This window comes from Cronobacter sp. HA18006 (assembly GCF_011605445.1).
Lineage (GTDB): Bacteria > Pseudomonadota > Gammaproteobacteria > Enterobacterales > Enterobacteriaceae > Cronobacter > Cronobacter sakazakii.
Window position 1 is genome coordinate 169,658 of record NZ_JAANQB010000024.1, and the last position, 57,671, is coordinate 227,328.

At 57.4% G+C, this 57,671-nt stretch carries 53 protein-coding genes (2 of these 53 running past the window's edge); 25 read left to right on the forward strand and 28 right to left on the reverse strand.

What is annotated here, in order from left to right; all coding sequences use genetic code 11:
- Together fepG and fepC are read left to right on the forward strand one after the other, a co-directional pair.
- A protein-coding gene (gene fepG / locus G9X48_RS18835) for an iron-enterobactin ABC transporter permease (protein ID WP_097641433.1) crosses the window boundary here: on the forward strand, positions 1-597 show its 3' portion. Its footprint begins 396 nt before the window's first position; only the last 597 of its 993 coding nucleotides appear in the window; its start codon lies beyond the left edge, outside the window; the stop codon is at positions 595-597.
- Positions 594-1,385, forward strand: a complete 792-nt coding sequence (gene fepC, locus G9X48_RS18840) for an iron-enterobactin ABC transporter ATP-binding protein (protein WP_012124074.1) — start codon at positions 594-596, stop codon at positions 1,383-1,385. Before fepG ends, fepC begins: the two co-directional genes overlap by 4 nt.
- 315 nt (positions 1,386-1,700) lie before the next feature.
- Here fepC and maeB read toward each other — a convergent pair whose 3' ends face one another.
- Positions 1,701-3,980 carry an NADP-dependent oxaloacetate-decarboxylating malate dehydrogenase gene (gene maeB, locus G9X48_RS18845; RefSeq protein WP_085045645.1) on the reverse strand — a complete coding sequence of 760 codons (2,280 nt, stop codon included), beginning with the start codon at positions 3,978-3,980 and terminating at the stop codon, positions 1,701-1,703.
- 281 nt (positions 3,981-4,261) lie between these two features.
- Here maeB and tal point away from each other — a divergent pair, with 281 nt between their 5' ends.
- Positions 4,262-5,212 (forward strand): transaldolase, encoded by a 951-nt coding sequence (tal, locus tag G9X48_RS18850; RefSeq protein ID WP_007893829.1) that lies wholly within the window; start codon positions 4,262-4,264, stop codon positions 5,210-5,212.
- Positions 5,213-5,232: 20 nt separating this feature from the next.
- Complete coding sequence (tkt, locus tag G9X48_RS18855) at positions 5,233-7,227, forward strand: transketolase (RefSeq protein ID WP_014728327.1); 1,995 nt, start codon at positions 5,233-5,235, stop codon at positions 7,225-7,227.
- 193 nt (positions 7,228-7,420) lie between these two features.
- On the opposite strand, the gene G9X48_RS18860 is transcribed toward tkt, so the two are convergent.
- The 5 genes from G9X48_RS18860 to nudK form a co-directional block, all read right to left on the reverse strand.
- Positions 7,421-7,918, reverse strand: a complete 498-nt coding sequence (locus tag G9X48_RS18860; protein WP_041460416.1) for a YbjP/YqhG family protein — start codon at positions 7,916-7,918, stop codon at positions 7,421-7,423.
- The gene (locus tag G9X48_RS18865) at positions 7,918-8,286 is read right to left on the reverse strand and encodes a hypothetical protein (RefSeq protein WP_032968345.1); all 369 of its coding nucleotides are present in this window, start codon (positions 8,284-8,286) and stop codon (positions 7,918-7,920) included. Before G9X48_RS18865 ends, G9X48_RS18860 begins: the two co-directional genes overlap by 1 nt.
- A gap of 221 nt (positions 8,287-8,507) precedes the next feature.
- Positions 8,508-9,452 carry a hypothetical protein gene (locus tag G9X48_RS18870; RefSeq protein WP_097641434.1) on the reverse strand — a complete coding sequence of 315 codons (945 nt, stop codon included), beginning with the start codon at positions 9,450-9,452 and terminating at the stop codon, positions 8,508-8,510.
- A 75-nt stretch (positions 9,453-9,527) separates the two neighbouring features.
- Entirely contained in the window at positions 9,528-10,571 is a 1,044-nt protein-coding gene (locus G9X48_RS18875) for a DUF1176 domain-containing protein (protein WP_054625788.1), read from the reverse strand.
- A gap of 129 nt (positions 10,572-10,700) precedes the next feature.
- Positions 10,701-11,276 carry a GDP-mannose pyrophosphatase NudK gene (nudK, locus tag G9X48_RS18880; RefSeq protein WP_007777142.1) on the reverse strand — a complete coding sequence of 192 codons (576 nt, stop codon included), beginning with the start codon at positions 11,274-11,276 and terminating at the stop codon, positions 10,701-10,703.
- Between the two features lie 197 nt (positions 11,277-11,473).
- Between nudK and narP the strand changes: the two genes are divergently transcribed.
- Entirely contained in the window at positions 11,474-12,118 is a 645-nt protein-coding gene (gene narP, locus G9X48_RS18885; RefSeq protein ID WP_004386541.1) for a nitrate/nitrite response regulator protein NarP, read from the forward strand.
- A gap of 134 nt (positions 12,119-12,252) precedes the next feature.
- Complete coding sequence (gene acrD / locus G9X48_RS18890; protein WP_097641435.1) at positions 12,253-15,369, forward strand: multidrug efflux RND transporter permease AcrD; 3,117 nt, start codon at positions 12,253-12,255, stop codon at positions 15,367-15,369.
- Between the two features lie 107 nt (positions 15,370-15,476).
- On the opposite strand, the gene ypfM is transcribed toward acrD, so the two are convergent.
- Positions 15,477-15,536, reverse strand: a complete 60-nt coding sequence (gene ypfM / locus G9X48_RS18895; RefSeq protein WP_100207200.1) for a protein YpfM — start codon at positions 15,534-15,536, stop codon at positions 15,477-15,479.
- A gap of 195 nt (positions 15,537-15,731) precedes the next feature.
- Here ypfM and G9X48_RS18900 point away from each other — a divergent pair, with 195 nt between their 5' ends.
- From G9X48_RS18900 to G9X48_RS18915, 4 genes are all read left to right on the forward strand, one after another.
- Positions 15,732-16,163, forward strand: a complete 432-nt coding sequence (locus tag G9X48_RS18900; RefSeq protein ID WP_105629532.1) for a GNAT family N-acetyltransferase — start codon at positions 15,732-15,734, stop codon at positions 16,161-16,163.
- 104 nt (positions 16,164-16,267) lie between these two features.
- The gene (locus G9X48_RS18905; RefSeq protein ID WP_004386537.1) at positions 16,268-16,624 is read left to right on the forward strand and encodes an ArsC family reductase; all 357 of its coding nucleotides are present in this window, start codon (positions 16,268-16,270) and stop codon (positions 16,622-16,624) included.
- Between the two features lie 4 nt (positions 16,625-16,628).
- Positions 16,629-17,756 carry a succinyl-diaminopimelate desuccinylase gene (dapE, locus tag G9X48_RS18910; RefSeq protein WP_012124066.1) on the forward strand — a complete coding sequence of 376 codons (1,128 nt, stop codon included), beginning with the start codon at positions 16,629-16,631 and terminating at the stop codon, positions 17,754-17,756.
- A 28-nt stretch (positions 17,757-17,784) separates the two neighbouring features.
- Positions 17,785-17,973, forward strand: a complete 189-nt coding sequence (locus G9X48_RS18915) for a YpfN family protein (RefSeq protein ID WP_007700459.1) — start codon at positions 17,785-17,787, stop codon at positions 17,971-17,973.
- Between the two features lie 58 nt (positions 17,974-18,031).
- Here the strand turns inward: G9X48_RS18915 and ypfH are convergent, their stop codons facing one another.
- From ypfH to dapA, 6 genes are all read right to left on the reverse strand, one after another.
- The gene (ypfH, locus tag G9X48_RS18920; protein WP_032988735.1) at positions 18,032-18,730 is read right to left on the reverse strand and encodes an esterase; all 699 of its coding nucleotides are present in this window, start codon (positions 18,728-18,730) and stop codon (positions 18,032-18,034) included.
- A gap of 73 nt (positions 18,731-18,803) precedes the next feature.
- The gene (locus G9X48_RS18925; RefSeq protein WP_165770548.1) at positions 18,804-20,798 is read right to left on the reverse strand and encodes a GNAT family N-acetyltransferase; all 1,995 of its coding nucleotides are present in this window, start codon (positions 20,796-20,798) and stop codon (positions 18,804-18,806) included.
- A gap of 48 nt (positions 20,799-20,846) precedes the next feature.
- A complete protein-coding gene (locus tag G9X48_RS18930) occupies positions 20,847-21,707 on the reverse strand; it encodes a neutral zinc metallopeptidase (RefSeq protein ID WP_063264216.1) in 861 nt (286 codons plus the stop codon).
- Between the two features lie 128 nt (positions 21,708-21,835).
- The gene (purC, locus tag G9X48_RS18935) at positions 21,836-22,549 is read right to left on the reverse strand and encodes a phosphoribosylaminoimidazolesuccinocarboxamide synthase (RefSeq protein ID WP_004387002.1); all 714 of its coding nucleotides are present in this window, start codon (positions 22,547-22,549) and stop codon (positions 21,836-21,838) included.
- 129 nt (positions 22,550-22,678) lie between these two features.
- The gene (gene bamC / locus G9X48_RS18940; protein WP_004387001.1) at positions 22,679-23,713 is read right to left on the reverse strand and encodes an outer membrane protein assembly factor BamC; all 1,035 of its coding nucleotides are present in this window, start codon (positions 23,711-23,713) and stop codon (positions 22,679-22,681) included.
- 16 nt (positions 23,714-23,729) lie between these two features.
- Complete coding sequence (dapA, locus tag G9X48_RS18945; protein WP_004387000.1) at positions 23,730-24,608, reverse strand: 4-hydroxy-tetrahydrodipicolinate synthase; 879 nt, start codon at positions 24,606-24,608, stop codon at positions 23,730-23,732.
- A 147-nt stretch (positions 24,609-24,755) separates the two neighbouring features.
- On the opposite strand from dapA, the gene G9X48_RS18950 reads away from it, so the two are divergent.
- Both G9X48_RS18950 and bcp read left to right on the forward strand, forming a co-directional pair.
- On the forward strand, positions 24,756-25,325 hold the full coding sequence (locus G9X48_RS18950; RefSeq protein WP_004386999.1) for a glycine cleavage system transcriptional repressor: 570 nt from the start codon (positions 24,756-24,758) through the stop codon (positions 25,323-25,325).
- A 2-nt stretch (positions 25,326-25,327) separates the two neighbouring features.
- On the forward strand, positions 25,328-25,798 hold the full coding sequence (bcp, locus tag G9X48_RS18955) for a thioredoxin-dependent thiol peroxidase (RefSeq protein ID WP_004386998.1): 471 nt from the start codon (positions 25,328-25,330) through the stop codon (positions 25,796-25,798).
- Between the two features lie 45 nt (positions 25,799-25,843).
- On the opposite strand, the gene G9X48_RS18960 is transcribed toward bcp, so the two are convergent.
- Entirely contained in the window at positions 25,844-26,908 is a 1,065-nt protein-coding gene (locus G9X48_RS18960; RefSeq protein WP_004386997.1) for an AI-2E family transporter, read from the reverse strand.
- A gap of 222 nt (positions 26,909-27,130) precedes the next feature.
- Between G9X48_RS18960 and bepA the strand changes: the two genes are divergently transcribed.
- Positions 27,131-28,597, forward strand: a complete 1,467-nt coding sequence (gene bepA, locus G9X48_RS18965) for a beta-barrel assembly-enhancing protease (RefSeq protein WP_004386996.1) — start codon at positions 27,131-27,133, stop codon at positions 28,595-28,597.
- Positions 28,598-28,608: 11 nt separating this feature from the next.
- A complete protein-coding gene (arsC, locus tag G9X48_RS18970) occupies positions 28,609-28,965 on the forward strand; it encodes an arsenate reductase (glutaredoxin) (protein ID WP_004386995.1) in 357 nt (118 codons plus the stop codon).
- A gap of 49 nt (positions 28,966-29,014) precedes the next feature.
- Here the strand turns inward: arsC and hda are convergent, their stop codons facing one another.
- From hda to upp, 3 genes are all read right to left on the reverse strand, one after another.
- Positions 29,015-29,716 carry a DnaA inactivator Hda gene (hda, locus tag G9X48_RS18975; RefSeq protein WP_071603483.1) on the reverse strand — a complete coding sequence of 234 codons (702 nt, stop codon included), beginning with the start codon at positions 29,714-29,716 and terminating at the stop codon, positions 29,015-29,017.
- Between the two features lie 95 nt (positions 29,717-29,811).
- The gene (gene uraA / locus G9X48_RS18980) at positions 29,812-31,101 is read right to left on the reverse strand and encodes a uracil permease (RefSeq protein WP_004386993.1); all 1,290 of its coding nucleotides are present in this window, start codon (positions 31,099-31,101) and stop codon (positions 29,812-29,814) included.
- 81 nt (positions 31,102-31,182) lie between these two features.
- Entirely contained in the window at positions 31,183-31,809 is a 627-nt protein-coding gene (gene upp / locus G9X48_RS18985; RefSeq protein ID WP_007763150.1) for a uracil phosphoribosyltransferase, read from the reverse strand.
- Between the two features lie 231 nt (positions 31,810-32,040).
- Between upp and purM the strand changes: the two genes are divergently transcribed.
- From purM to ppx, 4 genes are all read left to right on the forward strand, one after another.
- Positions 32,041-33,078 carry a phosphoribosylformylglycinamidine cyclo-ligase gene (gene purM, locus G9X48_RS18990; protein ID WP_097566078.1) on the forward strand — a complete coding sequence of 346 codons (1,038 nt, stop codon included), beginning with the start codon at positions 32,041-32,043 and terminating at the stop codon, positions 33,076-33,078.
- Complete coding sequence (purN, locus tag G9X48_RS18995; RefSeq protein ID WP_097641437.1) at positions 33,078-33,719, forward strand: phosphoribosylglycinamide formyltransferase; 642 nt, start codon at positions 33,078-33,080, stop codon at positions 33,717-33,719. Before purM ends, purN begins: the two co-directional genes overlap by 1 nt.
- 238 nt (positions 33,720-33,957) lie before the next feature.
- Positions 33,958-36,018: a polyphosphate kinase 1 gene (gene ppk1 / locus G9X48_RS19000; RefSeq protein WP_007900053.1), complete on the forward strand. Its 2,061-nt coding sequence runs from the start codon at positions 33,958-33,960 to the stop codon at positions 36,016-36,018.
- A 3-nt stretch (positions 36,019-36,021) separates the two neighbouring features.
- Positions 36,022-37,563: an exopolyphosphatase gene (gene ppx / locus G9X48_RS19005; RefSeq protein WP_097641438.1), complete on the forward strand. Its 1,542-nt coding sequence runs from the start codon at positions 36,022-36,024 to the stop codon at positions 37,561-37,563.
- A gap of 33 nt (positions 37,564-37,596) precedes the next feature.
- On the opposite strand, the gene G9X48_RS19010 is transcribed toward ppx, so the two are convergent.
- Positions 37,597-39,840: an EAL domain-containing protein gene (locus G9X48_RS19010; RefSeq protein ID WP_097641439.1), complete on the reverse strand. Its 2,244-nt coding sequence runs from the start codon at positions 39,838-39,840 to the stop codon at positions 37,597-37,599.
- Positions 39,841-40,195: 355 nt separating this feature from the next.
- On the opposite strand from G9X48_RS19010, the gene G9X48_RS19015 reads away from it, so the two are divergent.
- Positions 40,196-40,399 (forward strand): YfgG family protein, encoded by a 204-nt coding sequence (locus G9X48_RS19015; protein ID WP_004386987.1) that lies wholly within the window; start codon positions 40,196-40,198, stop codon positions 40,397-40,399.
- A 4-nt stretch (positions 40,400-40,403) separates the two neighbouring features.
- Here the strand turns inward: G9X48_RS19015 and G9X48_RS19020 are convergent, their stop codons facing one another.
- Positions 40,404-40,625: a hypothetical protein gene (locus G9X48_RS19020; protein WP_129560312.1), complete on the reverse strand. Its 222-nt coding sequence runs from the start codon at positions 40,623-40,625 to the stop codon at positions 40,404-40,406.
- Positions 40,626-41,153: 528 nt separating this feature from the next.
- Between G9X48_RS19020 and G9X48_RS19025 the strand changes: the two genes are divergently transcribed.
- From G9X48_RS19025 to G9X48_RS19035, 3 genes are all read left to right on the forward strand, one after another.
- Positions 41,154-41,453, forward strand: a complete 300-nt coding sequence (locus G9X48_RS19025; RefSeq protein WP_014728310.1) for a hypothetical protein — start codon at positions 41,154-41,156, stop codon at positions 41,451-41,453.
- Positions 41,454-41,456: 3 nt separating this feature from the next.
- Positions 41,457-42,713 carry a hypothetical protein gene (locus G9X48_RS19030; RefSeq protein WP_069683061.1) on the forward strand — a complete coding sequence of 419 codons (1,257 nt, stop codon included), beginning with the start codon at positions 41,457-41,459 and terminating at the stop codon, positions 42,711-42,713.
- Positions 42,714-43,464: 751 nt separating this feature from the next.
- Positions 43,465-44,619: an epoxide hydrolase family protein gene (locus tag G9X48_RS19035; protein WP_097641440.1), complete on the forward strand. Its 1,155-nt coding sequence runs from the start codon at positions 43,465-43,467 to the stop codon at positions 44,617-44,619.
- Between the two features lie 220 nt (positions 44,620-44,839).
- Here the strand turns inward: G9X48_RS19035 and guaA are convergent, their stop codons facing one another.
- Together guaA and guaB are read right to left on the reverse strand one after the other, a co-directional pair.
- Positions 44,840-46,417, reverse strand: coding sequence for a glutamine-hydrolyzing GMP synthase (guaA, locus tag G9X48_RS19040; protein WP_007897290.1), 1,578 nt, complete (start codon positions 46,415-46,417; stop codon positions 44,840-44,842).
- A gap of 66 nt (positions 46,418-46,483) precedes the next feature.
- On the reverse strand, positions 46,484-47,950 hold the full coding sequence (gene guaB, locus G9X48_RS19045) for an IMP dehydrogenase (RefSeq protein ID WP_004386985.1): 1,467 nt from the start codon (positions 47,948-47,950) through the stop codon (positions 46,484-46,486).
- Positions 47,951-48,120: 170 nt separating this feature from the next.
- On the opposite strand from guaB, the gene xseA reads away from it, so the two are divergent.
- The 3 genes from xseA (at position 48,121) to G9X48_RS19060 (ending at position 50,952) form a co-directional block, all read left to right on the forward strand.
- Entirely contained in the window at positions 48,121-49,494 is a 1,374-nt protein-coding gene (gene xseA / locus G9X48_RS19050; protein WP_097641441.1) for an exodeoxyribonuclease VII large subunit, read from the forward strand.
- An 82-nt stretch (positions 49,495-49,576) separates the two neighbouring features.
- Positions 49,577-50,602, forward strand: coding sequence for a M4 family metallopeptidase (locus tag G9X48_RS19055; protein ID WP_038879814.1), 1,026 nt, complete (start codon positions 49,577-49,579; stop codon positions 50,600-50,602).
- A complete protein-coding gene (locus tag G9X48_RS19060) occupies positions 50,602-50,952 on the forward strand; it encodes a protealysin inhibitor emfourin (protein WP_004386982.1) in 351 nt (116 codons plus the stop codon). Before G9X48_RS19055 ends, G9X48_RS19060 begins: the two co-directional genes overlap by 1 nt.
- On the opposite strand, the gene G9X48_RS19065 is transcribed toward G9X48_RS19060, so the two are convergent.
- The 7 genes from G9X48_RS19065 to rodZ all read right to left on the reverse strand — a co-directional run.
- Entirely contained in the window at positions 50,949-51,170 is a 222-nt protein-coding gene (locus G9X48_RS19065) for a zinc ribbon domain-containing protein (protein ID WP_097641442.1), read from the reverse strand. The genes G9X48_RS19060 and G9X48_RS19065 overlap by 4 nt on opposite strands.
- Before the next feature lie 50 nt (positions 51,171-51,220).
- A complete protein-coding gene (gene der, locus G9X48_RS19070) occupies positions 51,221-52,699 on the reverse strand; it encodes a ribosome biogenesis GTPase Der (RefSeq protein ID WP_004386980.1) in 1,479 nt (492 codons plus the stop codon).
- Positions 52,700-52,819: 120 nt separating this feature from the next.
- Complete coding sequence (gene bamB / locus G9X48_RS19075) at positions 52,820-54,001, reverse strand: outer membrane protein assembly factor BamB (protein ID WP_007869979.1); 1,182 nt, start codon at positions 53,999-54,001, stop codon at positions 52,820-52,822.
- A 10-nt stretch (positions 54,002-54,011) separates the two neighbouring features.
- Complete coding sequence (locus G9X48_RS19080) at positions 54,012-54,632, reverse strand: YfgM family protein (RefSeq protein ID WP_004386978.1); 621 nt, start codon at positions 54,630-54,632, stop codon at positions 54,012-54,014.
- A 35-nt stretch (positions 54,633-54,667) separates the two neighbouring features.
- Positions 54,668-55,942, reverse strand: coding sequence for a histidine--tRNA ligase (gene hisS / locus G9X48_RS19085; RefSeq protein WP_007869985.1), 1,275 nt, complete (start codon positions 55,940-55,942; stop codon positions 54,668-54,670).
- A gap of 114 nt (positions 55,943-56,056) precedes the next feature.
- Positions 56,057-57,175: a flavodoxin-dependent (E)-4-hydroxy-3-methylbut-2-enyl-diphosphate synthase gene (gene ispG / locus G9X48_RS19090; RefSeq protein WP_004386976.1), complete on the reverse strand. Its 1,119-nt coding sequence runs from the start codon at positions 57,173-57,175 to the stop codon at positions 56,057-56,059.
- Between the two features lie 26 nt (positions 57,176-57,201).
- Positions 57,202-57,671 carry the 3' portion of a cytoskeleton protein RodZ gene (rodZ, locus tag G9X48_RS19095; protein ID WP_032988746.1) on the reverse strand. 547 nt of this gene lie beyond the right edge of the window, so 470 of the gene's 1,017 nt are visible here — the last part of the coding sequence; its start codon lies off the right edge, out of view — the gene reads right to left on this strand; its stop codon occupies positions 57,202-57,204.

Here is a 57,671-nt window from a genome sequence, read left to right on the forward strand (position 1 = left end):
GTCTGGCTGCTCGCCTGGCGCAACGGCATCGACACTTTCCGGCTGATTATTATCGGCATTGGGGTGCGGGCGATGCTGGTGGCGTTCAATACGTGGCTGCTGCTGCAGGCGTCGCTTGAGACGGCGCTGTCCGCGGGCCTGTGGAACGCCGGTTCGCTGAACGGCATGACCTGGGGGAAAACGCTGCCCGCCGCCCCGCTGCTTGTGCTGGCGCTGCTGGCGAGCGCGCTGCTGGTGCGCCGGATGCGGCTGCTGGAGATGGGCGACGACAGCGCCTGCGCGCTGGGGGTGGCGGTGGAACGCTCCCGCCTGTTGCTGATGCTGACCGGCGTCGTGCTGACCGCAGGCGCGACGGCGATGGCCGGGCCGATTTCCTTTGTGGCGCTGGTGGCCCCGCATATCGCGCGTCGCTTAAGCGGCACCGCGCGCTTTGGGCTGACGCAGGCGGCGCTGTGCGGCGCGCTGCTGCTGCTGGCCGCTGACCTGTGCGCGCAGTATCTGTTCACGCCTTATCAGCTGCCGGTGGGCACCGTCACCGTCTGCCTCGGCGGCATTTATCTCATCGCCTTGTTGATACAGGAGTCACGCAGGAGATGACTATGACTTCACGCTTAACCGGCGAAGCGCTGACGCTGGGCTACGGCGATTTTCGCGTCGCCGACGGGCTGAACGTGGCGATCCCCGATGGCAAATTTACCGCGATTATCGGCCCGAACGGCTGTGGCAAATCGACGCTGCTGCGCACGCTGAGCCGCCTGATGAAGCCGCTCGGCGGGCAGGTGCGCCTCGACGGCCAGGCTATTCAGCACTTCGCCACCAAAGAGGTGGCGCGGCGCATTGGCCTGCTCGCGCAGAACGCCAGCGCGCCGGGGGATATCACCGTTGCGGAGCTGGTGGCGCGTGGGCGTTATCCGCATCAGCCTTTGTTTACCCGCTGGCGCGACGAGGACGAGCGCGCGGTGCAAAAGGCGATGGCGGCGACCGGCGTGACCGCGCTTGCCGACCAGAGCGTCGATACGCTCTCCGGCGGCCAGCGCCAGCGCGCCTGGATTGCGATGGTGCTGGCGCAGGAGACCTCGATTCTGCTGCTCGATGAGCCGACGACCTGGCTTGATATCAGCCATCAGATCGATCTGCTGGAACTGCTCTGCACGCTTAACCGTGAGCAGGGGTATACGCTTGCCGCGGTGCTGCACGATTTGAACCAGGCGTGCCGCTACGCGAATCATCTGATTGCGTTGCGGGACGGGAAGATTATCGCCGAAGGCGCGCCGTCAGAGATTGTGGACGCGGCGCTTATCGAGGCGATTTACGGGTTACGGTGCATGATTATTGAGGATCCGGTGGCGGGTACGCCGCTGGTGGTGCCGCTCGGGCGGCGGTGAGCGTGGGTGAATGGCGGGTGCGGCTGGAAAAATGGTGGGTGCGCTGCGCTTACCCACCCTACAAAACCACGAACAACCGCTTTGCCGTGTAGGGCGGGTAAGCATGCGCACCCGCCGGGTTAGCGTCAGGTGGGTGCGCTGCGCTTACCCACCCTACCAACACCACGAAAACCATTTTCCCTTGTAGGGCGGGTAAGCCTGCGCACCCGCCGGGTTAGCGTCAGGTGGGTGCGCTTCGCTTACCCACCCTACAAAACCACGAATAACCGCTTTCCCTTGTAGGGCGGGTAAGCCTGCGCACCCGCCATTTACCAATTACAGCGGGTTGGTTTGCGCTTCGACCACCGCCAGCGCCACCATATTCACGATACGGCGAACCGAGGCGATCGGCGTCAACACATGCACCGGTTTCGACACCCCCATCAGCACCGGCCCCACGGTCACGCCCTCGGAGCTTGATACGCGCAGCAGGTTATAGCTGATACGCGCCGCTTCCACGTTCGGCATAATCAGGATATTGGCCGAGCCTTTTAGCGGGCTGTCCGGCATACGATCGTTGCGGATACTCTCCACCAGCGCCGCGTCGCCGTGCATCTCGCCGTCGATCATCAGATCCGGGGCGCGCTCACGCACCAGTTGTAGCGTTTCGCGCATTTTGCTGGCGGCAGGCGAATCGGAAGAACCAAAGTTGGAATGCGACAACAACGCCACTTTTGGCTCGATCCCGAAACGACGCACCGTTTCCGCCGCCATGACGGTGATCTCCGCCAGCTGTTCCGGCGTCGGATCGTCGTTCACGTAGGTATCGGCGATAAACGTATTGCCGCTCGGCAGCAGCAGCGCGTTCATCGCACCTGCGGCTTTCACGCCGTCGCGATAACCGAAAATTTGCTGAACCACGCTGAAATGCTCATGATAATCGCCGATCGTGCCGCAAATCATCGCGTCGGCTTCGCCGCGATGCACCATGATGGCACCAATCACCGTGCTATTGCCGATAACGGCGCGCTGCGCCTGCTCCTGCGTGATGCCACGGCGCTTCATAATGCTGTAGTACTCGTTCCAGTACTCCTTAAAGCGCGGGTCCGACTCGTTATTCACGATCTCGAAATCTTTGCCCGCCTCGATTTGCAGACCGAGTTTTTTCAGGCGCATCTCGATAACGCCAGGGCGGCCCACCAGTACCGGCTTTGCCAGGCCAAGCGTAATCAGCTCCTGGGTCGCATGCAGCACGCGCGGCTCTTCGCCTTCGGTCAGCACCACGCGCTTCGGATCTTTGCGCGCCTGGTTGAAGACCGGCTTCATGAACAGGTTGGTTTTGTAGACAAATTCGGTGAGCTTGTCTTTATATGCGTCGAAATCCTCAATCGGGCGGGTCGCCACGCCGGAATCCATCGCCGCTTTCGCCACCGCAGGCGCGATAGTCACAATTAAGCGCGGATCGAACGGTTTCGGAATGATGTAATCCGGCCCGAACGACAGCTCCTGATCTTCATACGCGGAGGCCACCACTTCGCTCTGCTCGGCGTGTGCCAGTTCAGCGATGGCATGGACCGCCGCGAGCTTCATCTCTTCGTTGATGGCGGTCGCGCCGACATCCAGCGCGCCACGGAAGATAAACGGGAAGCAGAGGACGTTGTTCACCTGGTTCGGGAAATCTGAACGGCCGGTGCAGATGATCGCATCCGGACGCACCGCTTTGGCGAGCGGCGGCATGATTTCCGGCTCGGGGTTGGCGAGTGCCAGAATGAGCGGCGAATCCGCCATCTTTTTGACCATCTCCTGGGTCAGGACTTTCGGGCCGGAGCAGCCAAGGAAGATATCCGCGCCCTCAATCACGTCGCCCAGCGTGCGCTTGCCGTTGTCGTCAATCGCATAAGCGGCTTTGGTTTCCGCCATGTTCTCTTCACGGCCTTTGTAGATAACGCCTTTGGAATCGCACACCACGATGTTGTGCTTCTGCATGCCAAGCGCCACCAGCAGATTCATACAGGCGATGGCGGACGCGCCCGCGCCGGAAACCACAAGGCGCACGTCGGAGATATTTTTCTGCACCACGCGCAGGCCGTTTAACACCGCGGCGGTACAGATGATGGCGGTGCCGTGCTGATCGTCATGAAACACCGGAATGTTCATGCGCTCGCGCAGCTTCTGCTCGATGTAAAAACACTCCGGCGCTTTGATATCTTCCAGGTTGATACCGCCGAAGGTCGGCTCCAGCGCCGCCACCACATCAATCACTTTATCGGGATCGTGTTCGTCGATTTCGATATCAAACACATCGATACCGGCGAATTTCTTAAACAGAACACCCTTGCCTTCCATCACCGGTTTACCGGCCAGTGCGCCGATATTGCCAAGCCCCAGCACCGCGGTGCCGTTGGAGATAACCGCCACAAGGTTGCCGCGCGCGGTGTATTTATGGGCGGCCAGCGGGTCGGCGGCGATTTCCAGACAGGGCGCGGCTACGCCTGGCGAATAGGCCAGCGCCAGATCGCGCTGGGTAGCCAGCGGTTTGGTCGGAGAAACCTGAATTTTGCCTGGGACCGGGAATTCGTGAAAATCGAGGGCGCTCTGTTTTAGTTGCTCATCCATTTTACTGATCCTTTTTCTTTTGCAGGGTATGAAGCGGCGTGTCGCACGCTCGTTTAACCAGGCCGTCAGTATCGCCCGTTAGCGGCGGCTAAACTTTGAAGACCGCCAAACTCTGAGTCATGCAACCCTTTGATGTTATCAATTTATAGCAGCGATGTTGCCGGTTCGGGAAAGCATTGCTATGCGCGTCTGCTATGCTTTTTTGTTATGTCCCTGATGAGATCCCGGCGGGCGACACTGACAGCGCCCCATAAAATCTTTGCTTTTCAAGGAGTAGCAAAATGAACCAACTCGATGGCATTAAACAATTCACAACGGTAGTCGCCGACAGCGGCGATATTGAATCCATTCGTAACTATCAGCCTCAGGACGCGACCACCAACCCTTCCCTGCTGCTGAAGGCCGCAAGCCTTGAGCATTACCAGCATCTGTTCACCGATGCGCTGGAATATGGCAAAAAACGCGGCAGCACGCAAAAAGAGCAAGTGGCGGAAGCGAGCGACAAACTGGCCGTCAATGTGGGTGCGGAAATTCTGAAAAGCATTCCGGGGCGCGTCTCAACCGAAGTGGACGCCCGCCTGTCGTTCGACAAAGAAAAAAGCATCGCCAAAGCGCGTCGCCTGGTGGAGCTGTACCAGGAACAGGGCATCGATAAATCGCGCATTCTGATTAAGCTCGCTTCCACCTGGGAAGGCATTCGCGCCGCAGAAGAACTGGAAAAAGAAGGCATTCACTGCAACCTGACGCTGCTGTTCTCCTTCGCCCAGGCGCGCGCCTGCGCCGAAGCGGGGGTGTATCTCATCTCCCCGTTCGTGGGCCGTATCTATGACTGGTACAACACCCGCAAACCGATGGACCCGTATGTGGTTGATGAAGATCCCGGCGTGAAGTCGGTGCGTAACATCTACGACTACTACAAGCAGCATAACTACCAGACCATCGTGATGGGCGCGAGCTTCCGCCGTACCGAGCAGATCCTGGCGCTGGCGGGCTGCGACCGTCTGACCATCTCCCCTAACCTGCTGAAAGAGTTGCAGGAAAGCGATGCGCCGGTGGCGCGTAAGCTGATTCCGGCGTCCCAGGGCTTTAACCGTCCGCAGCCGATGACCGAAGCCGAATTCCGCTGGGAGCATAACCAGGACGCGATGGCGGTCGAAAAACTGGCTGAAGGCATTCGCCAGTTCGCTGTCGACCAGCGTTCACTTGAAGATCTGCTTGCCGCCAAACTTTAACTTTTGCCATGGAGAGAAACATGTCTCGTCAGCTTTTAGCCAACGCCATCCGTGCGCTGAGCATGGATGCAGTTCAGAAAGCCAAATCCGGTCACCCCGGCGCGCCGATGGGGATGGCGGATATCGCCGAAGTGCTGTGGAACGATTTCCTCAAGCACAACCCGACTAACCCGACGTGGTATGACCGCGACCGCTTTATTCTTTCCAACGGCCACGCCTCGATGCTGCTCTACAGCCTGCTGCATCTGTCGGGCTACGACCTGCCGATGGAAGAGCTGAAAAACTTCCGCCAGCTGCACTCCAAAACGCCGGGCCACCCGGAAATCGGCTATACGCCGGGCGTGGAAACCACCACCGGGCCGCTCGGTCAGGGGCTCGCGAATGCCGTGGGTCTGGCGATTGCCGAGAAAACGCTCGCGGCGCAGTTTAACCGCCCGGGCCATGAGATCGTCGATCACAATACCTATGTGTTTATGGGCGACGGCTGCCTGATGGAAGGTATCTCCCATGAGGTCTGCTCGCTCGCGGGCACGCTGGGTCTTGGCAAGCTGATTGGCTTCTACGATCACAACGGCATTTCCATTGATGGCGAGACCGAGGGCTGGTTTACCGATGACACCGCCAAACGTTTTGAAGCCTACCACTGGCACGTGGTGCATGAGATTGACGGCCACGATCCAGAGGCTATCAAGCGCGCCATTGAAGAGGCGAAACAGGTTACCGATAAACCGTCGCTGATTATCTGTCGCACCGTCATTGGCTTCGGCTCGCCGAACAAAGCGGGTAAAGAGGAATCCCACGGCGCGGCGCTTGGCGAAGAAGAAGTGGCGCTGACCCGTAAACAGCTCGGCTGGAACTACCCGCCGTTCGAAATCCCGGATGAGGTTTACAAAGGCTGGGATGCGAAGGAAAAAGGCCGCCAGGTTGAAGCGAGCTGGAACGAGAAATTCGCCGCGTATCAGGAAGCCTACCCGGAACTGGCGGCAGAGTTTAACCGCCGTATGGGCGGTGAAATGCCGGAAAACTGGCAGCAGGTGACGCAGGAGTACATCGAAAAACTCCAGGCGGAACCGGCGAAAATCGCCTCCCGTAAGGCGTCCCAGAACGCGCTGAACGTCTATGGCCCGGTACTGCCGGAGTTGCTCGGCGGCTCGGCAGACCTCGCACCGAGCAACCTGACTATCTGGTCGGGCTCGACATCGCTGAAAGAAGATCCGGCGGGCAACTACATTCACTACGGCGTGCGCGAATTCGGCATGACGGCCATCGCCAACGGCATCGCCCACCACGGCGGCTTTGTGCCCTACACCGCCACCTTCCTGATGTTCGTCGAATACGCCCGCAACGCGGCGCGCATGGCGGCGCTGATGAAAGCACGGCAGATTATGGTCTACACCCATGACTCTATCGGTCTTGGGGAAGACGGCCCGACGCACCAGGCGGTGGAGCAGCTCGCGAGCCTGCGCCTGACGCCGAATTTCAGCACCTGGCGTCCATGTGACCAGGTGGAAACCGCGGTGGCGTGGAAAGCCGCTATCGAGCGCCATAACGGCCCGACGGCGCTGATCCTCTCTCGTCAGAATCTGGCGCAGATTGAGCGCTCGCCGCAGCAGTTGAAAGATGTGGCGCGCGGCGGGTATATCCTGAAAGACGCGGGCGGCAAACCGGATCTGATCCTGATTGCCACCGGTTCGGAAGTGGAAATCGCCGTTCAGGCGGCAGAAAAACTGCGTGGCGACGGCGTGGCGGTGCGTGTGGTATCGCTGCCGTCGACTGATGTCTTTGACGCGCAGGATGAAGCCTACCGTGAATCGGTGCTGCCGTCTGACGTCAGCGCGCGCGTGGCGGTGGAAGCGGGCATCGCCGACTACTGGTACAAATATGTCGGCCTGAAGGGCGCTATCGTCGGCATGACCGGCTATGGCGAATCCGCGCCCGCGGAGAAACTCTTCCCGTACTTCGGCTTTACCGTCGAAAACGTGGTAGAAAAAGCCCGCAAAGTGCTCGGCAAATAAGCCAGCCTTAACGGGCTGACGCCGATCGTTTAAGCGTACCTGAACGATCCTGCCAGTAAGAAATAAGCCAGAGTCAGTTTCCTGATTCTGGCTTTTTTATGACTGCACACGATATGGATTTCGTTATCCGTTCAGCTTTAAATCACATAAAGCTTAAGTGAGCGGCATTACGGCAGATGACTGGGGTTATTCTTTACAGGCCGCCTTGAGCAGCAGACTTCGCGCGAGCGATGGCGCCGGCGTTAAATATTGGATGCTCATAGTTATCGGTGACATCACGGACTCGGTATATCTTCCAGATGTCTGACTCCCGACGAACAAACACTTCCAGCTCTAATTTTTTCCCGCCCTCCCTGCCAATCCATACCGACATTACCTCGCCCCCCATGAACGGCCTGGCGGCACCGACAGTTAGCGCCGATATCCATGATGGATCATAGTCCTGTGCATAAGCGAAGTAATCCGAGCCAATCAGGTCTTGTTCTGATATCGACTCGATATCCTCCAGTCTCTTGATCGTGTCGGCAGAAACATATTCGCGCAAATCAGACGGCGAATATTGATTGTCGCTACTTGTAAGAGACATCAGATAAGTAGAATAAAAAGAATGTACTCGCGTCGGCGCGCTCTGTTCCGGCTTAACTGCGCAAGCGGAGAGCAAGAAAGCGCATAACACTATTGCAGCTCGCATCAATTCATCCTGTATATTTTGAAAGCCGGTTGGGCGGCGCGATACCCTGGGCCCGGGTACATACTGCGTTGCCTGAAATCGGAGATCCACTGCGTGCCATCATACATTGTCATATGCCCGCTCGGGTTCCCTCCGGGATACGGCTGAATCACAGCAACATCACCGCTCAATAATGTTGAGCCCGGCGGGACTTCATGAAATCCAGCGCGCAGTAATGCAGGCCCGTAATCTTTTGCGTTTAGCGTTCTCTCCAGCCGTATGCCGCCAGCAGCTATAGCCTCCCTTGTAAAGGTCGCACATTCGTTATGTGAATGACCGAGCGCGCGGGACCGGAGATGCGAAATAGCAACGTCTTTATTCCAGTTCATTCTTAGTTCCTTTAAGCATGAAAAATGGAATTATTGCGTTAACCACAACTATTTTGTGGGATAAAAATGCTGAAATTATCCCACTTAAAATGATTATTTCCGGATTCAGCCCGGCAGAACTCGCCTGCAAGCAAACAGGATCGAACGGGTGCCTCTCGTTCCTCGGCGCAAGGGTTTTAAATTAGCCTTAACAGGCTGGCTTTTTTATTTCCGGCGCGGTTTTATTTCAGGACGTTCAGCGTCTCGGCGCTTTTGTTTATCACAATATCTTCCGTTTTCTCATCCCACTGCGCCTGCGAGACAATCACCTGCCCCGGATGCTCTGGGTCTCGCGTTACCAGCGACGTGCCATCCACATCCTCCTGCACGTTCAGGTTCATGGAAAACGAGGGAATCGCTTTTACCCACTGCTGTTGCTGCACGTCATAGAGATAGGTCGCCCGCCAGGCGCTGCTCCACCATTCGGGATAAATCAGCGCGCGGTCGCGTCCGCTGTCGTCAAGATTTGAGAGCGCTTCGACACCGCCGCCGATGCAGGAGGCAATTGCTGCCGGTTTGATCGCCGGATCGCTGTTCCACAGCTGGCATTCACACTCACCGCTCTCATCGCAGACGCCGTTGGTTTTCGGGTCATGCGCCGTCAGCCAGGCGTAGCTTTTGGCGGTGCCGTTAAACCGCCCGCCCGCCAGACGGTAATCGCGCGTTTTCTGGCGATTCGCCTCGGTTATCCAGTCGGTTTCTTCGCTGATGCGCCAGCCTGCGGTCTGTTTCGTTAAGGTGAGCTGCGCCGGATAGTTGCGCGGCGTTTGCGGCTCAAGCCCCGCCTGTTTCACAAACGTGGCCTGTACGGCAAGCGGCTGCCCGTCCTGTTCGGTGAGCGTGATATTGCTGATGATGGCCTGTGCGTAGTGCGGATGTTTTTGCACGAAGGCGGCGTTTTCCTGGATAACGGCGTCGCGCGCAAGCGCTTTGCCGTACCAGCTGACCTGTTCGCTATAAAGCGCCGCGCCTGCCTGGGCGGAGGGATGATTTTTAAACTCGTTCCAGCGCGCGACCAGCGCGTTCGCGTCGCGCTCGTCCTGCGGTGTCATTGCGGCACTGGCGCAAAGCGACAGTCCTGTGAGCGCCAGTCCGAGAACCGCGCGCAGCCCCTGTGTGAAAGCCATACATTCCCTGCCATTGTTATTGGTTATGTTAAGCCACAGGAATATACGCAAAAACGCGCGCCGCCAGAAGCGGGATTATTGAGTCACCCAGAGCGTCGGCCAGGCGTCCGGACCGTGCCAGTTGTCGCAGCTTGGCTCTTCGGCGTAACGCACCAGGCGAAACCGCTGGCCGTCGAAGCGCCAGCGCGTCGCGACGCCGCAGTCGCCGAGGCCGCGGCCTTTGGAGAGCGTGGTCAGTTCTTTGGTTTTTTCATCGAAGCTCGCGTTCATCAGTTCCAGCTCTTGCTCTTTATCGGCAGGCAGGAACGGCAGGCGCAGGCGCACCATGCGCGAGGCAAACGGCTTCTGGCGCGACACCAGCCAGGCAAGATCCACCGTGTTGTAAGCGCCCGCTTCACAGCTGATTATCATCAGCGCCGTGTCGTCGGAGAGGGCGGAAATACGCACTTCGCGGCGCATCGGATCAAGCGAGCACTGGCTGTTGGTCATCCGCCAGGTGCCGTAATCGAGCAGTTCGTTCAGCTCGTCGTGAGAGAGCGGCGTCGGCGTCGGGTTGGTGATTTTGACGCCCCGGATAGCAGGCGCAGGCGGCACGCTGAGCGGCGGGTTGTTGCCCTTCTTGATCCACGCGGTTTCGCTGCCGACGCGCTTTTGCTGGGCATCGATAAACAGCAGTGCGGCTTTCAGCCCGTCGAGCGACAAACGCCCCGGCCCGTCTTTCAGCGTAATGACCGACGATTCTTTAATCTGATCGAGAAAATCGATAATGGTAGTCGGGTCGTCCGTCATCAGGCGGCGCGGCATATCACGCCATTTGCTGCCCGCCGGCACCAGCGTTTTGCCATCCAGCAAGAGACGCGGGGCAAGCGGCGGTGCTTTATTCACGGCGGCCTCCGGTTTGCCCGCCTCGATGCGCAGCGACGCGTCGGGTTTCGCACCGGCGCTGCGCGATAGCGTCATCACCAGATCCTGATGGCCGCCGACGTTACGGGCCGTGCAGAAATTCTGGTTATTGCAGGTCACCTGCCAGTCACTAAAAATCTTCTGCGCGGGCGCAGCCCAGAGCGGCGAGGCGAGCAGCAAAGAACAGCTAAAGAGTGACAGCAGACGAAAAAGCATGAACGGCGCGTATCCCGGGCGTAAACAGCGGTAGAAGAAACGCGCCTATCTTCGTTGCCCTGCACGGGCGGCTCAATCGGATTTATCGGATAGCAATATCCGTAATACCGCCTCTTATTGTGAGGGAAATCAGTCCATTATTCCGCGTAGCTGAAGATGCTGGAGCAGCAGCACCGTTTTCGCATCGCGAATAACACCCTGTTTCACCTTTTCCAGGGCTTCACTGAAGGGCATTTCCAGCACTTCTATCTCTTCATCTTCTACGCCGCCGCCTTCGTTCGCGCGTGAGGCATCGTCATATTCCGCGATGAACAGATGAATGAGTTCGGTAACGCCGCCGGGGGAGGTATAAAGCTCAAAGACTTTCTCCGCCGCGTTCACGCGGTAGCCAGTTTCCTCGATGGCCTCTTTGCGAATGCAGACTTCCGGCTCGTCATCGTCAAGAAGCCCCGCACACGCCTCAATCAGCATCCCGTCCGGGTTACCGTTAACCCAGGTGGCGACGCGAAACTGACGGATCAACACGACGCTTTTTTTCTCGCGGTTATACAACAGTACGGCAGCGCCGTTGCCGCGATCGTAGACTTCGCGCTTGTGGCGGACCACTTCGCCATCTTTTCGCGTCAGATCGTAGGTAATATTGCGCAGAACAAAGTAGTTTTCCGAGAGAATTTTATCTTTTATCAGTTCGACATTTAACGACATAGCGACTCCATAAACGCCTGGTGTGGGGTGAATAGTACGACCCGAAACGCCATTTGTCGCCCCCGGCGCGTCGCCGGAATAACGGCGCTTTTTCCGGTATTCTGCCCATTGCCGGCGGCGTCTGGCGGTTAAGCTTACGCTCAGGCTATGGTTTATCCAGCCGCAACGCAGAAAAAACCCACAAGAGCGGAGTAAGCATGTCGCAAATTATCCCCTGGCACGTTCTTATCGTTGACGATCACCCGCTGATGCGTCGAGGCCTGCGACAGTTGCTTGAAACCGATGCGCGGTTTCGGGTGACGGGCGAAGCAGGCAGCGGCGAAGAAGCGATAGCGCAGGCGCGGGCGCTTTCCCCGGACGTCATTTTGCTGGATCTGAATATGCGGGGTTTAAGCGGGCTGGATACGCTGACGATGCTGCGCCGCGACGGCGTGAACGCACGGATTATCGTACTGACGGTCTCTGATGCGCAAAGCGATATTTTTGCCATGACCGATGCGGGCGCTGACGGCTATCTGCTGAAAGACAGCGAACCGGAAGCGCTGCTGGAGGCCATCCGGGCAGGTGCGGCGGGTGCTGGCGCGTTCAGCGAGCAGGTGCAGGCGTATCTGCTCGCGCGCAAGCCTGATGAGCAACGCGACGCGCCGTTTGCGCTGCTGACCGGGCGCGAGCTTGACGTGTTGCAGGAAGTGGCGCGCGGGCTCTCCAATAAGCAGATTGCGTCGGCGTTACAGATCTCGGAAGAGACGGTAAAAGTGCATATTCGCAATTTACTGCGCAAACTTAACGTGCGTTCGCGCGTCGCGGCGACCGTCCTGTTTCTGGGATCCCGGAGCGCGTAAGGGTCTGCGCGGCGTCGCGCGAGATAATTTACATTATCTCCTTATTTTCTCCACGTTTGTTGTGTGCCCTGAGGCTACAGTGATTGCGGCTACCAATAATAACGACGCTAAGCATTTAAGAGGTCCCGACTCGCATGGCGAATTTCTTTATCGATCGCCCGATTTTTGCCTGGGTGCTGGCAATTCTCATCTGCCTGACCGGCACACTGGCGATATTTTCACTTCCCGTTGAGCAATATCCCGAACTGGCACCGCCTAACGTGCGCATCACGGCAAACTACCCTGGCGCCTCCGCCCAGACGCTGGAAAATACCGTTACGCAGGTTATCGAACAGAACATGACCGGCCTCGATAACCTGATGTATATGTCGTCGCAAAGCAGCGCCACCGGCCAGGCGACCGTGACGCTGAACTTCAAAGCAGGCACCGACCCGGATGAAGCGGTCCAGCAGGTGCAAAACCAGCTGCAATCCGCGCTGCGAAAGCTCCCCCAGGCCGTACAGACGCAGGGCGTGACGGTGCGCAAAACCGGCGATACCAACATTCTGACTATCGCGTTTGTCTCCACCGATGGCAGCATGGATAAACAGGATATCGCCGACTATGTGGCGAGTAATATTCAGGAGCCGCTCAGCCGTATCAACGGCGTCGGGGATATCGACGCTTACGGTTCGCAGTACGCGATGCGCATCTGGCTCGACCCGGACAAGCTCACCAGCTTTCAGCTCACCACGGCGGATGTGGTGGCAGCGATTAAATCGCAGAACAGCCAGATAGCGGTCGGCCAGCTCGGCGGCACGCCGTCTGTGGATAATCAGGCGCTGAACGCCACCATCAACGCGCAGTCGCTGTTACAGACGCCGGAGCAGTTTCGCGCCATTACGCTGCGCGTGAATCAGGACGGTTCGACCGTCACGCTCGGCGACGTGGCAACCGTCGAAATGGGGGCCGAGAAATATGATTATCTGAGCCGCTATAACGGCAAAGCGGCCTCGGGGCTCGGCGTGAAGCTCGCCTCAGGCGCGAACGAGATGGAAACGGCGCAACTGGTGCTGAACCGCCTCGACGAGCTGTCGCACTATTTCCCGCACGGGCTGGAATATAAAGTCGCGTATGAGACCACCTCGTTTGTGAAAGCCTCGATTACCGACGTGGTGAAGACGCTGCTTGAAGCGATCGCGCTGGTGTTTCTGGTGATGTATCTCTTTTTGCAGAATTTCCGCGCCACGCTGATCCCGACCATCGCCGTGCCGGTGGTGCTGCTCGGTACCTTCGCAGTGCTCTACAGCTTCGGCTACAGCATTAATACCCTGACGATGTTCGCAATGGTGCTGGCGATAGGCCTGCTGGTGGATGACGCCATCGTGGTCGTGGAAAACGTCGAGCGCATTATGAGTGACGAAGGGCTGTCACCGCGCGCCGCCACGCGTAAATCGATGGGCCAGATCCAGGGCGCGCTGGTGGGTATCGCCATGGTGCTCTCGGCGGTGTTTATCCCGATGGCGTTTTTCGGCGGCACCACCGGCGCGATTTACCGCCAGTTCTCCATCACGATTGTCTCATCGATGGTGCTGTCGGTGCTGGTCGCGATGATCCTCACCCCTGCCCTGTGCGCCACGCTGCTTAAGCCGCTGAAAAAAGGCGAACACCACGGCTCGCGCGGGTTTTTCGGCTGGTTTAACCGCACCTTTGAGCGCAGCGCGCTGCGTTATGAATCCGCCGTAGGAAAAATTTTACAGCGCAGCCTGCGCTGGATTTTGCTCTACGCCCTGCTGCTCGGCGGTATGGTGTTTCTCTTTTTACGCCTGCCCACGTCGTTTCTGCCGCAGGAGGATCGCGGCATGTTTATTACGTCAGTCCAGTTGCCCTCTGGCTCCACCCAGCAGCAGACGCTGAAAGTGGTGCAGCAGGTGGAGCGCTATTTCTTTGAGAAAGAAAAAGCCAACGTCGCCTCGGTGTTCGCGACCGTCGGCTCCGGCCCCGGCGGCAACGGCCAGAACGTGGCGCGCATGTTTGTGCGCCTGAATCCGTGGGAGGATCGCGACCCGGACACCGGCAGCGCGGATGCCATCATTGAGCGCGCCACGCAGGCTTTTCGCCATATTAAAGAGGCGCGCGTGTTCGCGAGCAGCCCGCCTGCCATCAGCGGCCTTGGCAGCTCCGCCGGGTTTGATATGGAGCTTCAGGATCACGCCGGGCTTGGGCATGACGCGCTGATGCAGGCGCGCGATCGCCTGCTGGACATGGCAAGCCAGGAGCCTGCGCTGACCCGCGTGCGCCACAACGGCCTGGATGACAGCCCGCAGTTGCAGATAGACATCGACCAGCGCAAAGCCCAGGCGCTCGGCGTTTCCATTGACGATATTAACGACACGCTGCAAACCGCGTGGGGCTCAAGCTATGTGAACGACTTTATGGATCGCGGGCGCGTTAAAAAGGTCTATGTGCAGTCGGCCGCGAAATACCGGATGCTGCCGGAAGATATTACGCGCTGGTATGTGCGCAACCAGGCGGGCGCGATGGTGCCGTTCTCGGCCTTTGCGACGTCACGCTGGGAAACCGGCTCGCCGCGCCTTGAGCGCTACAACGGCTATTCAGCGCTGGAGATTGTCGGCGAGGCGGCACCGGGCGTCAGTACCGGCACCGCGATGGACGTGATGGAGAAACTGGTGAGCCAGTTGCCGACTGGCTTTGGGCTGGAGTGGACAGCGATGTCGTACCAGGAGCGGCTTTCCGGCTCGCAGGCGCCTGCCCTTTACGCGCTCTCGTTGCTGGTCGTGTTCCTGTGCCTGGCGGCGCTGTATGAGAGCTGGACGGTGCCGTTCTCGGTGATGCTGGTGGTGCCGCTCGGCGTGATTGGCGCACTGCTCGCCACCTGGCTGCGCGGGCTTGAGAACGACGTCTATTTCCAGGTGGGGCTGCTGACGGTCATCGGGCTTTCCGCCAAGAACGCGATACTGATTGTGGAATTCGCCAACGAGATGAACAGCAAAGGCCACGAGCTTATCGCCGCGACGCTCGATGCCTGCCGCCAGCGCCTGCGGCCGATTTTAATGACGTCGCTGGCGTTTATTTTCGGCGTGCTGCCGATGGCGACCAGCAGCGGCGCAGGCTCTGCCAGCCAGCACGCGGTCGGCACCGGCGTGATGGGCGGGATGATCTCCGCAACGCTGCTGGCAGTTTTCTTCGTGCCGCTGTTCTTTGTACTGATCCGCAGACGTTTTCCGCTTAAGCCTGCGCCGGAAGAATAACCCCGAAAAGAAAAAGGCGACCTTAACGGTCGCCTTTTGGTATGTTCAGTGAGTGGAATCACTGCTGTGTGTCTATTAAAGCGATGTGCTCTTGCTTATTGCTGGACTTATTTACGAAGCATCGCTTCAATAAAATCTTTCCAGTTCCCCAGTTCATGTTCAATCATAATGACCTCTCTTATTATTGTTTGCATGGTACAAAAATAATGACGCGGAGTGAAGACAATTTAACCAATCGAATTGATAAGCCTCCCTCATGTATTTGTTATCGGCTTACAGTTCACTATGACGAGGATAAGTTTTCTGTTGTGTGACGGCTGGCAATATTCGGGAATTTTTTACTGAAAAAGAGGCAACCTGGCATGCGCATCATCACAAATCAAAACCATGAAATGCCTGACTGGCAGGCGCTGGCGACGCTGATTGAACGAGCGGGACTCGGCGCGCGCGACCCGCAGGAGGTCGAACGCTGCTACCGCAATAGCACCTTCTGCTGGTACGGATTTCATGAGGAAAAGCCGGTCGCGACCGCGCATGCGATTAGCGATCTGACATGGTCAAGTTACGTCGCCGATATTGTTGTCGATCCCGATTATCAGGGCCGCGGTTTCGGGAATCAATTAATGGACGAGATCCTCGCAACGCTTTTACCTTTTGGTAAAGTTTTTATCTATGCAGTTTTAGATAAGGTCGCTTTTTATAAAAAATATCAATTCCGCGAATTAACCAGCGGAATGGTCTGCGCCACCGATGAAAAATTATTCAAAATGCACGAACAGGGATATATACGCTAACCATAATTGTCAGTGATGCGTTATATTAGCAGGCTATTGTTTACCCTATTATCTGTTCGGATAATTTGTTTAACTGGACCGATTTTGGACAAAAGGATTCAATTATGGTCGTGATGTACGGCATTAAAAACTGCGACACCATTAAAAAAGCCCGCCGCTGGCTTGAAAATAATCACGTCGATTATCAATTTCACGACTACCGTACCGACGGCCTTGATGCACAAATGATGCATAAATTTATCGCTGAGCTGGGCTGGGAGGCGCTGCTGAATACTCGCGGTACCACATGGCGTAAACTCGACGAGGCGCAACGCGCGGCAATTACCGACGCCGACAGCGCGGCCGCGCTGATGCTGGAAATGCCTGCAATCATCAAACGACCATTGCTCTGCGCGCCGGGTAAGCCTATGCTGCTTGGTTTCAGTGAATCCACCTACCAGCACTATTTTAACGAGGTCTAGTGTTATGTCTTGCCCGGTTATTGAGCTGACGCAGCAGCTAATTCGTCGCCCTTCTCTGAGCCCCGATGACGCGGGCTGTCAGGCGCTGCTGATTGAGCGGCTGCAGGCCGTAGGGTTTACGGTTGAGCCGATGAATATCGGCGACACGCAGAATTTCTGGGCATGGCGCGGCACCGGCGAGACGCTGGCCTTCGCGGGGCATACCGATGTGGTGCCGGCGGGCGATGTCGAGCGCTGGATCAATCCGCCGTTTGAACCGACCATTCGTGACGGGATGCTGTTTGGCCGCGGCGCGGCGGACATGAAAGGCTCGCTGGCGGCGATGGTGGTGGCGGCGGAGCGGTTTGTCGCGCAGCATCCGCACCATCGCGGGCGTCTGGCGTTTCTGATCACCTCTGATGAAGAGGCGAGCGCCACCAACGGCACCGTGAAAGTGGTCGAAGCGCTGATGGCGCGCGGCGAACGTCTCGATTATTGCCTGGTGGGCGAGCCCTCCAGCAGCGAAGTGGTCGGCGATGTGGTGAAGAATGGCCGTCGCGGCTCGCTCACCTGCAACCTGACCATTCACGGCGTGCAGGGTCACGTGGCGTATCCGCATCTGGCGGATAACCCGGTACATCGCGCCGCGCCGATGCTCAATGAGCTGGTCGGTATCGAGTGGGATCGCGGCAATGAATTTTTCCCGCCGACCAGCATGCAGATCGCCAATATTCAGGCGGGCACCGGCAGCAATAACGTGATTCCGGGCGATCTCCACGTACAGTTTAACTTCCGCTTCAGCACCGAGCTGACCGACGAGATGATTAAACAGCGCGTCGTGGCGCTGCTGGAGAAATATCAGCTGCGCTACACGCTGGACTGGTGGCTCTCCGGCCAGCCGTTCTTAACCGCGCGCGGTAAACTGGTCGATGCGGTGGTGAACGCCGTTCACCACTATAATGAAATTAAACCGCAGCTGCTGACCACCGGCGGCACGTCCGACGGGCGCTTTATCGCCCGCATGGGCGCGCAGGTGGTGGAGCTTGGGCCGGTCAACGCGACGATTCACAAAATCAACGAATGCGTGAAAGCGTCCGACCTGCAGCTGCTGGCCCGTATGTATCAACGCATTATGGAGCAGCTCGTCGCCTGACGCGCGCTCTCAAGACGAGGATAACGTCATGGAATGGCTCGGAAAATATTGGTGGGTGCTGGTGCTGGTGTTTCTGCTCGGCGTCCTGCTGAACGTGATTAAAGATTTAAAACGGGTGGATCATAAGAAGTTTATGGACAACCGCCCGGAACTGCCGCCCCACCGCGATTTTAACGATAAGTGGGACGACGAAGACGACTGGCCGAAGAAGAAGTAAGCGCCTGCTTATTCCGCTGTACTCTCCGTCAGGCAGCCCGCCTGACGGAGCACTCGCGTTACATCATCTGAATCACATCGTCATCGCCAGGCTTACCGCCGCTTAACGCCTCATCAAAATAGTGCTTCGGCACGGTATAGCGCAGATGATCGAGCGCTAACTGCATGCTGCGGTTATCGATCGCATGCCCAAGATCTTCAACGATATCGAGCGTGACGTCGCCACCGGCGCGCAGCAGCGCATCCGCCGCCGCCTGAGCGTAGCGGGAATCGATCACCTCATCGTCTTCGCCGTGGATCAGATGCACCGTGGTGGCGGTTGTCGCCGACGTCGGCAACTCAGCAAAGCGCCCGTTAAATGCAATAACGCGAGAAGCCAGGCCAGGCGCGGCTTTCACCCCTTCCAGCACCATAATCGCGCCCTGCGAAAAGCCGATCAGCGCCGTGGCGGCCGGGCCGACGCCGCTTTCGCGCTGCCAGTGGCGCACGGTGTCGATGAACGTGGGCATAATTTCATCCACCCGCTGCTGGCGGTTGGATTCGCTGACGCCCTGCACGGAAAACCACTCTCTGCCGGGCGCCGGACCGCTCGGCGCAGGCCCGCCGACGCTGACCACCAGCGCATCCGGGAACAGCGGCGCGAAATAGCTGCCTATCTCGCCCATCGCCACCGGGTTATCCCCGACGCCGTGGAACAGCAGCAGCAGTTGTCTGGCAGGCAGTTCAGGGCTCTGAACCACAAAATGATCATGTCTCATGGCACTCTCCTTCATGGGTTACAGCCAGTTTACGCCGGCCTGAACAGATGACCATCGCAATTCATTGATGGACTTAGTGGAAAAATTGCCATTGCATTAGTTGCGCGTTTAAGGTCGCGGCACGCGGCGCATCAAGCGCATCCAGCGCCAGCGCGGTTTCCTGACGCAGCGCGGCAAGCAGCGCTTTTCGCCCGGAAAGCCCGAGCTTACGGCAGAGCACATCCACCGGCATTTGCAGCGCCAGTCGCCCGCGTAGCGCCTGCAACGTCTGCGGGCTCGCCTCAAGCAACCGGTAGAGCGGGCCGAGAGAGGTTTCCAGCGGGCGATGCGCGAACGCGAATCCGGCGAGCGCTAACCAGTCATCACTATTAAGGGTAGCCTGGGGTGCGGGCGTTAGCGGCAGCGTTTCATCCACCCAACGCTGGATCAGCGTCGCATCACGCGCCAGCCGCTGGTGTTCTTCACGCACGAGCTGTGCGCCCGCCGCACTCAGCGCCACGAGCGCCATCGCGTTATAGCAGCCGCTGCTGGCCTCGCGATGGCTGCCAAAACGCACCAGCGTAAAACCGCAGCGCTGCCAGAAGCGCCACAGCGCAGGCGTATAGCCGAAACTCACGGAAAGATAGTCGCAGCCTTCAGGCGCTTGTGCGCGCGCCTGCTCAATCAACTGGCGTCCAATGCCTTCGCGCTGGCGGCCCGGATGCACCGCCACGCGGCTAACGCGCAGGCCAACAAGCGTGGCCGCGAGCGGATCGCCGCCGTGCGCCGAAAGCGACTGCGCCACCAGATTGCCGCGCGGACGGCGATAACCGGCCCACACCGCCTGGCTCAGCGCCGCATCAAGACCGCCTTCCGCCACTAACCACAGCGCGCCGACGGTCTCGCCGCCCGCCTCGGCGGCGATAAAAGACTGCCCCGGCGCATCCATCATACGGCGCAGATCGAGCGGCGACGTGCGATAGTGCGCGCCAGCCAGCAGCCGGTAAAGCGCGGCCGCGCGGTCGGGTCGGGTTTGCCAGTCGTTCTGCGAAACCGGATAAAAGCGAACGTCGCCTGCGGGCGTGCGGGCGAAATCATCATCCTCAAACAGCAGTGCCTGACTGACCAGCCGCTCCAGCGGATCGTCCTGCGCCCAGCGCACCGGCGTACTCAGCGTGCGGTAGCGCAGGCCGTCGATGCCCGCGCAGAATTTCAGCAGGAAACCGCGCCCGGTGCCTTCATAGCCCTGCACGGTGCTGGTCAGAAGCGTGGCGGGAAACGCCCGCACCAGTTTTTGCAGCACCGGGCCAGGGAGCGCCGCGGCTTCATCAATAACCAGCCAGTCGCAGGGCGCGAGCGTTCCATCCTCAAGCGCGGCCAGCAGAGCGTCTGGTGCCATGAAGACAAATTTCTCGCCCGCGTGCGCGGCGATAACCTCCGCCGAGGCGCGCGACGGCGCAGTCACCAGCGCCCTGCCCGGCAGCGCGCGAATAAACATGCCAGCGAGCGCCGATTTACCGCGCCCGCGCGCAGCGGTGATTACCGTCACGCCATTAGTAGTGGTTAATAACTCATCCAATAGCCGCGCCTGTTCCTGTTGCGGCTCGCCGCAGGCCGGGTGCCAGCGCGGGCGCGGCGCAGACGGACTTAACGGTAACGGCTGCTCCTGACGCCAGCAGATAACATCAGGATCATCAAGAAAAAGCCGCTGAAGATGATGGATAAAATGCGGGGTAGAGATAGGCTCCCGGCTGTCGCTCCAGCGGCAGGAATCGTTATCCACGCGTGTGGGCCAGGCCTGCCACGGCGGCGTCAGCAGCACCAGCCAGCTGCCTGCTTTCAGCGTGCCTGCGAGCGCGGCAAATGCCGCAGCGTCAAAACCGCTACGGGCATCAAAGACCGCATGCAGGTATTCGCGCCCGAGCAGCGTATTGATAGCGCCCGGCGCGCCGTTGAGCGCCATCTCCGGCGCGGTGCCTACCCACAGCCAGTCGCCGGGCAGAGCGTTCGCCAGCTGTCGCGCCTGCTGTGAGCTCCAGGTTTCATCACCGCTTAACACTAACAGGCGGCGGATTCCCGCCGCCGCCATCTGCGCCGTCAGCGTGGCGAGACTGTCATTCACGTCAACCTGCCTGCGTTACAGCGCGTTGCCAAAGGTGTTGCACTGTGCCGGGTCGCCGCTGTCAAAACCGCGTTTAAACCAGCTGTAGCGCTGATCGGACGTACCGTGGGTAAAACTGTCCGGCACCACGCGCCCCTGACTCTGCTGCTGAAGGCGGTCATCGCCGATCGCCTGGGCGGCGTTCAGCGCCTCCTGCAAATCGCCGGTTTCCAGCACGCCCTCTTTCTGCATCGCATTGCCCCAGACGCCCGCAAAACAGTCCGCCTGTAACTCAAGGCGCACCGAGAGGCGGTTCACTTCGGTCTGAGAGGCGTTTTGCTGGAGCTGGCGCACTTTCGGCTCAATGCCGAGCAGCTTCTGCACATGGTGGCCGACTTCGTGCGCGATGACATAGCCCTGCGCGAAATCGCCGCCCGCGCCAAGTTTCTCTTTCATTTCGTCATAGAAAGAGAGATCGATATACACGGTGCTGTCCGCCGGGCAGTAGAATGGGCCCATCACCGACTGGCCGGTGCCGCAGCCGGTGCGGGTGGCACCGCGGTACATGACAAGTTTCGGCTCCTGATAGGTACGGCCCATTTTCTGGAATTGCTGGCCCCAGCTCTCTTCGGTGGTGCCGAGAATCACCGAGGTGAATTTCGCCGCTTCGTCGTCGTTCGGGCTGATGGAGCGCGACGCCTGCTGGCTGACCGGCGCGCCGCCGGTGAGAAGCCCCGTGAGATCGACACCGTAATAACTGGCGACCACCACAACCACCAGCAGTACCAGCCCGCCCTTCCCGGCGGGCAGGCGGAATCCGCGCCCGCCCATCATCGGCGAACTGCTGTTTCTTCTGTCTTCGACGTTGTCGCTTTCGCGACGTCCTTGCCAACGCATACTCTGACCTCATCACTCTCAATTATTATGATAATGATCGTAGGTGGTTCAGGCGCGCTTTACCATAAGAAAACGGGGGAAGGCGCAGGGTATGAGGGCCATACCCTGCGAAAATGCGAAGGAAAAGCTTAGTCGAGATTCACGCCAAGACGACGCGCGACTTCTTCGTAGGCTTCGATAAGGCCGCCCAGGCTCTGACGGAAGCGGTCTTTGTCCATTTTGTCCATGGTTTGTTTATCCCACAGACGCGCGCCGTCCGGCGAGAACTCATCGCCCAGCGTCACTTCACCTTTGAACAGACCAAACTCCAGCTTGAAGTCGACCAGGATCAGGCCCGCGTCGTCAAAGAGCTTTTTCAGCACGTCGTTGGCTTTATAGGTCAGTTCTTTCATGCGCGCGAGGTTTTCCTGGCTCACCCAGCCGAACGTTTCGCAGTAGGATTCGTTGACCATCGGATCGTGCATCGCGTCGTTTTTCAGGAACAGGTCGAACAGCGGCGGATTGAGTTCGATACCCTCTTCAATGCCGAGACGCTTCACCAGCGATCCCGCTGCGCGGTTGCGGATAACGCACTCCACCGGCACCATGTCGAGCTTTTTCACCAGCGCTTCGGTATCAGAAAGCAGCCGTTCCATTTGCGTCGGGATACCCGCTTCAGCCAGTTTGCTCATAATGAAATAGTTAAACTTGTTGTTCACCATTCCCTTACGGTCAAACTGTTCAATGCGGGCGCCGTCGCCTGCTGACGTATCATTGCGGAACTCGAGCACCAACAGATCCGGGTTTTCCGTGCTGTATACGGTTTTCGCTTTGCCACGATACAACTCAGCTTGCTTTTGCATCTTTATTACTCCAGGTGTGGTGACCGCTCGCGCGGCCTGAGGATTTATCACAAAACTTGCCATTTTCTGGCGACGCACACGTTTGCGTCCACCACAGAAAAAAGGGCCGGAGTGATCCGGCCCTGCGTATTACTTGCTAAATGCAGCCTGGAAGGCGGCTACCAGCGCATCGTTCTGCGACTGGGTCAGCGTATGGCCTTTCGGGTCGATAAACTGCAGGCTGGTGCGGTTATCGAGATCGCCGACCTGAAGTTTATAATCGCCGTTAGAGAGGCCCGGATCGCGTGCGCCCAGCGCCTGCCAGTCGCTGTCAGACAGCGCTTTGTAGGTCACGGCGACGCTGCCCGTTGAACGGGTGGAGTCGGTCACTTTCATGCCCACTTTGGCAAGCGTATCCGGCAGACGGTTCCAGACGGCGTTGAACGGCGCGCGCACCACCAGTACCGGCAGGCCGACATCGTCGGAACCGCTGGTGACGTCGATTTGCGACGCGCTGCGGTTATCGGCGGCGTTCTGACGCGCGGTCTCGTTTTTATCAAGACCGGAGGCAATGGCGTTCAGCATTTCGGCGCTGTAACGCTGCAATGAGGCGGTATCCGCCACCGGTTTGCCATCCTGCTCAAGATTGACGAGCTTCACCACTAGCGCCTGCTGATAGCCCTGCGGCTTCACGCTGACCTGATAGCGACCGCGATACTGCTGGTCTTCATCGGCGCGGTTCCACTGAACCCAGTCGGTGTTGAGCGTCTGAGCGGCGTCGTCGCGTTTTTCAATGGTGTAGTTGAGCGACTGCACGACGCTGACCACCTGCGGCCAGAGCGCACCGTTGCGGCCGCTTTCCAGCAGCAGCGTAGCGGTGTCGCCTGTGAACTGCGTACGCGCGCCACTGACCAGCGCCAGCGGCTGTGTGGGCGGGCGAATATCAAGCTGTTTGCCAACCGGGCCGTTGGTACGCGGGGTCGGGATGTTATAGTCGCCGTTCTGCACCGGCAGGATCATACCGGCCGGCGCGTGCAGTTCTGCCAGCGGAGCCGCGTCCAGATAGGACTCGTCGCCGCTCACCTGACGCTTGTAGCGCGAATCGGAACTACAGGCGGCGAGTAGCATCACCAGCGATACGGTTGCTACTTTCGCCACACGCGACTTCTGTACTGAGTAAGCCATCAAATCTCCCTAAACTTTACAGCAGGCCGGCATGCTTAAGCGCGGAGCCAACAATGTCGCGACCGGCATCGGTAATCGGCGTCATTGGCAGGCGCAGCGTATCGGTCGCCACAAGTCCCAACTCCTTACAGGCCCATTTCACCGGGACAGGATTGGGTTCGACAAATAATTTATGATGCAAAGGCATCAGGCGACGATTGATGATGCGCGCATCGTCAAACTTCCCTTCCGCCGCGAGCCGGCACATATCGGCCATATCGCGCGCTGCGACGTTGGTGGTAACAGAAATCACCCCGTGGCCGCCAAGCTGCATGAAATCCATCGCCGTAGCGTCGTCGCCGCTTAACAGCGCGAAATCCTCACTAACCAGCTCTTTGATCAGGTGAACGCGGCTTAAGTTCCCGGTCGCTTCTTTGATACCGACAATATTTTTAATTTTTGACAGACGACCTACCGTCTCCGGCAGCATATCGCAACCGGTACGGGACGGCACATTATAGAGGATCTGCGGCAGGTCGGTATGCTCTGCGATAGCTTTAAAATGCTGGAACAGGCCTTCCTGGGTCGGACGGTTGTAATACGGCGTAACGGTCAGACAGCCTGCGATGCCGCTGTCGTTGAAACGCTGAGTCAAGCTGATGGCCTCGGAAGTGGCGTTCGCGCCCGTGCCTGCGATAACCGGAATGCGGCCATCGGCAAGTTCCAGCGTCATCATCACCACATCAGCATGCTCGTCATGGCTGAGCGTGGCGGATTCCCCGGTTGTCCCTACCGATACAATCGCCGACGTTCCGTTAGCGACATGGTAATCAATCAGTTTTTTCAGGCTCGCCCGGCAGACATTACCTTTTTCATCCATCGGCGTGATAAGCGCGACAATACTTCCCGTGAACATTGGCCATCCTCTGTGCAAACAAGAGCCTCAATGGTACGTTTGGTGCCGTAATAAAAGCAAGCGGCCAGGGCGCGCTATGCGGTTGTATGGCGGATTTTTTTATGGTTTCCTAAGGAATAATTCATCGTTTCAACAGGAAGCACAGGTTTGACATCCTCATCCCCCCATTATCTGGTGATTACCGCGCTGGGAGCCGACCGCTCGGGTATCGTTAACACTATCACCCGCCATGTCAGCAGTTGCGGCTGCAATATCGAAGATAGCCGTCTGGCGATGCTGGGAGAGGAGTTCACGTTCATCATGCTGCTGTCCGGAAGCTGGAACGCGATTACGCTGATTGAATCCACGCTGCCGCTCAAGGGCGCCGAGCTGGATTTGCTGATTGTGATGAAACGCACCACCGCCCGCCCTCGCCAGGCGATGCCGGCATCCGTCTGGGTGCAGGTCGAGGTGGAAGACTCGCCGCATTTGATTGAGCGCTTCACCGAACTGTTCCATTCCCACGACATGAATATCGCTGAACTTATCTCGCGCACGCAGCCTGCACAGGAAAATAAGTCCGCACAGCTCTATATTCAGATAACGGCGCACAGTCCGGCTTCACAGGATGCGACGATTATCGAACAGCCTTTCCGTCAACTCTGTACAGAGCTGGGCGCGCAAGGCACTATTAGCGTGGTTAATTATCCACAGCAAGATGAACAGGATGGAGTGTAGTGATGAATCCACTGAAAGCCGGTGATATCGCACCGAAATTTAGCTTGCCCGATCAGGACGGTGAACAAGTAAATTTGACCGACTTCCAGGGACAGCGTGTTCTGGTTTATTTCTATCCCAAAGCCATGACGCCGGGCTGCACCGTCCAGGCATGCGGGCTGCGCGATAACATGGATGACCTGAAAAAAGCGGGTGTGGAAGTGCTGGGCATCAGCACCGATAAACCTGAAAAGCTCTCGCGTTTCGCTGAAAAAGAGCTGCTTAATTTCACGCTGCTCTCGGATGAAGATCATCAGGTGAGCGACCAGTTTGGCGTCTGGGGTGAAAAATCCTTTATGGGGAAAACCTACGACGGCATTCATCGCATCAGCTTTCTGATCGATGCCGAAGGAAAAATCGAGCATGTGTTCAATGATTTCAAAACCAGCAATCACCACGATGTGGTGCTGGCCTGGCTGAAAGAACACGCCTGAAGTCAGATTGCCGGGAGGCGTAACGCCTGCCCGGCCCGTATGACGTTACTCTTGCGCCGTCGGCGTGGTTTCCGGCCAGGCGTGAACCACCGCTTTAATCAGCGTCGCCAGCGGAATGGCGAAGAAAATCCCCCAGAAGCCCCACAGCCCGCCGAAAATCACCACCGAGAGAATAATTACCAGCGGATGCAGATTGACCGCTTCGGAGAACAGCACCGGCACCAGCACGTTGCCATCCAGCCCCTGAATGATCAGATAGACCGCAAAGCAGCTCCAGAACTCCGTGCCCATGCCGAACTGAAACAGCGCCACGCACACGACCGGAATAGTCACCATAAACGCGCCGATATACGGAATGAGTACTGAGATGCCGACCAGCACCGCCAGTAACAGCGAGTAGTTAAGGCCGAAAATCAGGAAGCCTATCCAGGTCGCGACACCCACCACAATCATCTCCAGCACTTTGCCGCGGATGTAATTGGTAATTTGCTGATTCATCTCCACCCACACCTGCCCTGCGAGACCGCGGTTACGCGGCAGCACACGCCGCACCGCGTTCAGCAGCTGTTCTTTATCTTTGACTAAAAAGAACACCATCAGCGGCACCAGAATCAGGTAGATAGCAAGCGTCAGCAGGCCCACCAGCGAGGCGAGCGAATATTTCACGACCGAATCACCAAGCGTGATGATGCGGGTGCGCATATTTTCGGCGATGGCGTCGATAATGCCCGCGTCCATCAGCGCCGGAAAACGCTTCGGCAGCGTCGCCGCAAAATCGGAGAGCTTATTGAGCATGCCGGGAATATCGCGGATCAGGTTAATTCCCTGCTGCCAGGCCACCGGCACCACGACAAACGCCATGACCAGCACAATACCGATAAAGAGCACCAGCACCAGCGTTGCGGCAAGGCCACGTGAACAGCCGATGCGTTGCAGCCGCGACGTCGGCCACTCCAGCAGGTAGGCAAGAACGATAGCGACCAGCAGCGGTGCCAGCAAACCATGCAGGAAGAAGAGGATACAAAAACCAGCGACCAGAATCGCCAGCAGCGCTATCGCCTCCGGATCGCTGAAGCGACGACGATACCACTGGGTTAACATTTCAAGCATAAAAACCTTCCCTCACGGGTGACGGCACGGGCGTGAGGGCGAATTGTATCGAAATGTCACAAAAAAGACCGTGATTTTTGTGCCCCCCGCAAGACAACCCGTTGCCGGATGAATATGATTTCCCGACGCATTTGTAAAACGGACTTCCCAGCCGGGCGCGCGGACTGAACAAAGCGATGCCGGGCGGGTCAAAAGAGACTCTATACAGACGGGAAAGAGGCTATGTTCAGGCAGTTGAAAACGACACTGGTTGCAACGCTTATCGGCGGCATGCTGGCAGGCCAGCTTGCGCCCGCCTTTGCAGCGGACCCGGCCGACGGTTTGCCGGATATGGGCACCTCGGCGGGCAGCACGCTTTCTATCGGCCAGGAGTTACAGATGGGCGATTACTACGTCCGTCAGTTGCGCGGCAGCGCGCCCCTGATCAACGACCCGCTGCTGGTGCAATATATCAACGGGCTGGGTATGCGCCTGGTCTCGCACGCCGATTCGGTAAAAACCCCTTTCCACTTCTATCTCATTAATAACGACGAAATTAACGCCTTCGCTTTTTTCGGCGGCAACGTGGTGCTGCATTCGGCGCTGTTCCGCTATGCCGATAACGAAAGCCAGCTCGCCTCGGTAATGGCGCATGAAATCTCCCACGTCACCCAGCGCCATCTGGCGCGCGCGATGGAAGATCAAAAGCGCAGCGCCCCGCTCACCTGGGTCGGCGCGCTCGGCTCCATACTGCTCGCGATGGCAAGCCCGCAGGCGGGTATGGCGGCGCTCACCGGCACGCTCGCCGGTACGCAGCAGGGCGTTATCACGTTTACTCAACAGAATGAACAAGAAGCCGACCGCATCGGTATTCAGGTGCTGCAACGCTCTGGCTTTGATCCGCAGGCGATGCCGACTTTCCTTGAGAAACTTCTCGACCAGGCGCGCTACTCCACGCGCCCGCCGGAAATTCTGCTGACTCACCCGCTGCCGGAAAGCCGTCTGGCGGATGCCCGTAACCGCGCGAACCAGATGCGCCCCGTCGTATCGCAATCCTCTGAAGCGTTCTACATGGCGAAAGTGCGCACGCTGGGCATGTATAACTCCGGGCGTAACCAGCTCACCAGCGATATTCTCGATTCGCTCGCCAAAGGCAACCAGCGCGAACAACACGCCGCGCAATATGGCCGCGCCCTGCAGGCGATGCAGGATAAACGCTTCGCCGAAGCCCGCCAGCAGCTGGAACCGCTGTTGCGCGCGCAGCCGGACAATGCCTGGTATCTCGACCTCGCCACCGATATTTCGCTTGGCGAACACAAAGCGCAGGAGGCGATTGACCGTCTGAAAAGCGCGCCGGATCTGAAAACCAATCCGGTGTTGCAGTTGAACCTTGCTAACGCGTATCTGGAAGGCAGCCAGCCGGCGCAGGCGGTGACTATCCTTAACCGCTACACCTTTACCTGGCCGGATGACACCAACGGCTGGGATCTGCTGGCGCAGGCGCAGGCGGCGCTCGGCAATCGCGATCAGGAGCTGGCGGCGCGCGCCGAAGTGATGGCGCTTCTGGGTAAACTCGATCAGGCAATCACGCTGCTCAGCAGCGCCAGTTCGCAGGTAAAACTCGGCAGTCTGCAACAGGCGCGTTATGACGCCCGTATCGATCAGATTCGCCAGCTGCAACAGCGCTTCCGCCCTTACGAAAAAATGTAACAGGAGAGACCATGTCCCGGGACGTGACGATTTACCATAACCCGCGCTGCTCAAAAAGCCGCGAAACCCTGAGCCTGCTGACCGAACGCGGCATTGAGCCAGATGTCGTGCTGTATCTGGAGACGCCGCCGGATGCCGCGACAATCAAAACGCTACTGAACCAGCTCGGGTTCAGCCAGGCGCGCGAGCTGATGCGCACGAAAGAAGATCTCTACAAAACGCTGAATCTGGCTGACCCGTCGCTCAGCGAAGAGGCGCTGATTCAGGCAATGGTGGACAACCCGAAACTGATTGAGCGCCCGATTGTGATTAGCCACGGCAAAGCGCGACTGGGGCGTCCGCCGGAGCAGGTGCTGGAGATCCTCTAAATAAAACGCCGCGGGCACTCCTCGCGGCGTTCTTCTTTCTGACACGGTTTTACAGCCCGAGCGTGTCTTTCACAAACGGGATCGTTAGCTTGCGCTGGGCGCTGATCGAGGCGCGATCGAGCTGATCGAGCGTCTGGAACAGCGTGCGCATTTCACGATCGAGCCGTTTTAACAGAAAACGCCCCACATCTTCCGGCAGTTCAAAACCGCGCATCCGGGCGCGCAGCTGCAGCGCCTGGAGCTTATCGTCATCGGAGAGCGGCTGGAGCCGGTAGATTTGCCCCCAGTCGAGGCGCGAGGCGAGATCGGGCAGCTTCAGGTTGAGCTGGCGCGGCGGCCTGTCGCCGGTAATGAGCAGTCGGGTATTGCCCGATTCCAGAATGCGGTTATAGAGATTGAAGATAGCCATTTCCCAGGGCTCATCGCCTGCGATGCACTCGATATTATCGATGCAAACCAGCGAGAGTTGCTCCATGCCCTCCAGCACTTCCGGGACAAACCAGGTGCGTTTATCGAGCGGCACATAACCAACCGCGTCTCCGCGCTGCGAAAGCTCAGCGCAGGCGGCATGCAGCAGATGACTGCGCCCACCGCCCTCCCGGGACCAGAAATAGATGTAGCCGCTGCGGTCGTGGCGCAGCATCGTCTGGAGTGCGGCTAATAAAGAGGGGTTGTCGCCCGGCCAGAAGCTGGCAAACGTTTCGTCATCGGGCAGCCAGAGCGGCAAGGAGAGCTGTGCCGGTGTGTTCAGAAGGACCTCTTCAAGGACATACGAAAAAACGCATTGAGTCTATCACACAATCGCTTCGCTGTTGAACCGGGCGACAGCGCCGCCCGGCAGGCGGATCAGTGCGGCGATTTTTCGTGCTCGTCAGCGTCAAGCACCGTCTCTTCCGGGCGCAATACATTGATAAGTTTGAAAATCAGGCTCAGCGCCACGCCGACAATTGTCGCCAGCGCCATGCCTTTCAGCTCGGCCGCGCCAATATGCACTTTCGCGCCGCTGACGCCAATGATCAGGATGACTGACGTCAGGATCAGGTTCTGCGCCTTGCTGTAATCCACTTTAGATTCAATCAGTACGCGAATACCGGATGCGCCGATCACGCCGTAGAGCAGCAGCGAAACGCCGCCCATCACCGGCACCGGGATAATCTGGATCGCCGCCGCCAGTTTGCCGACGCAGGAGAGCAAAATCGCGATGATCGCAGCGCCACCAATAACCCAGGTGCTGTAAACGCGGGTGATCGCCATAACGCCGATATTCTCGCCATAGGTCGTGTTCGGCGTGGAGCCGAAGAAACCGGAAATCATCGTCGAGAAACCGTTCGCGAACATCGAGCGGTGCAGGCCCGGATCGCGGATCAGATCTTTTTTCACGATGTTCGCCGTTACCACCAGGTGCCCGACATGCTCGGCTATGACCACCAGCGCCGCAGGCAGAATGGTGAAGATAGCAAACCACTCAAAGCGCGGCGTATAGAACGTCGGCAGCGCAAACCAGTGGGCATTGGCAATCGGCGTGGTATCCACAACGCCCATCGCGAAGGAGAGGGCATAGCCCGCCAGCACGCCGATGAGAATCGGGATGATCGCGAGAAAACCGCGGAACAGCACCGAGCCAAACACCGTGACCGCCAGCGTCACCAGCGAAATAGTGATTGTGGTGGAATCCGCCGTCTGGCCTTCCGCAGGCAGCAGGCCCGCCATATTGGCCGCAACGCCCGCCAGCTCCAGGCCGATAACCGCGACGATGGCACCCATCGCCGCAGGCGGGAACATCACGTCGAGCCAGCCGGTGCCCGCTTTTTTGACAATCAGCGCCACGATGCAAAACAGCGCGCCGCAAACGATAAACCCGCCGAGCGCCATCTCATAGCCGAGCGGCAGCAACAGCAACACGGGCGAAATAAAGGCAAAGCTTGAGCCCAGATACGCCGGGATTTTGCCTTTACAGATAAAGAGATACAGCAGCGTGCCGATGCCGTTAAACAGCAGTACGGTGGCCGGGTTAATATGAAACAGGATGGGCACCAGCACGGTTGCGCCAAACATGGCGAACAGGTGCTGCAAACTAAGCGGGATAGTCTGTAAGAGCGGCGGACGTTCACTTACCCCGATAGCACGGCGCGTCATAGCGTTTTCCTCAAGAGTGTTGATGTGTGATGTGTTAAGTGTGGGACCAAAAAAAAGCCGACTAATAAGTCGGCTTAACGTTTACTTCGTACCAAATATTTTATCGCCCGCATCGCCGAGGCCCGGGATGATGTACCCGTGCTCGTTAAGCCCCTTGTCGATGGACGCGGTATACAGCTCGATATCCGGGTGCGCTTTCTCCAGCGCCTTGATGCCTTCCGGCGCGGCGACCAGAACCAGCACTTTGATGCTGGTGCAGCCCGCTTTCTTCAGCAGGTCGATAGTGGCGATCATCGAGCCGCCTGTCGCCAGCATCGGGTCGACAACCAGCGCCATGCGCTCGTCGATATTAGAAACCAGCTTCTGGAAATACGGCACCGGCTCCAGGGTTTCTTCATCACGGTAAACGCCGACCACGCTGATGCGCGCGCTCGGTACGTTCTCCAGCACCCCTTCCATCATGCCAAGACCGGCGCGCAGAATAGGCACTACGGTAATTTTCTTGCCTTTGATCTGCTCGATTTCCACCGGGCCGTTCCAGCCTTCAATGGTCACTTTTTCCGTCAGCAGATCGGCTGTGGCTTCATAGGTCAGCAGGCTGCCCACTTCAGAGGCGAGTTCACGAAAACGCTTGGTGCTGATGTCATGCTCGCGCATCAGGCCCAGCTTGTGTTTAACCAGCGGGTGTTTCACTTCAACGATCTTCATTCTCTTTCTCCCCAGCAAGATGGCAGCCACAAAAAAAATCGCCGGATTATACCGCTTTTTGCGGGCCGCGCCATACGTAATGGGCTTGATCGGGATCAACCGAACAGAAGTCAGTCATCTTATTAGTGTGTTTTATTCAACGCAACAAGGGCTCGCAAACGTTTGCCTGGACTGTTAGAATTGCCGCGTTTTCTCTACTACCACCAACCGCAACCGCGTGGGGACTTAGCAGTGACCGACAAAACCTCTCTCAGCTATAAAGATGCCGGTGTTGATATTGATGCTGGTAACGCTCTGGTCGACCGTATCAAAGGCGTCGTGAAAAAAACCCGTCGCCCGGAAGTGATGGGTGGCCTGGGCGGCTTCGGCGCCCTCTGCGCGCTGCCGCAGAAATACCGCGAGCCGGTGCTGGTCTCCGGGACGGACGGCGTCGGCACCAAGCTGCGTCTGGCGATGGATCTGAAACGTCACGACACGATTGGCATCGACCTGGTGGCGATGTGCGTAAACGATCTGGTGGTACAGGGCGCGGAGCCGCTGTTCTTCCTCGATTACTACGCGACCGGCAAGCTGGATGTGGATACCGCGGCAAGCGTGATTAACGGCATCGCCGAAGGCTGCCTGCAATCCGGCTGCGCGCTGGTGGGCGGCGAAACGGCGGAAATGCCGGGCATGTATCACGGCGACGATTACGACGTGGCCGGTTTCTGCGTCGGCGTGGTGGAAAAATCAGAGATTATCGACGGCTCGAAAGTCGCCGACGGCGACGTACTGGTGGCGCTGGCCTCCAGCGGTCCGCACTCCAACGGCTACTCGCTGGTGCGTAAAATTCTTGAAGTGAGCGGCGCAAATCCTCAAACCACCGAGCTTGACGGCAAACCGCTCGCCGATCACCTGCTGGCCCCTACCCGCATCTATGTAAAACCGGTGCTGGAGCTGATTGAGAAGCTTGAAGTCCATGCCATCGCCCACCTGACCGGCGGCGGCTTCTGGGAAAACATTCCGCGCGTGCTGCCGGACAACACCCAGGCGGTGATTGATGAAGCCTCCTGGCAGTGGCCGGCGGTCTTCAACTGGCTACAGCAGGCGGGCAACGTCAGCCGTCATGAAATGTACCGCACCTTTAACTGCGGCGTTGGCATGGTCATCGCCCTGCCAGCCGCAGAAGCGGATAACGCGGTAGCGCTGCTCAATAGCCTTGGCGAAACCGCATGGAAAATCGGCGCGATTAAAGCCTCCGATGCCCAGGAACGCGTGGTTATTGCGTAATGAAGCGCATCGTAGTGCTAATTTCCGGCAGCGGCAGTAATTTACAGGCGATTATCGACGCCTGCGCGCAGAAGAAAATTAACGGCGTGATTAGCGCCGTCTTCAGCAACAAGGCCGACGCGTTCGGCCTTGAACGCGCGCGCGAGGCCGCCATTCCTGCGCATGCGTTAAGCGCATCTGATTTTGCCAGCCGCGAGGCGTTTGACCGTGAGCTGATGCAGGAGATAGACGCCTACGCGCCGGATCTGGTGGTGCTGGCGGGCTATATGCGCATTCTGAGCCCGGCCTTTGTGGCGCACTATGAAGGACGGCTGCTGAATATTCACCCTTCCCTGCTGCCGAAATATCCGGGGCTGCATACGCACCGCCAGGCGCTCGCCAACGGCGATGACGAGCACGGCACGTCGGTGCATTTTGTCACGGACGAGCTGGACGGCGGCCCGGTGATTTTACAGGCCCGCGTCCCGGTCTTTCCCGGCGACAGCGAAGAGGACGTCACCGCGCGCGTTCAGGCGCAAGAGCACGCCATCTACCCGCTGGTGGTAAGCTGGTTTGTCGAGGACCGTCTCGCGATGCGCGAAGGCCGCGCCTGGCTGGACGGGCATCCGCTCCCGCCGCAGGGTTACGCTTCTGACGAATGATTAAAGGGCCACGAGGCCCTTTATTTTTTCTCTCGTCTGGCGTTAATTCCGTCATCGACACGGAAAACTTGCCCGCCAACATCACGGTTTCACAGGCTTTTTTGCCGCTTTCTCGTAAGCCTGCGGATAACTGTCATACTTTTCTGGCACAGTTGGACAGAGCATGACAAAGCTCGCCATAATAACCCCGAGACGGATTTGCCACGTCCCGAGTTAATCAACCGGAGTGTGAGTAGTAATGGGTCAGGAAAAGCTTTATATCGAAAAAGAACTGAGCTGGTTATCGTTCAACGAACGCGTATTGCAGGAAGCGGCGGATAAATCTAACCCGCTGATTGAGCGCATGCGCTTTCTGGGCATCTACTCTAACAACCTTGATGAGTTTTATAAGGTCCGGTTTGCCGAGCTTAAGCGGCGCATTATCATCAGCGAAGAGCAGGGTTCTAACTCTCATTCGCGCCACCTGCTGGGCAAGATCCAGTCGCGGGTGCTGAAGGCAGATCAGGAGTTCGACGGCCTGTATAACGATCTGCTGCTGGAGATGGCGCGCAACCAAATCTTTCTGATTAACGAACGTCAGCTTTCTGAAAATCAGCAGGTGTGGCTGCGTCACTACTTCAAACACTATCTGCGCCAGCACGTCACCCCGACGCTGATTAATCGCGACACCGATCTGGTGCAGTTTCTGAAAGACGATTACACCTATCTGGCGGTCGAAATTATTCGCGGCGAATCTATTCGCTACGCGCTGCTGGAGATCCCGGCCGATAAAGTGCCGCGCTTCGTGAATCTTCCGCCCGAAACCCCGCGCCGCCGCAAACCGATGATCCTGCTGGATAACATTCTGCGCTTCTGCCTGGATGATATCTTTAAAGGCTTTTTCGATTACGACGCGCTGAACGCCTATTCCATGAAGATGACGCGCGACGCGGAATACGATCTGGTGCATGAGATGGAATCGAGCCTGCTGGAGCTGATGTCTTCAAGCCTCAAGCAGCGCCTCACCGCTGAGCCGGTGCGTTTCGTTTACCAGCGCGATATGCCGGATGCGATGGTGCAGATGCTGCGCGAGAAGCTCTCTATCTCGCGCTATGACTCCATCGTGCCGGGCGGTCGCTACCATAACTTCAAAGATTTCATTAGCTTCCCGAATGTCGGCAAAGCGAATCTGATCAACAAACCGCTGCCGCGCCTGCGCCACATCTGGTTCGATCAATTCCGCAACGGCTTTGACGCCATTCGCGAGCGCGACGTGCTGCTTTACTACCCGTATCATACGTTCGAGCATGTGCTGGAACTGCTGCGCCAGGCGTCGTTTGACCCGAGCGTGCTGGCCATCAAAATCAATATCTATCGCGTGGCGAAAGACTCGCGCATTATCGACTCGATGATCCACGCCGCCCACAACGGCAAAAAAGTGACCGTCGTGGTGGAGTTACAGGCGCGCTTTGATGAAGAGGCGAATATTCACTGGGCGAAACGCCTGACCGAAGCGGGCGTACATGTGATCTTCTCAGCGCCGGGCCTTAAGATCCACGCCAAGCTGTTTCTCATCTCGCGTAAAGAGGGTGACGACGTGGTGCGCTACGCGCATATCGGCACCGGCAACTTTAACGAAAAAACCGCGCGCCTTTATACCGACTACTCGCTGCTGACCGCCGATGCGCGCATCACCAACGAAGTGCGCCGGGTATTTAACTTTATCGAAAACCCTTACCGCCCGGTGAGTTTCGATTACCTGCTGGTGTCGCCGCAAAACTCGCGCCGCCTGCTTTATGAAATGGTCGATCAGGAGATCGCCAACGCGCAGCAAGGGTTGCCGTCGGGGATTACGCTTAAGCTTAATAATCTCGTCGATAAAGGGCTGGTGGACAGGCTCTACGCGGCGTCCGGCTCCGGCGTAAAAGTGAATCTGCTGATTCGCGGCATGTGCTCGCTTATCCCGCAGCTGGAAGGCCTGAGCGACAATATTCAGGTCATCAGTATCGTTGACCGCTATCTCGAACATGACCGGGTTTATATTTTCGAAAATGGCGGCGATAAGCGCGTTTATCTGTCGTCTGCCGACTGGATGACGCGTAATATCGACTACCGCATTGAAGTCGCCGCGCCGCTGCTGGACCCGCGCCTGAAACAGCGCATTCTGGATATCATTGATATCCTGTTCAGTGATACGGTGAAGGCCCGTTATGTGGACAAAGAACTGAGTAATCGCTATGTGCCGCGTGGTAATCGCCGCAAAGTTCGCGCACAATTGGCGATTTACGATTACATAAAATCTCTGGAACAGCCTGAATAATCTATGCCGATAACTTCTGATGCTCCACGACCGGAGGAATTTGCTGCGGTCGATCTCGGCTCTAACAGCTTCCATATGGTGATTGCCCGTGTGGTGGATGGCGCCATGCAAATCATTGGTCGTCTGAAACAGCGCGTACACCTGGCCGATGGGCTGGACGAAAATAATATGCTGAGCGAAGAGGCCATGGAGCGCGGCCTCGCCTGCCTCTCCCTGTTCGCCGAGCGTCTGCAGGGGTTTTCCGCGGCGAAAGTCTGCATCGTGGGCACCCACACGCTGCGCCAGGCCGCTAACGCGACGGATTTCCTGCGTCGCGCGGAAAAGGTCATCCCCTACCCGATTGAAATTATCTCCGGCAATGAAGAAGCGCGCCTGATTTTTATGGGCGTGGAACATACGCAGCCAGAGCGCGGGCGTAAGCTGGTTATCGATATCGGCGGCGGCTCGACGGAGCTGGTGATAGGCGAAGATTTTGAGCCGCAACTGGTGGAAAGCCGCCGCATGGGCTGCGTCAGCTTCGGGCAGCATTTCTTCCCGAACGGTGAGATAACGCCGGATAATTTCCGCCGCGCGCGTCTCGCCGCCGTGCAAAAGCTTGAAAGCCTCGCCTGGCAGTATCGCCTTAAAGGCTGGACCGTGGCGCTGGGCGCTTCCGGCACCATCAAAGCCACGCATGAAGTGCTGGTGGAGATGGGCGAAAAAGACGGTTTTATCACGCCGGATCGCCTCGATATGCTGCGCGATGAAGTGCTGAAATTCGGCCACTTCTCCGCGCTTACCCTGCCGGGGCTATCGGAAGAGCGCAAAGTCGTCTTCGTGCCGGGGCTGGCTATTCTCTGCGGCGTGTTTGACGCGCTGGCGATCCGCGAGCTGCGTCTGTCAGACGGCGCGCTGCGCGAAGGCGTGCTGTACGAGATGGAAGGCCGTTTCCGGCATCAGGATATCCGCATTCGCACCGCGCAGAGCCTCGCCAATCAGTACCATATCGACAGAGAACAGGCGCACCGGGTGCTGGATACCACCATGCTGATGTATGAGCAGTGGGAGCAGCAGAATCCTAAGCTTGCGAACCCGTCGCTGGCGGCACTGCTGAAATGGGCGGCGATGCTGCATGAGGTCGGGCTTGGCATTAACCACAGCGGCCTGCACCGCCATTCGGCTTATATCCTTCAGAACAGCGATCTGCCGGGCTTTAATCAGGAGCAGCAGATGATGATGGCGACGCTGGTGCGCTATCACCGTAAGGCGATTAAGCTCGACGAGCTGCCGCGCTTTACGCTGTACAAGAAAAAGCAGTTCCTGCCGCTCATCCAGCTGCTGCGCCTTGGCGTGCTGCTGAACAATCAGCGTCAGGCGACCACCACACCGCCGACGCTGGTGCTGAATACCGATGAGAATCACTGGACGCTGCGTTTCCCGCACGACTGGTTCAGCCAGAACGCGCTGGTGCTGCTGGATCTCGAACGTGAGCAGCAGTACTGGGAAGGCGTTACCGGCTGGAAGCTGAATATTGAAGAAGAAGCGAGCCCGGAAGTGGCCGCCTGAAACACGAAACGGTGAGCCTGGCTCACCGTTTTTTTATGCCTGCTCCGTCGTCTGCGGTTTCGCCGCGATAAGCGACTCCAGCGGTTGCGGCTTACCAATCACATAGCCCTGCAGATAATCGATACCGAGCGAACAAGCCACGTTTTTGATCTCTTCGCTTTCCACATACTCCGCCACCACCTGCATATTTTTCATCCGCGCCAGATGGCACATCGATTCAACAATCTGATAATCCAGACTGCTGGTCACGATATTGCGAATAAAACTGCCGTCGATTTTTAAAATATCGGCATTGATGCTTTTGAGCCGCGCGTAGCTGGCGTAACCGGTGCCGAAATCGTCAATTGCAATGCGACACCCCATCGCACGCAGCCGCGAAAGCGTCATTTGCGTCTGTTCCACATTCGTGAACGACTGGCTTTCAGTAATTTCAAAAATCAGTTGCCAGGGCTCAATGTGATAACGCGCCAGCAGCCGCTGGACCTCGCCCGGAAACGGCACGCGACAGACTGTGGCAGGCGTCAGGTTGATAGAGAAACGGCTGCCTGGCAACTGTTCGCGCCACTCATCCATAAATTGCAGTGTGCTTTCCAGCACCATCAGATCAATGCGCGACGAGAGACCGAACTCATGCGCCACCGGCAGGAAATTCTCCGGGGCAATCAGTTCGCCGTCATCACCGCGCATACGCAACAGAATTTCGTAGTAGCTGTCGCCGCGCATCCCTTCGATACGCTGCGCCATCAACCGGAAATGATGATTATCCAGCGCCTGCTGGAGGCGGTTGAGCATATCCACTTTCAGCTTCACGGCTTTCTGCACGTGGTTTGCGCCACGACACTGCAAGCTTTCGGGCTGATTGGTGGCAAGCGACAGATCCGCCATGGTGCTCATTTCACCAAGCAACAAATGCAGATGCGTGACCGGCGAGCGCACAAAGCTGTAACTGATACCCACCTGCGGCTGTAACGGCATGCCGTCCCACATAAAGCGGAACTGCCGCACGCGTTTATCCAGCGCGTCAATGCGCTCAAGATACGATTCCGTGTGAATACGCAGCACTAAATCGTGCCCGGAAAGTTGGTACGCCAGCTCATCCGGCAGCAGGATCTGGCGCAACCACGCCGCCATCTGCTGTTTATAGAGAATGCGCAGCATGACGCCATAGTTTCGCCCGAGCAGCTCAAGCTCGGGAATACGCATAAAACACAGCACCGACCAGGGGGCTTTGCCAAGATCCCGGTTCAGCGCTCGCAGATTCGGCATATGGCTTAACGGATCGATTAACGCCAGACGACGGCCGCGTAGATGCATCGTGCGCTGGCGGGTGGCAGTCAGCGCCATAAAGACAATCACCAGCGAAAAGACGCCATAGCTGGAGGTATTGACCACCATCTGGGTTTCGTAGCCGGGTACCGACGGGAAGTAGAGATAATAGAAATGACATAACACAGCCAGCACCGGCGTCCAGACGGTGGTGATGAAGAAATAGCCAAACCGCATCGCGCCCCAGAGCATCACGGGCAACAGTAATGAAAGCGTATAGGTGGTACTGAACAGCGAACTGCTGTCGCCCGTCGGCTGCACCAGACAGCCAAGCAGGAACAGAATCACGCCGAGCCAGACAACCACTTCGATTTTGCTGACTTTCTTATCGCGCTGGGCACGCGCCTGCGAGAGAAAACTCTTCAGATAGCGCGGGTGGCGCAGCACGCGAATCAGCAGATAGAAAAAAGGCATCCCCGTAAGGCAGCCGACCAGTACGGCCTGATAGCTGATAAGCGTCAATACGGTAAAAGGATTATCGCCCGTCAGCGACGTTGGACGCTCATAGAGCCCGAGAAACGCGGCTATCTGGTAAAACAGCATAAAGACCGAGGCGTTAAAGAACACCAACCAGAACATACGCTGCGCGCCGCTGCGTGAATGCCACCAGGAAACCGCATGCTGGCCCGGCGCAAAAATACGGTAGCCTGCCCAGCTCAGCGTTATCGGGACAAAGAAATTCAGCAGCGTGACCGAGAGATCTAATAACCCCACATTGCGGTGATAATAGACAACGATGCCAAGGCCGATGCCGGGCAGCGCGCGACGGCCATAAATCATCAGAAAGGCGCTAAACAGCGACAGCGGCAGGTAATAAAGCACCACCAGACCGCCTTCGATATGCACGTAAGTATTGCCTGCGCGGGCGAGTGGTAATAACAACAGCGGTAACACCAGCGGCAGAGCCCACCACTGATCTTTATTTTTCTTGAGTGTTTCAACCGATAACATAGATGCTCGATACCAGGGTCCCGTTCCCGGGCAAGAATTTCAGGCAGGCATCCGACCTGGCTGTTGAGAAGCGCGACAGACCTGAGCCGGACGCGGCGCGGTTAGCCAATCTTAGCCACAGGAAACCGCTTTCTTTTGATATACATCAAGTAATGCAACTGCACCATACGCGAACCGGCATTTGCAGAAAAAGACTCTTATCGCGTTATGCATCAAATGCTTAAATCCATTGATAAAAATCAGCCCCGGCAGATTCGTACGGAAATTTACATGATGAATAATTGACCTCTTCGGCTCGCTGTGCCTTAATATTTACGTCGCCCGCAGTTGACGGGTAAACCTGAAGGGTAAAGGCGTGTCACAGGCCACCAGCATACGAAGACGGGACAGATTCAACGGTCGAATGACCCGTATTGTACTGCTTATCAGTTTTCTTTTCTTCTTTGGTCGCTTTATCTACTCCGCCATCGGCGCGTGGTATCACCACCAGGATAAAGTCCAGGCCCAGCAAATCAGCATGCCTCTCGACGCCTCCTCGCAACAACAGCAGCAGCGCTAGTGTCTTAAGCTTCCCTTGCGACGCCAGAAAACGCCCGCGATCGATGATTAACGGGCGTTTCGGATATTCTGAAAACCGCGGCGTAATAAGCGCTGATGAACGGATGAGTAGTGACGGGTAAAATAACCCCGGCAATAACGTTTAATCGCACATGCAGTGCAGAGCCGAAGACGGATGGTATTGCAGTCGTGGCAATCCGCCGATATTTATCCTGATATTCGCTCATGCCGGGATTATCTCCCGATAAGAATGTCTGAGTCTCTGCGGGAAATGCATGACGAGGAAGATAATGAAAATATGCTCGTATAAAATCAGAAGCATGCTCGTTGAAATTTAGATGTACTCGCCTGATAACATTGGTTATTTCTTCAAATAAACGTCTTAAAACGGTCTCATAAATTCTGAATCAGCCTCAACTCAATATCGTCTATCCGCTCTATGGCAGGGGCGAGGTATTATTTGCGATTATCCACCACGAAATAATCCGTCATTAACTTTTCCTTGCACAAAATAGTTTTTGATAACATGAGAAAATTATACCAGATAAAAGTTAATCTACCTTTCTATGCACAAGAGTCGGCGTATTGCAATGTACTCCCCCCTCCTGATCTATGTAGATTGCAGTCTATAAGATAAACCCTATAGTCTTATCTGCTACTGCGCACTCCTTCGCGCACCTCCATGCCATGACTCAGCGTGTAATTAACCCCATGGCTGACTTTTAACTTGCATAACATTTTTCATGAGGAAGAGAATGGCTGAAATTGCGATTGAGGTGTCCGATGTGCAGGTTTTGGAAGAATTAGAAACACTTAGCAAAGATGCTGATGGTTTTTCTTCAGAGCACCAGGGTATTGATGGTGTTCAACTTTTTACGGCGGTGATGACGCTGGGCCCATTGGTGATCAACGGTATCGTCAAAATTGTCCTGGCACAGATTGCCGCCAGGAAACATGTACGCGTCATTGTGGATGGTACTGAGATCAGCGGGGTGAGCGAAAAAACGCTTATGGATATCCTCAACAGTAAAGTTGACAACCAGCCCCGCAAATAGCCGATGAATAAAACGTCGCCGATTGACCGTCTCATCTCAGCTACGCGTCTCAACGACACAGTAAGGGCTAACCCCGAATTATATGAAACAACAATACTGCGCCTGAAGTCTATAGCAGAGCAATTGGGGTTGCCTCTTGATGTCAAGGTCGTGTATTCATCGTCACGCAGGGTTGAACACATCACCATATCCGGCATGGTCTGGTTGATTTACGATCAGTATCTGGGTCAAACGATGAATATGCTGAACAGGCTTTTCATTGAGGCGGAGGATGCCCATCCATCGCTTGTCTACTTTCACAAAGTATTGGCAGAGCGACTTGTTGATGCTGGACAGTTAGCTAATGCGTTACATTGTGCTGCGGCGTATCACTCCTCGCGTGAAGTATTACGTTCCAGATCTTCAGACTACACCTGGCGCAACGTGTTAACGAAAACCCACGAGCGATTCTTGCTTTATCACGAGTTCGGGCATCGTATTTTTTCAAATCCTGCGCTCATGCCGGTTATACGCGAGCATGTGCAATTCCTTATTCAGCATCAGGCTCAGGTAACGCGAAGACCGCTTAAGACGATCCTTCGGTCGATGCGCAAAGCGCCTTCTGCAGCGCGGCATCACCAGAATCTCAAAGCTGCTATTCGCGATCTCAGGCTTGAATATGAATCTGAGGAAGGGCGGTATTACAGACAAGCACAGCTGTCCTCATTAGCTCAGCCCCAAACTGAAGAAGAAGTGTTTTGTGACGTCTTCGCCTCAGATTTTGTACTGATGGAAGGCCTCAATGACGGTGATGATCTCATAAAAGTACTACGCGCAATTTATGTTGGACTCTACCACTTACAAGCGCTTGAATATTTACGCCGATTTCCATCTCTTACGAATGATTCGACGGACTGGCTGACTGACAAAATGCCGCACATTCAACTGCGCAGCCACTGCCTGCGTGCACACCTGATATTCCTCTACCAGACGGAGTTACGTGTCAAACAGCAGCTTGATGATAACCTCGTTGCCGACAGCATTCGTGCTTTTGAAATTCAACTCATGGAAGATCAGAAACGTCACTACGATGTGATATATGACAGCGCAATACGGCTGTGTGATAGCTTACGACGTAATGACACGCTCCCGGAACTGGGCAGGGAAACAATGGCGAGGCTACAGGCCGGGTTGCAAGATTCACAATCAACGTCCACACCATTACCCACTGATGATGAATTAAAGAAAATTATTCTGATTTTTACGGGTTGGCTTCCATAATGACCTTTTCCGGGATGTGGAAGGTTCGCCTTTGAGATATAAGCAGTGACTGCGTAAAAGAGCGATTATTTAACTGAATAAATGTCGTCCGCGCTCTTTTACAGGCTTAATACACGGCATCAAAATAATATCATTAACGTTTACTATGGAAATATTTTGTCGGGATTGACTGGTGCCATTGCGCGTTCTCCTCGCGTTAGTCTCTGCTTCTGACAACAATAGAGAGCGAGCGTCCAGACGATATTTCTCGCATCTGGCCTATGTGCCGTACGATCTATCCACCACTTGCGCCTTGTTGATTATCACTTTGGGTTTTGGACGCAGCCACCATCATGGTCTACAACTTACCGGGTGTTGTTTATTCGTTAACCGAGCTCGGTGTCCCGTTTTCTCACTATGAGAACTGGCATTTCACCCGTTACATCAGGAAGTTGGTGGGTCGTTCAACTGCGTTACACATCGCTATCGCGGGCGCGAAAAGGGATCGGGATCTCTGCCGCTTACGCGCATACAGAGCCCTCCAGGTTCACAAGTCAGACATACAGACGCATTACGATTAAAGCTGTTTTACAGGACGATCCGCAGGCTTTGAGCCGCGCTGTTGCCGCCAGGCTTAATACGGTCGACATTGCTGTCACTACTATTCTGAATGGCGGATTTCTGGCGTTACCTGAAGGCGATGCGCCTGTTGCGCAGCCTGGCGCGGCATTTCAACGACACGTTGGCCCATACTTACGCAAGGAATTAAACGATGCCCCATTCTGTCGAGTCCTTCCCTATTCACGTTCCGCAGGCACAGCTTGATGACCTGGCTGAACGTCTGGCGCAAACCCGGTGGCCTGATCCGCAAACCGTATCCGACCATAGCCAGGGGCCACAACTCCAACGGCTTCGCGCTCTGGTTGAACACTGGCAAAATGCGTATGACTGGCGCATCACTGAAACCCAACTGAATGAGTGGAACAGCAGCCGAACCGAAATCGACGGCCTCGGCATACACTTTCTGCATATTCGCTCCCCGCACCCCGACGCCCTTCCCTTGTTGATGACGCATGGCTGGCCGGGCTCCATTCTTGAATTCAGGGCGATGACAGGACCGCTTACCAACCCGACAGCCTATGGCGGACAAGCCTGCGATGCGTTTCATTTAGTTATCCCTTCGCTTCCGGGTTTTGGTTTTAGTGATAAACCCTCTTCACCTGGCTGGGGCGTAGCTAAAACAGCCAGAGCCTGGGCACAGCTCATGGAACGTTTGGGATACGGTCAGCGTTGGGCCGCCCAGGGGGGGGACTGGGGCGCAGCCGTCACCACTGCACTTGGGCATATGCGTCCGCCGGGTCTTGTGGGTATTCATCTGAATATGGTGATGTACCAGCCAACCCAGGATGAAATCGCACAGGCCACACCTGAAGAGCAGCGCATGTTGGCTGATGCTCAACGCTACGAGCGTGAGCTTTCGGGCTATATGAAGGTGCAAAGTACCCGTCCCCAGTCGATAGGCTTTGCCCTGTCAGACTCCCCCGTTGGCCTGGCCGCATGGATATACGCCCTCTTTCAGGACGCGTCCGACAGCGCAGGAGAACCTGAGCAGGTCATCGACATCAACGCCCTGATTGATGACGTTATGCTCTATTGGTTGCCGAATGCCGGACCAAGCTCCGTTCGTTTCTATTGGGAAGGAAGAAACGAGATGCAACGGCAAGGCCCTGCCCCGGTCATGTCTGTTCCGGCAGGTGTGAGCATGTTTCCCGGCGAATTACTACGCCTCTCCCGGCGCTGGGCACAGGCGCGTTTCGCCGACCTGCAATTTTTCGCAGAAGCTGAACGTGGCGGTCACTTCGCCGCGATGGAAAACCCGACTACTCTCGCCGGGCATATACGTGAGACTTTCCGGGTGCTGCGTTGACGGGCTCTGAGATGGAATGCAGCCGCGCGTATCATTAAGCCGTTACGATGCCATTCACAGGCCAATCGTTGCGCCGGAGCAACACCGTCTTTTCATGATGGCGTACTCACTGACAAACCGGCACGGTATTAACATTTCTCCCGGAGTCATCAGCGCACGCGAAAAAAAGCCCGCATTATGCGGGCTTTACATAGTGGTACAGCATGGTTTCAAATGAGACTTATTCCCACTCAATCGTCGCGGGCGGTTTACCGCTGATATCATAAACCACACGGGAAATGCCGTTGATTTCATTGATAATACGGTTGGAAACGCGGCCCAGGAAATCGTATGGCAGATGCGCCCAGTGAGCGGTCATAAAGTCGATGGTTTCGACCGCACGCAGTGAGACGACCCAGTCATACTTGCGGCCATCGCCCATGACACCGACAGAGCGCACCGGCAGGAACACCGCGAATGCCTGGCTCACTTTGTCGTACAGATCCGCACGGCGCAGCTCTTCGATAAAGATAGCGTCGGCGCGGCGCAGCAGGTCGCAGTACTCTTTTTTCACTTCGCCCAGCACGCGCACACCGAGGCCCGGCCCCGGGAACGGGTGGCGATAGAGCATGTCATACGGCAGACCCAGCTCCAGACCAATCTTGCGCACTTCGTCTTTAAACAGCTCTTTGAGCGGCTCGACGAGGCCCATTTTCATCTCTTTCGGCAGGCCGCCCACGTTGTGGTGAGATTTGATCACGTGCGCTTTGCCGGTGGCAGACGCCGCAGATTCAATCACATCCGGGTAGATAGTGCCCTGCGCCAGCCACTTCACATCTTCCAGTTTCAGCGCTTCTTCGTCGAACACTTCCACGAAAACACGACCAATGGTTTTACGCTTGGCTTCCGGCTCGTCGATGCCCGCCAGCGCGTCGAGGAAGCGCGCTTCCGCCGGGACGTGAACGATGTTAAGACCAAAATGGTCGCCAAACATATCCATCACCTGCTCGGCTTCGTTCAGGCGCAGCAGGCCGTTATCAACGAACACGCAGGTCAGACGGTCGCCAATCGCACGGTGCAGCAGCATGGCGGTGACGGAGGAGTCCACGCCGCCGGAGAGGCCCAGGATCACGCGATCGTTACCCACCTGCTGACGAATGCGTTCAACCGCGTCGTCGATGATTTTCGCCGGCGTCCACAGCGCTTCGCACTCGCAGATGTCGCGCACGAAGCGCTCCAGCATACGCAGGCCCTGACGGGTGTGGGTCACTTCCGGGTGGAACTGCACGCCGTAGAAACGCTTCTCTTCGTTCGCCATGATCGCGAACGGACAGGTTTCGGTGCTGGCGACGGTCACGAAATCAGACGGAATGGCGGTTACTTTATCGCCGTGGCTCATCCAGACATCCAGCAGCGGGTTGCCGTCGGCGCTCAGCGCATCTTCAATACCACGCACCAGCGCGCTGTCGGTTTTAACTTCTACCTGCGCATAACCGAATTCACGCTCGTTAGAACCTTCCACATGGCCGCCCAGCTGCATCGCCATGGTCTGCATACCGTAGCAAACGCCAAGCACCGGCACACCGGCGTTAAAGACATATTCCGGCGCGCGCGGGCTGTTTTCTTCGGTGGTGCTCTCCGGGCCGCCGGAAAGGATAATCCCGTTAGGATTAAAGCCGCGGATTTGCTCTTCCGTCACGTCCCAGGCCCACAGTTCACAGTAAACGCCCAGCTCACGCACGCGGCGCGCCACCAGTTGGGTGTACTGAGAACCGAAGTCGAGGATAAGGATACGATGCTTATGAATGTTGTCCGTCATTGACGCGTTTTCCAGAAAGTAGCTGATACAAAGTAAACGCCCGGCGCGAACGCCGGGCGAAGAAAATTAAGACCCCATACGGTAGTTCGGAGACTCTTTGGTGATGGTCACATCGTGAACGTGGCTTTCCTGAATGCCCGCGCCGCTGATGCGCACAAATTCCGCTTTGGTACGCAGCTCGTCGATCGTGGCGCAGCCGGTCAGGCCCATGCAGGAGCGCAGGCCGCCCATCTGCTGGTGGATAATTTCTTTCAGACGGCCTTTATACGCAACGCGGCCTTCGATGCCTTCCGGCACCAGCTTGTCAGCGGCGTTATCGGTCTGGAAATAGCGGTCGGAAGAGCCTTTGGACATCGCGCCGAGCGAGCCCATGCCACGATAGGATTTATATGCGCGGCCCTGGTAGAGTTCGATTTCGCCCGGGGATTCATCCGTGCCAGCCAGCATAGAGCCGACCATCACGACGCTTGCGCCCGCCGCGATCGCTTTGGCGATATCACCGGAGAAACGAATGCCGCCGTCAGCGATTACCGGAATACCGGTGCCTTCCAGCGCTTCTACCGCGTCCGCCACGGCGGTGATCTGCGGTACGCCCACGCCGGTTACGATACGGGTGGTACAGATAGAACCAGGACCGATGCCCACTTTCACCGCACTGACGCCTGCGTCCGCCAGGGCTTTCGCGCCGGCGGCCGTTGCGACGTTACCGCCGATGATTTGCAGATCCGGGTATTTCGCGCGGGTTTCGCGAATGCGTTGCAGCACGCCTTCGGAGTGGCCGTGAGAAGAGTCAATCAGCAGCACGTCAACGCCTGCGGCAACCAGCGCGTCAACACGCTCTTCGTTACCGGCACCCGCGCCCACCGCCGCACCGACGCGCAGACGGCCCTGCTCGTCTTTACAGGCGTTCGGTTTACGTTCGGCTTTCTGGAAATCTTTTACGGTGATCATGCCGCGCAGGTGGAAGCTCTCATCCACGACCAGCGCTTTCTCAACGCGTTTTTCGTGCATTTTCGCCAGCACGACGTCGCGGGATTCGCCTTCGCGAACGGTCACCAGACGCGCTTTCGGCGTCATGTAAACGCTGACCGGCTGGTTCAGATCGGTTACAAAGCGCACGTCGCGCCCGGTGATGATACCGACCAGTTCGTTCTCTTCAGTCACAACCGGGTAGCCTGCGAAGCCGTTGCGCTCGGTCAATTCTTTCACTTCACGCAGGGTGGTGGTCGGCAGAACAGTCTGCGGGTCGGTCACGACGCCGGATTCATGTTTTTTCACGCGGCGAACTTCTTCCGCCTGGCGCTCGATAGACATGTTTTTGTGGATAAAGCCGATGCCGCCTTCCTGCGCCAGGGCAATCGCCAGACGCGCTTCCGTGACGGTATCCATCGCCGCTGAAAGCATCGGGATGTTCAGGCGGATGGTTTTGGTCAGTTGCGTGCTGAGATCTGCGGTGTTCGGCAGAACGGTAGAGTGAGCGGGAACGAGGAGGACGTCGTCAAACGTCAGTGCTTCTTTAGCGATACGTAGCATGGGCAATATCTCAACCTGGGGTGAATGAGAACAGATAAAATATTGCCGCGGCATTATACAGAGCGTAACCGATTGCTTCTACATTTTTTTGCGAAAAAAGGTTACGCTGGTCTGCATGCAGGTTACTATCGATTGAATAACCCGCTGATTTAAAATTTGATCCAGCTCACATGCCGCTTACTCAGACACCCTCAATTTTTACCGTCAGCCGCCTTAACCAGAGCGTGCGTCTGCTGCTTGAGCAGGAGATGGGCCAGGTTTGGATCAGCGGCGAAATCTCCAACTTCACTCAGCCCGCGTCCGGTCACTGGTACTTTACGCTCAAAGACGACACCGCCCAGGTGCGCTGTGCGATGTTCCGCAACAGCAATCGCCGCGTGACGTTCCGCCCCCAACATGGCCAGCAGGTGCTGGTGCGCGCCAATATCACGCTCTACGAGCCGCGCGGCGACTATCAAATCATCGTCGAAAGCATGCAGCCTGCCGGTGAAGGCTTGCTTCAACAGCGCTATGAACAGCTTAAGCAGCAGCTCGCCGCCGAAGGGTTGTTCGATCCGGCGCTGAAAAAGCCGCTGCCCTCCCCGGCGCGCCAGGTGGGCGTGATTACGTCGAAAACCGGCGCGGCGCTGCACGATGTGCTGAATGTCTTACGCCGTCGCGATCCGTCGTTGCCGGTGGTTATCTACCCGACCGCCGTACAGGGCGACGACGCGCCCGCCCAGATTGTGCGCGCCATTGAGCTTGCTAACCTGCGTGATGAATGCGACGTGTTAATCGTCGGACGCGGCGGCGGCTCGCTGGAAGATTTGTGGAGCTTTAACGACGAGCGCGTCGCGCGGGCCATTTTCGCAAGCCGCATTCCGGTCGTCAGCGCGGTCGGCCATGAAACTGACGTCACTATCGCCGATTTTGTCGCGGATCTGCGCGCGCCAACGCCGTCCGCCGCCGCTGAGATAGTCAGCCGCAACCAGCTTGAACTGCTGCGCCAGGTACAGGCCTTGCAGCAGCGTCTGGAAATGGCGATGGACTACTCGCTGGCTAACCGCCAGCAGCGCTTTACGCGCCTGCATCACCGTCTTGAACAGCAGCACCCGCAGCTGCGCCTCGCCCGCCAGCAAACGCTGCTGATGCGCCTGCGCCAGCGTATGGATAACGCGCTGGACAGCCGGATGCGCCAGGCGACGCAGCGTCAGACCCGCCTGATGCAACGTCTGAACCAGCAGCAGCCGCTGCCGCGTCTGCATCGCGCCTCGGCGCGCGTTCAGCAGCTGGAGTATCGCCTCGGGCAGATTATCGCGGCCCGCCTGAGCCACACGCGTGAGCGTTTCGGCAACGCTATTACGCATCTGGAGGCCGTCAGCCCGCTTGCAACGCTGGCGCGCGGCTACAGCGTTACCACGGCGCAGGATGGCAACGTGCTGAAGGCGACGAAGCAGGTGCAGCCCGGCGATACGCTGACTACGCGGCTTGCCGACGGCTGGGTGGAAAGCGAAGTCCGCCAGATCACGCCCGCCAAAAAAACGCGCAAAAAGAAAACCGGATAAACCTCAGCAGCACCGGACTGGTCGCGAACTATACTGCAAGTGTTGGTTTTTTCAACGGCACTTGCCGTGTAAGGAGACCCTAATGAACCAGTCACGTTATCCAACCGTTATTCCCCCGTACATCCTGCGCCGCATTATCGATCATGGCTCAGAGCCCCAGCAGCAGAAAGCGCGCCAGACCCTCACCCACGTCCAGACCCTGATGGCGCATCAGCCCAAAGAGACCGCTGCCGCGCATGTCTCCGCCAAAGGCAAGCTGGAGCGCGATATCTATGACGCGCAGAACCGCGAAACGCTGCCAGGCGAGCTTGTGCGCCGCGAAGGCGCGCCATCCAACGGCGACGTCGCCGTGGACGAAGCCTACGACTATCTGGGCGTGACGCACGATTTCTTCTGGAAAGCGTATAAGCGCGATTCGCTCGACAACAAAGGCCTCGTGCTCAGCGGTACGGTCCATTACGGGCAGGAATACCAGAACGCCTTCTGGAACGGCCAGCAGATGGTCTTTGGCGACGGCGATGGCGAAATCTTCAATCGCTTTACTATCGCCATTGACGTGGTGGGCCATGAGCTCAGCCACGGCGTGACGGAAACCGAAGCCGGGCTTATCTATTTCGAACAGGCCGGCGCGCTCAATGAATCGCTTTCTGATGTCTTCGGCTCGCTGGTGAAACAGTATCAGCGCCAGCAGACGGCAGACCAGGCGGACTGGATCATCGGCGAAGGCTTGCTGGCGGAAGGCATCAACGGCAAAGGGCTGCGCTCGATGTCAGAGCCTGGCACCGCGTATGACGACCCGCTGCTCGGCAAAGATCCACAGCCCGGCCACATGAAAGATTATGTGAAAACCCGCGAGGATAACGGCGGCGTGCATATCAACTCCGGCATACCTAACCGCGCGTTTTATCTCGCGGCGACAGCCATCGGCGGGTACGCCTGGGAGAAAGTCGGTTATGCATGGTATGACACGGTTTGTGACCGCTCACTTTCGCAAAATGCGGATTTCGCCAGCTTCGCGAAGCTGACTATCGAGCATGGGCGTAAACGCTCCGGCGACAGCGTGGCGCAGGCGATTGAACAGGCGTGGAAAACCACAGGGGTGTTGTGATGGATTTGCCAGATCTGACGGATGACGCCGTCGTGGAGCTGGCGCGTGAAGGCGGCGTGGCGTATATGCCACGCCTGGCCGGTCAGCGGCGTATCGCCGTCGCTGAGTTAAACGCCCAGCAGCGTCAACGGCTTATCGATATTCTTCATCAGGCTCTGCCACAGGCGTTCCCGCCCGGACAGTCCGATTCGCCCGGACGCGGCGATCAGCGCTACTTCCGCATCCAGATCCTCTGGACGCAGCATGATCAGGCGGGCTACGCCGACATCGTTCTGCTGGTGCCGGAAAACGCCGCGCCGGAAGGGCTGCGCGAGCTCTGGAAGCGTGGCGAAGACTGCATCTGCGACTAGTGCGCCTGTAGCGTAAATTCCACGCGTTTACGGGAAATGAGACCGTGGCCGTTACGGCAGAAATAGTCCACCGCACCACACGCTTTCAGCACTTCCAGGGGCTGACGGCACTCCGGGCAGCGCGCCTCGACCAGGTAATCCTGATGACATGCAGAGCAATGCGCGCCGCGCTCGCTTTGTTCAAGCTCGTGCTGACAGTTCGGACAACGTAATTCCACGTGAGACCTCCTTGAAAACACAGCGGGAGTCATGATGACTCCCGCTTCGGTTATTTACTTTTCTTGATGTGCTTAATCAGGCGCTTACGCTTACGCAACTGGTTTGGCGTCAGCGTGTTGCGCTTGTTGGCGAACGGGTTCGCGCCTTCCTTAAACTGAATGCGAATCGGCGTACCCATCACATCCAGAGATTTGCGGAAGTAGTTCATCAGATAGCGTTTGTAGGAATCCGGCAGGTCTTTCACCTGAGTGCCGTGGATCACCACAATCGGCGGGTTATAACCGCCCGCATGCGCATACTTCAGCTTCACGCGGCGGCCACGCACCATCGGCGGCTGATGGTCTTCTTCCGCCATTTTCATAATGCGTGTCAGCAGCGCCGTGCTGACGCGACGCGTAGAGCTGTCATAGGCTTCGCGTACCGATTCAAACAGGTTACCAACGCCGCTGCCGTGCAGCGCGGAGATGAAGTGTACGCGGGCGAAGTCGATAAAGCCGAGACGGTAATCCAGCGTCTCTTTTACTTCCTCTTTCACTTCCTGGCTCAGGCCGTCCCACTTGTTGACGACGATAACCAGCGAGCGGCCGCTGTTGAGAATAAAGCCCAGCAGCGAGAGATCCTGATCGGAAATGCCTTCACGCGCATCAATAACCAGCAGCACCACGTTGGCGTCTTCAATCGCCTGCAGCGTTTTGATAACCGAGAACTTCTCCACCACATCGGTGATTTTGCCGCGTTTACGCACGCCCGCGGTATCGATGAGGACGAATTCGCGTCCGTCGCGCTCCATCGGAATGTAGATGCTGTCGCGCGTGGTGCCCGGCATGTCAAAAACCACGACGCGGTCTTCGCCAAGAATACGGTTGGTAAGTGTGGACTTACCTACGTTCGGACGCCCAACGATAGCCAGTTTAATCGGCAGATCCTGCGGGTTGAAATCGTCCTCTTCTTCTTCGACAAGTTCACCGTTCTGCTCGGCTTCAAACTGCGCCCAGTATTCGGCTTCTTCATCCACTTCTTCCGGCGGATCGACATCGTCCATCCACGGCACCAGCACGTGTTCCAGCAGCGAGGTCACGCCGCGGCCATGAGAAGCTGCAATCGGATGAATTTCACCCAGGCCAAGCGAATAGAAATCCGAGACGGCCTGATCCGGATCGAGACCGTCGGTTTTGTTGGCGACCAGGAAGGTCGGTTTCTGGCGGCTGCGCAGATGTTTGGCGATGGCCTCATCCGCCGGCATCAGGCCAGCGCGGGCATCCACCATGAAAAGCACCACATCGGCTTCTTCAATCGCCAGCAGCGACTGTTCCGCCATGCGGGTTTCCACGCCCTCTTCCGAGCCGTCGATACCGCCGGTATCGATACAGATAAATTCACGTCCTTCTACTTCGGCACGACCATATTTGCGGTCACGCGTCAGCCCCGGGAAATCCGCTACCAGCGCATCCCGGGTGCGGGTTAAACGGTTGAACAACGTGGATTTTCCGACGTTAGGGCGCCCGACCAGCGCGACCACAGGTATCATTCTTAAAGCCTCATTACTGATAAATCATTGTTAAACCCGCAGAAAATCCACGGGCTTCAGAAAACAGGAAACGGCCCCTGCGCTAATCAGGAGCCGTTTTAGCTGTGCTACGCCTGTCTGTTAACGCGAAATCGCGTAAAGCGTACCGTCTTTGGCCTGGATCAGGATTTTATTATCCGCCACGACCGGCTCGGTCTGGAAGCCGGAGCTGTCCACTTTTTGCTGAGCCACAAAACGGCCGTTATCGGTATCCATCCAGTGCAGGTAACCTTCGCTGTCGCCGACCACCAGCGATCCATTATAGAGCACCGGCGCGGTCAGATTACGGTGCAGCAGCTGCGTCTGTGTCCAGAGCGTTACGCCGCCTTCCACGTTCAGCGCCAGCACGTTATCGTTCTGGTCCACCAGGTAGATACGCCCGCCATCGACGATGAAATCATTCACCGAGCCCAGCTCGCGTTTCCACATAATCTGACCGGAGCGCAGATCCAACGCGGTCAGGTTGCCGTTGTACGCCAGCGCATACACCACGCCATTAACAACAACCGGCGTTGTATCGACGTCGCTCAGACGATCGATTTCGGTCGCACCTGTCGCCTGCGAAATACGCTGCTGCCAGATCATCTGGCCGCGCTGCATCAGCACCGCGCTGACGCGGCCGTTATCGCCGCCCACAATGGCTGCGCCAAAGGCGGACGCCGGTGCGGATTCGCCGCGCAGCGAGAGTGACGGCATATCCAGGTTGACGGTCCACTTAATCGCGCCGTCGCTTTCGTTCAGCGCCTGCAGCATACCGTTGCTGGTATGGATAAGCACCAGGCCGTCGCTGACTACCGGACGGGAAAGCGCTTCGCCCGCCACTTTGGTCTGCCAGGCGATGGAGCCGTCAGACGTGTTCAGCGCATACACCTGCGCTTTTTCGCTGCCCACGTAAACGTGCGCGCCGACGGCAGTCAGGCCGCCTGAGAGCAGCGCCGGACGGTTACGGGAGAAGAAGCCGGTTTTCTCAGAGAGATCGATGCTCCAGATTTCTTTGCCATCCTGCGAGTTAACGGCTTTCACCGTGCCGCGACGATCAGCCGCGTAGACGTTGCCATCAAGAAACGCCGGATGCAGGTTGGAATAAAAATCGCCAATTCCGCTGCCCACGGAGGTGTCCCACGCGACTTGCGGCGAGAACTGGTTTTCAACGGTTGGCAGCGGCGACATTTTCACTACGTCTTCTTCACCGCTAAACAGTGAGCAACCGCTTAACAGCGTGACGGAAAGCATCGCTGGCAAAACTAATTTACGCAATTGCATCGGGTCCCTCTCAGATGGACAAGTTATTGATTTTCATCTGCATCATATCGCCAAGCGCCGGAGAATTTTTATCATCCGCCCCTTTGCTCCAGGCATCACGCGCGCCCTGCTTATCGCCTTTGCTCAGCAGCGCATCGCCACGCAGATCGGCCACCATCGCCGACCAGTTTTCGCCTTTGACGCTTTCCAGGGTTTTCAGCGCGGCATCCGCCTGTTTCTGCTGGATCTGAATGCGCGCCAGGCGCAGATTAATCAGCGAGCGCAGATTCTCGTCCTTCGTGTTCTCAAGGCCCTTCTGTAACTGCTGCGCGGCGTTGGTGAGATCGTTTTTATCCACATAACGCTGCGCCAGTTCCAGCGCGGCCAGCGCACCGTAGGTGTTTTGATTCTGAGCGACGAACTGCTGCGCCGCGCTCAGGGTTTTCGGATCGTCAGCGCGCACATCGGTCATTACATTCTGATAATGCAGCGAGGCTTCGCGGGCGGAATCGACCTGCGACCCGTTCCAGAAACGCCAGCCGACGAGCGCGCCAATCCCTAATACCACACCCACCGCCAGCGCTTTGCCATTTTCAGCAAAGAAACGCTTTACCGCGTCGAGCTGCTCGTTTTCGTTCTCGTAAATTTCCACGCAGTCCTTCTCCTTAACGATATGTCGCCGGGAAATCAGCCCAGCAGCGTCTGCAGATGCGCGGCCAGCTCGCTTTGTGCAAGCGCCTGCTGCTCACCTGAACGCAAATCTTTCACCACAACCTGACGGTTGGCGACTTCGTCCTCGCCCAGCACCAGCGCGATGCGTGCGCCCCATTTGTCCGCACGCGCGAACTGTTTCTTGAAGTTGCCGCCGCCATAGTTGGTCATCAGCTTGCAGCCTGGCAGCGCGTCGCGAACCCGCTCGGCCAGTTGCATTGCCGCCGACTGCGCGCCGTTGCCGGATGCAATCAGGTATATATCGACAACAGGATCCGCCGTAAATTCCGGATTAACCGCCTGAACGAGTAAAACGAGGCGCTCAAGGCCCATCGCGAAGCCCACCGCCGGGGTAGCACGTCCGCCTAACTGCTCAACCAGGCCATCGTAACGACCGCCCGCGCAGACGGTCCCCTGCGAGCCGAGGCTCGTGGTCACCCACTCAAACACGGTGCGGTTGTAGTAGTCGAGGCCGCGCACGAGGCGCTGGTTAACGGTGTAAGCGATACCGGCGTCGTCAAGGAACGCGCACAGCCCCGCGAAATGTTCGCGGGACTCTTCATCCAGATAATCGCCCAGCATCGGCGCGTCGTTTAACAGCGCCTGGACGTCCGGGTTTTTGGAATCGAGCACGCGCAGCGGGTTCGAATACATGCGGCGTTTGCAGTCTTCATCAAGCTTATCGACGTGCTGCTCAAGGAAGGCAATCAACGCATCGCGGTAGTTAGCGCGCGCTTCCAGCGAACCGATGGAGTTCAGCTCCAGCGACACGTGCTCAGCGATGCCCAGCGCTCGCCACCAGCGGGCCGTCAGCATAATGAGTTCAGCGTCGATATCCGGGCCCTGCAGGCCAAACACTTCTGCACCTAACTGATGGAACTGACGATAGCGGCCTTTCTGCGGACGTTCGTGACGGAACATCGGGCCGATGTACCACAAGCGCTGTTCCTGATTGTACAGCAGACCATGTTCGATGCCGGCGCGCACGCAGCCCGCGGTGCCTTCAGGACGCAGGGTCAGGCTGTCGCCGTTGCGGTCCTCAAAGGTATACATCTCTTTTTCAACCACGTCGGTCACTTCACCGATAGCGCGTTTGAACAACGGGGTCTGCTCTACAATCGGCAAACGGATTTCGCTGTAACCGTAGCTGCCGAGCACCTGCTTGAGTGTGCCTTCAATGCGCTGCCAGATGGCGGTATCGCCCGGCAGGTAATCGTTCATGCCGCGGATGGCTTGAATGTTTTTTGCCACGTTTATTCTCTTTTTCTATACAAAAAATGAACCCGAAACAGACCGCTCCGGTGTGGCTGGGGCGGTTCGCGGGTTCAATCATACACGGGAAGCACGCCGCTTCCCACGTTTGCGTTATTTTTCCAGCTGCTGCACGCTGATACGACGGCTCTCGTCGAGCATTGACGCCTTGGCGCGAATGCGCGCTTCGAGTTGCGTAATCATGTCGTCGTTATCGAGGCGGTCTTTGCGCACGCCTTCTTCATAGAAGCCGCTTTTCTTGTTGCCGCCGGTGACGCCAAGTGTGGAGACCAGCGCTTCACCCGGACCATTCACCACGCAACCGATGATAGAAACATCCATCGGCGTGATGATATCTTCCAGGCGCTGCTCCAGCGCGTTCACCGTGCCGATAACATCGAACTCCTGGCGGGAACAGGTCGGACAGGCGATAAAATTAATGCCGCGCGAGCGAATACGCAGGGATTTCAGAATGTCGAAACCGACTTTGATCTCTTCCACTGGATCGGCCGCGAGCGAAACACGCAATGTATCGCCGATCCCTTCAGAGAGCAGCAGCCCAAGACCGATCGCGGATTTCACCGCGCCAGCACGGGCTCCGCCCGCCTCGGTGATCCCCAGATGCAGCGGCTGATCGATCTGTTTCGCCAGCAGGCGATAAGACTCGACCGCCAGGAAAACGTCAGAGGCTTTCACGCTCACTTTAAACTGATCGAAGTTCAGCCTGTCGAGATGATCGACATGGCGCATGGCGGATTCCAGCAGCGCCTGCGGCGTCGGCTCGCCATACTTTTCCTGAAGATCTTTCTCAAGCGATCCGGCGTTCACGCCGATGCGGATCGGAATGTTTTTATCGCGCGCGCAATCCACGACGGTACGAATGCGCTCTTCATTGCCGATATTGCCGGGGTTGATGCGCAGGCAGTCGACACCGTATTCCGCCACTTTAAGCGCGATGCGGTAGTCGAAGTGAATATCCGCGACCAGCGGCACACTGACCTGCTGCTTGATGAGACGAAACGCCTCGGCGGCATCCATCGTTGGCACCGAGACGCGAACGATATCCGCGCCCACGCGCTCCAGCGCTTTGATTTGGTTTACCGTCGCCTCGACATCCGTCGTGCGGGTGTTGGTCATCGACTGCACGGCGATGGGAGCGCCATCGCCGATGGGGACGTTACCGACGTATATCCGTTTCGATTTTCTACGCTGAATGGGCGCTTCATTATGCATGACAAATCTCCCTCATTGCCCGTCTGTTACTGCGCTACTGATTGTTCGGCATTGAGGGTCAGACGTGCAACCTGGTTAGTTCTGATAAAACGGCTCAAATCCACCGGTTTGCCCTGGTACTGAATCTGCACTGCCGACGGCGCGCCGATTTTAAGGCGGTACGGCGCCTGACCGGACAGATTCAGATTAGTATCTTTACGTTGCAGACCGCTGAATAATTTCTTACCGGTCGCGTCAGTCACTTCAAGCCAGCAATCGGCGGTGAAATTCATCACCAGCGCGTTGGCGTCCGCTGCAGGCGCTGTCGAGGCCTGGCCTACCGGAAGCTGGCTTTGTGCTGGCTGCGTCGTCGTTTGCTGCGCCGCGGTGTCGGTGTTCGCCTGGCTCGGCGGCACCACCACTGGCTGCTGGCTCGCCGTATTTGGCGACGGCATCGGCGTCGGCTGCGGGTTGTTAGACGCAGTGTTCTGCGTATCGCCAGACGGCAGATCGGCAG

What these genes read in the sequence shown, in the direction of transcription:
- dapE (WP_012124066.1), top strand. Translation starts at nt 16,629, where the DNA reads ATGTCTTGCCCGGTTATTGAGCTGACGCAGCAGCTAATTCGTCGCCCT.
- purN (WP_097641437.1), top strand. Translation starts at nt 33,078, where the DNA reads ATGAAGCGCATCGTAGTGCTAATTTCCGGCAGCGGCAGTAATTTACAG.
- G9X48_RS18905 (WP_004386537.1), top strand. Translation starts at nt 16,268, where the DNA reads ATGGTCGTGATGTACGGCATTAAAAACTGCGACACCATTAAAAAAGCC.
- ppx (WP_097641438.1), top strand. Translation starts at nt 36,022, where the DNA reads ATGCCGATAACTTCTGATGCTCCACGACCGGAGGAATTTGCTGCGGTC.
- G9X48_RS18875 (WP_054625788.1), bottom strand. Translation starts at nt 10,571, where the DNA reads ATGCTTTTTCGTCTGCTGTCACTCTTTAGCTGTTCTTTGCTGCTCGCC.
- arsC (WP_004386995.1), top strand. Translation starts at nt 28,609, where the DNA reads ATGTCCCGGGACGTGACGATTTACCATAACCCGCGCTGCTCAAAAAGC.
- G9X48_RS18865 (WP_032968345.1), bottom strand. Translation starts at nt 8,286, where the DNA reads ATGAACTGGAATAAAGACGTTGCTATTTCGCATCTCCGGTCCCGCGCG.
- der (WP_004386980.1), bottom strand. Translation starts at nt 52,699, where the DNA reads ATGATACCTGTGGTCGCGCTGGTCGGGCGCCCTAACGTCGGAAAATCC.
- nudK (WP_007777142.1), bottom strand. Translation starts at nt 11,276, where the DNA reads ATGTCGTTAAATGTCGAACTGATAAAAGATAAAATTCTCTCGGAAAAC.
- guaB (WP_004386985.1), bottom strand. Translation starts at nt 47,950, where the DNA reads ATGCTACGTATCGCTAAAGAAGCACTGACGTTTGACGACGTCCTCCTC.
- uraA (WP_004386993.1), bottom strand. Translation starts at nt 31,101, where the DNA reads ATGACGCGCCGTGCTATCGGGGTAAGTGAACGTCCGCCGCTCTTACAG.
- bamC (WP_004387001.1), bottom strand. Translation starts at nt 23,713, where the DNA reads ATGGCTTACTCAGTACAGAAGTCGCGTGTGGCGAAAGTAGCAACCGTA.
- acrD (WP_097641435.1), top strand. Translation starts at nt 12,253, where the DNA reads ATGGCGAATTTCTTTATCGATCGCCCGATTTTTGCCTGGGTGCTGGCA.
- bcp (WP_004386998.1), top strand. Translation starts at nt 25,328, where the DNA reads ATGAATCCACTGAAAGCCGGTGATATCGCACCGAAATTTAGCTTGCCC.
- G9X48_RS19020 (WP_129560312.1), bottom strand. Translation starts at nt 40,625, where the DNA reads ATGAGCGAATATCAGGATAAATATCGGCGGATTGCCACGACTGCAATA.
- G9X48_RS18860 (WP_041460416.1), bottom strand. Translation starts at nt 7,918, where the DNA reads ATGCGAGCTGCAATAGTGTTATGCGCTTTCTTGCTCTCCGCTTGCGCA.
- xseA (WP_097641441.1), top strand. Translation starts at nt 48,121, where the DNA reads ATGCCGCTTACTCAGACACCCTCAATTTTTACCGTCAGCCGCCTTAAC.
- G9X48_RS18870 (WP_097641434.1), bottom strand. Translation starts at nt 9,452, where the DNA reads ATGGCTTTCACACAGGGGCTGCGCGCGGTTCTCGGACTGGCGCTCACA.
- dapA (WP_004387000.1), bottom strand. Translation starts at nt 24,608, where the DNA reads ATGTTCACGGGAAGTATTGTCGCGCTTATCACGCCGATGGATGAAAAA.
- G9X48_RS19025 (WP_014728310.1), top strand. Translation starts at nt 41,154, where the DNA reads ATGGCTGAAATTGCGATTGAGGTGTCCGATGTGCAGGTTTTGGAAGAA.
- ppk1 (WP_007900053.1), top strand. Translation starts at nt 33,958, where the DNA reads ATGGGTCAGGAAAAGCTTTATATCGAAAAAGAACTGAGCTGGTTATCG.
- tal (WP_007893829.1), top strand. Translation starts at nt 4,262, where the DNA reads ATGAACCAACTCGATGGCATTAAACAATTCACAACGGTAGTCGCCGAC.
- G9X48_RS19010 (WP_097641439.1), bottom strand. Translation starts at nt 39,840, where the DNA reads ATGTTATCGGTTGAAACACTCAAGAAAAATAAAGATCAGTGGTGGGCT.
- G9X48_RS19030 (WP_069683061.1), top strand. Translation starts at nt 41,457, where the DNA reads ATGAATAAAACGTCGCCGATTGACCGTCTCATCTCAGCTACGCGTCTC.
- ispG (WP_004386976.1), bottom strand. Translation starts at nt 57,175, where the DNA reads ATGCATAATGAAGCGCCCATTCAGCGTAGAAAATCGAAACGGATATAC.
- ypfH (WP_032988735.1), bottom strand. Translation starts at nt 18,730, where the DNA reads ATGAGACATGATCATTTTGTGGTTCAGAGCCCTGAACTGCCTGCCAGA.
- G9X48_RS19035 (WP_097641440.1), top strand. Translation starts at nt 43,465, where the DNA reads ATGCCCCATTCTGTCGAGTCCTTCCCTATTCACGTTCCGCAGGCACAG.
- G9X48_RS18915 (WP_007700459.1), top strand. Translation starts at nt 17,785, where the DNA reads ATGGAATGGCTCGGAAAATATTGGTGGGTGCTGGTGCTGGTGTTTCTG.
- G9X48_RS18925 (WP_165770548.1), bottom strand. Translation starts at nt 20,798, where the DNA reads ATGGCGGCGGCGGGAATCCGCCGCCTGTTAGTGTTAAGCGGTGATGAA.
- G9X48_RS19055 (WP_038879814.1), top strand. Translation starts at nt 49,577, where the DNA reads ATGAACCAGTCACGTTATCCAACCGTTATTCCCCCGTACATCCTGCGC.
- bamB (WP_007869979.1), bottom strand. Translation starts at nt 54,001, where the DNA reads ATGCAATTGCGTAAATTAGTTTTGCCAGCGATGCTTTCCGTCACGCTG.
- guaA (WP_007897290.1), bottom strand. Translation starts at nt 46,417, where the DNA reads ATGACGGACAACATTCATAAGCATCGTATCCTTATCCTCGACTTCGGT.
- tkt (WP_014728327.1), top strand. Translation starts at nt 5,233, where the DNA reads ATGTCTCGTCAGCTTTTAGCCAACGCCATCCGTGCGCTGAGCATGGAT.
- narP (WP_004386541.1), top strand. Translation starts at nt 11,474, where the DNA reads ATGTCGCAAATTATCCCCTGGCACGTTCTTATCGTTGACGATCACCCG.
- G9X48_RS18930 (WP_063264216.1), bottom strand. Translation starts at nt 21,707, where the DNA reads ATGCGTTGGCAAGGACGTCGCGAAAGCGACAACGTCGAAGACAGAAGA.
- G9X48_RS19060 (WP_004386982.1), top strand. Translation starts at nt 50,602, where the DNA reads ATGGATTTGCCAGATCTGACGGATGACGCCGTCGTGGAGCTGGCGCGT.
- G9X48_RS18900 (WP_105629532.1), top strand. Translation starts at nt 15,732, where the DNA reads ATGCGCATCATCACAAATCAAAACCATGAAATGCCTGACTGGCAGGCG.
- maeB (WP_085045645.1), bottom strand. Translation starts at nt 3,980, where the DNA reads ATGGATGAGCAACTAAAACAGAGCGCCCTCGATTTTCACGAATTCCCG.
- upp (WP_007763150.1), bottom strand. Translation starts at nt 31,809, where the DNA reads ATGAAGATCGTTGAAGTGAAACACCCGCTGGTTAAACACAAGCTGGGC.
- purC (WP_004387002.1), bottom strand. Translation starts at nt 22,549, where the DNA reads ATGCAAAAGCAAGCTGAGTTGTATCGTGGCAAAGCGAAAACCGTATAC.
- G9X48_RS18960 (WP_004386997.1), bottom strand. Translation starts at nt 26,908, where the DNA reads ATGCTTGAAATGTTAACCCAGTGGTATCGTCGTCGCTTCAGCGATCCG.
- fepC (WP_012124074.1), top strand. Translation starts at nt 594, where the DNA reads ATGACTATGACTTCACGCTTAACCGGCGAAGCGCTGACGCTGGGCTAC.
- bepA (WP_004386996.1), top strand. Translation starts at nt 27,131, where the DNA reads ATGTTCAGGCAGTTGAAAACGACACTGGTTGCAACGCTTATCGGCGGC.